Source organism: Oerskovia gallyi, assembly GCF_014836745.1.
Lineage (GTDB): Bacteria > Actinomycetota > Actinomycetes > Actinomycetales > Cellulomonadaceae > Oerskovia > Oerskovia paurometabola.
The window spans coordinates 31,465-89,135 of sequence record NZ_JACSQE010000001.1 but is presented as its reverse complement, the minus strand read 5'-3'; the positions used below and the strand labels follow the sequence as shown (position 1 = coordinate 89,135).

Here is a 57,671-nt window from a genome sequence, read left to right as displayed (position 1 = left end):
GGACAAGCAGGCGTGGGTCGACGCGTTCATCGGGGGCTACCTGCCCTGAGCGTCACGAGCGACCCACCGCGCTCTCGGTGGCGCGATCCTGCCAGCCCCGTACGATCGCACCCGTGACGCCAGACGCCCCGCGCCAGTCAGAGACCGCCCCGACCACCGGGACCGCGACGGCTGCGGAGCACCTGCCCCGACGCGGAGCGCAGGCCGCGCCGGAGACCCCCGACACGGTGACCCGTGCGGACGCGCCCCGAAACGGTGACCGACCGGCGCGCCCACCGCTGCGCCGTCGAGCGTGGGCATGGCTCCAGCACTACGCGCGCCGCTTCTCGACGACCGGCCTCGTCCTCGCCCTCCTGTTCTTCTGCTACTCGCTCACGCCCTCGCTCATCCCCCGTGCCTGGTACTACCAGGCGCTCATCACGGGCATGAGCATGGTCGGCGGGTACGGGATCGGGGCGTTCGTCGAGTGGTTCGCCCTCAAGGTCGGGCTGCGGATCCGCTGGAGCCCACGCGTGAGCCGCATCGCGTGGTGGGTGCTCGGCGCCGCGACACTCGTCCTGGTGCCCCTCTTCCTCGTCCTGGGGGCCCGGTGGCAGCACGAGCTGCGCGCCCTGTTCGGCATGCCCGAGCAGGCACCCGCCAACGACGTCGCGACCGTGTTCGTGGCCCTGCTCATCGCGATCGCCGTCCTGCAGCTCGGCCGAGCGCTGCGTCGCGTCGCCCAGTGGGTGAGCCTGCTCGTCGACAACATCATGCCGAAGCCGGTCGCGCGCTTCCTCAGCGGCGTGATCGTCGCGGTCGTCGTGGTCCTGCTGTTCAACGGCGTGATCTGGGCCGGCGTGCTGCACATGCTCAACAACGTCTACGCGAGCGCCAACGAGCAGATCGACCCCAAGCTCTCCCCGCCCACCGAGCCCGAGCGGTCGGGCTCGGCGGAGTCCGGCTCGTCGTGGGAGTCGCTCGGCGCCGAGGGACGACGCTTCGTGGCGCTCGGCCCGACCCAGGCCGAGCTCACCGAGTTCGCAGCAGGTGGAGACGTGGTCGACCCGGCGGACGTCCAGGTGCCGATCCGCGTCTATGCGGGTCTCGACCCTGCGGGAGACCTCGACGCGACCGCGCAGCGCGTGGTCGACGAGCTCGACCGCACGAACGCGTGGGACCGGTCCGTCCTGGTCGTCGCCACCACGACGGGAACGGGCTGGGTGGACCCGGGCATGAGCAACTCGCTCGAGCTCATGCACGGCGGCGACACCGCGATCGCCTCGATGCAGTACTCCTACCTGCCGAGCTGGATCAGCTTCGTGGGTGACCGCAGCACCCCGCCGGACGCGGGCAAGGCCCTCTACGAGGCCGTGTACGAGGCCTGGTCGCAGCAGCCCGAGGACTCGCGGCCGAAGCTCATGGCGTTCGGGATCTCGCTCGGCTCGTTCGGCGCGCAGGGCGCGTTCAGCGGCCTCCAGGACATGACGACCCGCACCGACGGCGCCATGTTCGTGGGCACGCCCAACTTCACGCCCAACTGGACGTACTTCACGACGAACCGCGACCCGGGCTCGCTCGAGTACTCGCCCGTGTACGGGGACGGGCGTCAGATCCGCTGGGGCACCGAGGTCTCGAGCGCCGCGAACGTCTGGTCCGTGCCCGGCACGTGGGAGACCCCGCGCGTCGTCTACGTCCAGCACGCGTCCGACGGCGTCACGTGGTGGTCGCCCACGACCCTGTGGTCCGAGCCCGACTGGATGCGCGAGCCCCGCGGCCCCGACGTGCTCGACGCCGTGCAGTGGCGACCCTTCGTCACGTTCTGGCAGCTCACGGGCGACCTGTTCGTCGCGGCTGCCTCCGACATCCCCGCAGGTCACGGGCACGTGTACTACCTCGAGTACGCCGACGGCTGGTCGGCGCTCAACGCGCCCGGCGGCTGGGACGAGGCCGACACCGCACGGCTCAAGGAACAGATGCTCACCAAGCAGCCCGCGGCGTCGAGCTCGACGGGCTGAGCCGCCCTCCCTGCTGCCCGACGGCGGGGCGCACCTTCCGCGTGAAGGCGCGCCCCGCCGTCGGGCGGACGAGCGGGACGGCTACCAGGCCTGGGTGCCCGCGGCGTCCAACGCCGAGAGCCGGCCCCACGCACGGTGCAGGCCGACGGCGTCGACGAGGTCGTCGAGCAGGCCGTCCGACAGCTCGTCGGCCGTGAGAACTCCTTCGGCCTCGGTGTCGATCCCGGCCGCGACCAGGACGTCGACGCCGTCGCCCCAGGCCGCGATCGCCTTGCCGTGGCGGAAGGCCTCCTCCAGCACGGTCCGCGTCCGCGGGTGGGTCCCGAGCGCAGACCCGGCCATGCCGTCCGCGACCACGACCGCGTCGAGCTCGATCGAGCGGACGGTCGCCGCGGTGCGGTCGACCTTCTGCTCGTCGGCCCCCGAGCCCACCACGCCACCGCGTGCGGCGACGACCTTGACGAGCGCCTGCTCGGCGCCGATCCGCTCCCGGACCGCACGAAGGCCGTCGACCAGGTCCTCGCCGACGAACACGCCGACGTTCCTCCCCGCGATCGGGCCGGGGACGTCGCTGACCTCCGAGATCGCGGCAGACCGCGTGATGCCGTCGGACTCCCCCGCCCCCGGCCCTTCTCCCGCGCCGTCACGACCGTCGCCGGGCTCGCCCTCGGGGACCGGCAGGCCCAGGCCCGCCGCGACACGCGCGACCAGGTCGGCGTCGATCTTCGCCAGGGCGCGCAGCTGGTGCACGCGCACCTGCTCGTCCTGGCACTTGCCGAGCTCGAAGGTGTAGGCCGCCACGGTCTGGGTCTGCTCGATGGGCGTGAGCGAGTTCCAGAACATCCGGGGCTGCGTGAAGTGGTCGGCGAACGACACCGGGTTCTCCCGGACCTTCTCGCCCGACACCGGGGTCGGCAGCGTCACGTAGACGCCCGGGTCGCTCACGGGACACACGGCCGGGAGGCCGTCCGCCATCGTGTTCGGCTGGTACGTCCCCAACCCCTCGTGCACCGCCGTCTGGTGCATCCCGTCGCGCAGCATGTCGTCGACCGGGGCGTGCGGGCGGTTGATCGGGAGCTGCGCGAAGTTCGGTCCGCCCAGGCGGCTGAGCTGCGTGTCCAGGTAGGAGAACAGGCGCCCCTGGAGCAGAGGGTCGTTCGTGATCTGGATCCCGGGCACCAGGTGGCCCGGGTGGAACGCCACCTGCTCGGTCTCGGCGAAGTAGTTCGACGGGTTCGCCGTGAGCCGCAGCCGGCCCACCTTCTGCACCGGGCACAGCTCCTCGGGCACGATCTTCGTCGGGTCGAGGAGGTCGATGCCCATGAACATCTCGTCCGGGGTGTCCGGCATGACCTGCAGCCCCAGCTCCCACTCGGGGAACGCGCCCGCCTCGATCGCGTCGGCCAGGTCACGACGGTGGAAGTCGGGGTCGAAGCCCGCCGCGAGCTGCGCCTCCTCCCAGACCATGTTGTGCACGCCCGCCACGGGCTTCCAGTGGAGCTTGACCAGCGAGGTCTCGCCCGCTGCGTTCTCCATGCGGAAGGTGTGGACGCCGAACCCCTCGGTCGTCCGGTAGGACGCCGCGAGCCCCCGCGGCGACATGACCCACATGGTCGTGTGCTGGGCCTCGGTGTGCCGGGACACGAAGTCCCAGAACGTGTCGTGCGCGCTCTGCGCCTGCGGGATCTCACGGTCCGGGTGCGGCTTGACCGCATGAATCAGGTCCGGGAACTTGATCGCGTCCTGGACGAAGAACACCGGGATCACGTTGCCGACCAGGTCGTACACACCCTCGTCGGTGTAGAACTTGGTCGAGAAGCCCCGGACGTCGCGCACGGTGTCCGCCGAGCCCCTCGACCCCGCGACGGTCGAGAAGCGGACGAAGACCTCGGTCTCCTTGCCCTCCTGCGACAGGAAGCCCGCCTTGGTGATCGCGGACGCGTTGCCGTACGAGGTGAAGACACCGTGGGCGGCCGCGCCCCGCGCGTGCACGACCCGCTCCGGGATCCGCTCGTGGTCGAAGTGCGTGATCTTCTCGCGCAGGTGGTGGTCCTCGAGCAGGACCGGGCCGCGCGGTCCGGCCTTGAGCGAATGGTCGGTGTCGTGGACCCGCAGCCCCTGGGCCGTCGTCAGCCGGTCGCCCTGCTGGGCGCGGGGGTCCGGGTCCTTCTGGTCGGCGGGCACGCCCGTGGGGCTCACGTCCGCCGGGGGCTCCTGGTCGGGGGTTCGTCGCGCGCTCATGGGTGATCCCTTCGGTCGGGGTGTCGGTGGTCGGTCCGGTGGCGCCTCCGGTCGCTCGTGGCGTCCGGAGCCTGCGGACCCGCCACCGTAGGCACGGCCCGGGACGGCTCGCACGCGCTCGCCCCGCCCGGTGCCGACGCTCGACGGCGGCAGGAGCACCTGCCGGAGTCCGGGTTCACCGGGTTGCGGGCCCGTCCTCCGCCGCTGCTAGGGTCGACGCATGAGCAGCTCGTCGACCGTCATGATGCGCCCCACCCGGGGCCCTTCGTGATGCGCTGACGCGCTCCACCACCCAAGGCCTCGCCGCAGCGAGGCCTTTCGTGTGTCCGGGCCTGGTGCGGTCGAGGCGCCACCGCACCCGTCGAGGGTGCCCGTCGTCCCCGAGAGGACTCCCGCCATGACCGCCCAGACCTCCCCAGCCGGCGCGCCCGCCCGGCCCACCTTCTACGTCACGACCGCCATCCCCTACGTCAACGGCGACCCGCACCTCGGCCACGCGCTCGAGCTCGTCCAGACCGACGTCCTGGCCCGGCACGCCCGCCTGCGCGGACGCCCGACCCGCTTCCTCACGGGCACCGACGACCACGCCCTCAAGAACGTCAGCGCCGCCCGCGCGGCGGATCGCGAGGTCGGGGCGTTCGTCGCCGAGCACGTCGAGGACTTCCGCGCGCTGCGCCCGGCGCTGTCCCTGTCCACGGACGACTTCCTGTCGACGTCGACCGACCCCCGGCACCGCCCCGGCGTCGAGGCGCTGTGGCGGCGCTGCGCCGAGGCGGGGGACTTCTACCGGCGTTCCTACGAGGGCCTGTACTGCGCGGGCTGCGAGCAGTTCTACTCCCCCGACGAGCTCGACGCGTCGGGCCGCTGCCCCGAGCACCTGCCGCTGCCCGAGCGGGTGGTCGAGGAGAACTGGTTCTTCCGGCTGTCGCGCCACACCGACGCGATCCGCGAGGTGATCACGTCGGGGCGCGTGCGCATCAACCCGGCCGCCAAGCGCAACGAGGTGCTCGCGTTCCTCGACGCGGGGCTCGAGGACTTCAGCGTCTCGCGTCCCGCGACCCGCTCGGACGGCTGGGGCATCCCGGTCCCCGGGGACCCGTCGCAGGTCGTCTACGTGTGGTGGGACGCGCTGACCAACTACGTCACGGCACTGGGCTACGGTACGGACCCCGCCGTCCCGGGAGCAGCGGACGACTACCGCACCTGGTGGTCCGGCGGCGACGAGCGCGTGCACGTGATCGGCAAGGGCATCACGCGCTTCCACGCGGTCTACTGGCTCGGGCTCCTGCTCTCGGCGGGCGAGCCGCTGCCCACCACGATCCACGTGCACGACTACGTCACGGCCGGTGGCGCCAAGCTCGCCAAGTCGGCGGGCACCGCGGTGCACCCCGTCAGGCTCGTGGACGTGTTCGGCACCGACGCCCTGCGGTGGTGGTTCGCGCGCGAGGTCCCGCTCCTGGGCGACGCCGAGTTCACGACCGAGCGACTCGTCGCGCGGCACGACGACGAGCTCGCGCACGGCGTGGGGAACCTGGTCAACCGCACGCTCACGCTCGTGCACCGGTTCCGCGGCGGCGCCGTGCCCGCGATCCCGCGCGCCCGGGCGACGGACCCCGACGAGCTGAGCGCCGCCGTCGGGCAGGTGGGGACGGCCGTGGACGCGGCCCTCGCCGACGCCGACCTGCGAGCCGCGACCAGGGCCGTCCGGCGCGTCGTCGACGCGGCCAACCGGTACGTCAACGCGGAGAAGCCATGGGAGCTCGCGGCCCGCGAGCGCACCGGGAACCAGGACGCGGGCGGGCGCCTCGACCAGGTCCTCGCACGGCTCGTCGAGGCGTGCCGGGTCGTCGCGGTCGAGCTCTCGCCGTTCGTGCCCGACGGCGCCGCGCGCCTGCGCGAGCAGCTCGGCTCCCCGCAGGTCGCCGAGGCCTCCGGACCTGACCGCGTGGGCCACCCGACACCGGTCTTCCCCCGCCTGGGAACTGACCGCTAGCGCAGCGCCGGGGCGTGAGACTCCAGGAAGCGGAACACCTCGGTCTGGTCCACGCCCGGGAACGCCCCGACCGGCATCGCGGCGAGCATGCTCGCGTGCGGGCGCGCGCTCGGCCACGACCGGTCCGCCCAGCGCTCGGTCAGGGCTGCGGGCGGGCGACGGCAGCACGACTCGTCGGGGCAGCGCGAGACCGTGCGCTCGGTCGTCTCGCGCCCGCGGAACCACTTGACGTGCCCGAACGGCACGCCCACGCTCACCGAGAACTGGCCGTCGTCGGAGTCCTGGACCCGCGAGGTGCACCAGTAGGTGCCCGTCGGGGTGTCGGTGTACTGGCTGAACGGGCTCAGCCGGTCCTCGACCGCGAACACCGTGCGCGCGGTCCAGTTGCGGCACACGTACTGCCCCTCGACGGCCCCGAGGGGGTCCGCGGGGAAGCGCACGCCGTCGTTCTCGTACGCCTTGTGGATGATCCCCGACTCGTGGATCTTCATGAAGTGCACGGGCACGCCGAGGTGGGTCGTGGCGAGGTTCGTGAACCGGTGGGCCGCGGTCTCGTACGACACCGAGAACGCGTCGCGGAGGTCCTCGACCGAGATCTCGCGTGCGTCCTTGGCCTCCTTGAGGAGCTTGACGGCGTCGCGCTCGGGCAGCAGGAGCGCGGCCGACAGGTAGTTGGCCTCGACGCGCTGGCGCAGGAACTCGCCGTAGTCGCGCGGCTCGTGGTGGCCCAGCACGTGCGACGCGAGCGCCTGGAGCAGGGCCGAGCGCGGGTCGCTCGACGCGCGCGTGCCCGTGCTCGGCAGGTACACGCGGTGGTGCCGCAGGTCGATGACCGAGCGGGTCGAGTGCGGCAGGTCGTGCACGTAGTGCAGCGAGAACCCCAGGTGCGTCGCGAGGTCAGCGGCCACGCGCTGCGACATGGGACCGCGCGCGTGCCCGACGCCGTCGAGCAGCTCGCGCGCGGTCGTCTCGAGCTCGGGGAAGTGGTTGTCCTGGGCGCGCATGGTCGCGCGGAGCTCGGTGTTCGCGCGGCGGGCCTCCTCGGGGGTCGCGGCCCGCTCGGTGTGCAGGCGCTCGAGCTCGCGCTGGAGGCCGACGATCGCCTCGAGGGCGTCGCTCGGGAGCGACTTGCCGACCCGCACCGCGCCGAGCCCGAGCGAGGCGAACAGCGGGCCGCGCTGGGCACGTTCGAGCTCGATCTCAAGGGCTGCGCGGCGCGTGGGCGGCTCGGCCGAGAGCAGGTCCTCGACGCTCGCGCCGAGCGCCCGGGCGATGGCCTGGAGCTGGGAGAACTTGGGCTCGCGGCGCCCGTTCTCGATCACGGAGACCTGCGAGGGCGCCCGGCCGATCGCGGCCCCGAGCTCGTCGAGGGTCATGCCCCGCTCGGTCCGCAGGTGCCGGACGCGACGGCCGATCGTCAGGGCGTCGGCCTCGTCCTCGACGGGCATCGCGGCGCCCGGCGGCGCCCCGCCGTGGTGTCCGAGGAACTTCTGTGCTGACTGCGCGTCAGATGCCATGACTGAGGGTGACACACGCCACTCCTTGCGCACAACAGAAGAAGTGCATTTCTTCTGCCGAAGAAGTCCTTGTGGACCCCTTGCGCGGCGAAGGAAGGTCGTTCCACGGCCACCGCTCATCCGGGCGGCGAGCCGGAACGAGTACCACCGCACGCAACGAAGCTCTGGAGGCACCCCGTGACCACCCCGCCCATCATCAGCCGCCGCTCCGAGAACGAGTACGCCACGCCCCGGGCGTCCGCGACCTCCCGGACCGAGGACGTCACGGCCTCCGTCGCACCGTCCGGCCACGCCACCGGGCACGCACCTTCACGGCCCGGCGACCAGCGCCAGACCGCCGCCGACCTCGCCCTGTCCTGGGCGACCGACCCCCGCTGGTCCGACGTGCAGCGCGACTACACGGCCGAGGACGTCGTCGCCCTGCGCGGCTCGGTGCGCGAGGAGCGGACCCTGGCCCGCCGCGGCGCCGAGAAGCTGTGGGACCTCATCCACACCGAGGAGTGGGTCGCCGCGCTCGGCGCCATGACCGGCAACCAGGCCGTGCAGCAGGTCCGCGCGGGCCTCAAGGCCATCTACCTGTCGGGCTGGCAGGTCGCGGCCGACGCCAACCTGTCGGGCCAGACGTACCCCGACCAGTCGCTCTACCCCGCGAACTCGGTGCCGGCCGTCGTGCGCCGCATCAACAACGCGCTGCTGCGCGCCGACCAGATCGAGACCTCAGAGCGGTCCGGATCGCCCGCCGGGCAGACGCCCGAGCGCGACTGGATCGCCCCCATCGTCGCCGACGCCGAGGCCGGCTTCGGCGGTCCCCTCAACGCCTACGAGCTCATGCACTCGATGATCGAGGCAGGGGCCGCAGGCGTGCACTGGGAGGACCAGCTCGCGTCCGAGAAGAAGTGCGGCCACCTGGGCGGCAAGGTCCTCGTCCCGACCGCGCAGCACATCCGCACCCTCAACGCGGCCCGCCTCGCCGCGGACGTCGCCGGGGTCCCGACCGTCATCATCGCCCGCACCGACGCGCTCGCCGCCGACCTCATCACATCCGACGTCGACCCGCGCGACCAGGAGTTCCTCACGGGCGAGCGCACGGCCGAGGGCTTCTACCGGACGCGTCCTGGCATCGACACGGTCATCTCGCGCGGCCTGGCCTACGCCCCCTACGCCGACCTCATCTGGGTCGAGACGGGAGAGCCCGACCTCGAGCTGGCCCGCCGGTTCGCCGAGGTCGTCCACGCGCAGTACCCCGACAAGAAGCTCGCGTACAACTGCTCGCCGTCGTTCAACTGGAAGAAGCACCTCGACGACGCCCAGATCGCGAGCTTCCAGAAGGAGCTCGCCGCGATGGGCTACGCGTTCCAGTTCATCACCCTGGCCGGCTTCCACGCCGTGTCCCACTCCATGTTCGAGCTCGCCCGCGGCTACAACGACCGCGCGATGAGCGCCTACGTCGAGCTCCAGGAGGCCGAGTTCGCCTCCGAGTCCGACGGCTACACGGCCACCCGCCACCAGCGGGAGGTCGGCACCGGCTACTTCGACCGCGTCGCCACGGCTCTCAACCCCGACAGCGCCACCCTCGCGCTCGCCGGGTCCACCGAGACCGCCCAGTTCCACTAAGCCCCGCCCCGCCTCGCCGAGGTGGAGGTCCCGCGTCGGGGTAGAGGGCTCCCTCTACCCCGACGACTCCCCTCCGCCTCGCGGCACAGACCATCGGAGCCAGCCATGCCCAGCACCGCCAGCACGCTCAGCACCCACTCCTCCGGCCCGACGACGTCACGCACCTCGTCCGGTCAGCACCCCGGCCCCCAGCCGGGCCACCACGACGGGCGAGTCGACAGCCCTACCCGCGCGACGCCGTCGGGCACCCTGGACGTCACCGGGCCCCTCGGCGAGCGCTACCGCGAGATCCTGACCCCGGGCGCCCTCGACTTCCTCACCGCGCTGCACGACCGCTTCCTGGCCGCCCGCCACGGGCTGCTCATGGACCGCCAGCAGCGCCGCCAGGACGTGGCCGACGGGATCGACCCCGACTTCCGCGCCGCGACCCGGCCCGTGCGCGACGACCCGTCGTGGCAGGTCGCCGGCTCGCACGGCGCCCCCGGGCTCGAGGACCGCCGCGTCGAGATCACCGGACCCACCGACCCGAAGATGGCGATCAACGCCCTCAACTCGGGCGCCAAGGTGTGGCTCGCCGACCAGGAGGACGCGTCGTCGCCCACGTGGCGCAACGTGATCGAGGGCCAGCTCGCGCTCCACGACGCGATCCGCGGCACGCTCGCGTTCACCTCTCCCGAGGGCAAGGAGTACGCGCTGCGCTCGACCGAGCTGACCGACCTGCCGACCATCGTGTTCCGGCCCCGCGGCTGGCACCTCATCGAGAAGCACCTGCGCTACGTCGACCGCGCGGGCGTGGCGGTCTCGGCGTCGGCGTCGCTCGTGGACTTCGGGCTGTACTTCTTCCACAACGCGCGCGAGCTCGTCGAGCGCGGCCGCGGACCGTACTTCTACCTGCCCAAGCTCGAGGGCTACCGCGAGGCGCGCGTCTGGAACGACGTGTTCGTGTTCGCGCAGGAGTACCTGGGGATCGAGCAGGGCACGATCCGCGCGACCGTGCTCGTCGAGACCCTGCCCGCCGCGTTCGAGATGGAGGAGATCCTGCACGAGCTGCGCGACCACTGCGCGGGGCTCAACGCGGGCCGCTGGGACTACCTGTTCTCCGTCATCAAGTCGTTCCGCACGCGCGGCGACCAGTACGTCCTGCCCGACCGCTCGCAGGTGCCCATGACCGCCCCGTTCATGCGGGCCTACACCGAGCTCCTCGTCGCGACGTGCCACCGGCGCGGGGCGCACGCGATCGGCGGCATGAGCGCGTTCATCCCCGACCGCCGCCGCCCGGACGTGACCGAGAAGGCGTTCGAGCAGGTGCGTGCGGACAAGCGTCGCGAGGCCGGCGACGGGTTCGACGGCACCTGGGTCGCGCACCCCGACCTCATCCCCGCGGCGCGCGCCGAGTTCGACGCCGTGCTGGGCGACCGGCCGCACCAGGTCTCGCGCCTGCGCGACGACGTGAGCGTGGGGCAGCACGAGCTGCTCGACATCGGGTCGGTGCGCCGTGCGGGCGCGACGGTCACCGCGGCCGGGCTGCGGTCCAACGTCTCGGTCGGCGTCCGGTACATCGAGTCGTGGCTGCGCGGCGTGGGCGCCGCGGCGATCGACCACCTCATGGAGGACGCCGCGACGGCCGAGATCTCCCGCTCGCAGGTGTGGCAGTGGATCGCGTCCGGGACGCGCACCGACAACGGCGTGCCCATCACGCGGGCCCGCGTCGAGGCGCTGCTCGCCGAGGTCGTCGACGACCTGCCGCGCGGCGAGGGCAACCGGGTCGACGACGCCGCGCACGTGTTCCGCGCCGTCGCCCTCGCCGAGGACTTCCCGACGTTCCTGACCATCGGGGCGTACTCGCAGTTCCTGGTCGGGTCGCCCGTGGACGGGCCGCGAGCAGGCTGACCACCTCTCGCAGCCCGGCATCGGCTGGCTGTCTGGCTGGCTGGCCGGCCGGTGCCGAGAACGGGGTTGAGGTCGTCATCGAGGGGATGACGACCTCAACCCCGTTCTCGCGCTCCGGGTTCGCCTGACGGGTACGTGATGCGCACGGTCGGGGTTTCGTCTATGCGGCGCCCGCCGGCCGGGGCGTCCTGCGCCCGGACACCCGCACGGCCGCCCTCCCCCAACCCCACGACGAGCTCGGTCACGAACGTGAGCACGATCAGCGGGAGCAGGAGCGGCAACGCGACGAGACCGGTCCCGACCGCGCCGAGCATGCTGCCGACCGCCGCAGGCACCCAGCGCTCGGCACGGCCCTGGCGACTCTCGACCCCGGCCCACGTCGCCTGGGCGAGCAGCACGACCAGCGCGACCGCGGTCACGACCAGTGCACCCACGAGCCAGGGCCCGGCCGTCCCCCCGGTCAGCGCGCCCGCGACCACCAGGCCGAGCGCGACGAGCCCGGCGACGACCGCGAGCAGGAACACGACCGCGACCGGCAGGCTCCCGAAGATCCGGACCGCAGCCCACATGAGCCACCGCCGGACCGGGCCCGTGCCGGTCTCGCGCAGGGTCTCCCGGAAGAGACGGTCGGCATCGCGTCGCGCGGCCCGCCGACCGCTCGGCGGTACGTCGGAGTCCGCGAGCGCCCGCGACGTCGCATCGTGCAGGATCGCGGGCAGCGTCTGACGCCCGTAGCTCGCGATCACGCCCCACAGCGGCATGGGCACCGACGCGAGGTCGGTCACGAGGCCCGCCGGGACGGTCTGCTCGATCGACGCCCTGCGCCACACAGGGCCGGTCCGGCTCTGCTCGTCGGCGGGACGAGAGGTGTACCCGAACGGGGTGAGGACCTCGAACCAGACCTTCCACCGACCGGACACCGGCAGCTGGCGCAGGTCGACCGTCGCGGCCGGGCCCCAACGGTCCCGGTCCCCGGGCAGCGGCGCGACGAACGGCACGGCGACCCGCCTCAGCCGGCCGGGGCAGGAACCGGGGCCGGCGCGGGCGCGGGAGCTCCGCCGTCGGGGCCCCGCTCGACCGGAACGGCCGCCACCGGCACCTCCTCGTTCGTCACGCCGTACGGCACCAGGACGCTCGCGACCTCGCGCGCCACCGGGTCGAGGTGCCCGCGCTGGTCGTCGAAGAAGATGTGCGGGCGCAGGACCCGCAGCACGCGCCCCTTGTCGGCGCCGCCCATGAAGAACGCGTCGTTGACCGTGACGCCCCACGAGCGCAGCGTGTTCACGGCCCGCTCGTGCGAGGGCGCGCTGCGCGCCGTGACGATCGAGACGCGCACCCGGGGGCGGTACGTCGGGTCCTCGACCACCCGCTCCTCCTCGCGGCGCTGGATCGTGCTCAGCGCCCGCAGGAAGGGCAGGATCGGCCCCGCGTGGTGCTCGGTGACCTTGCGCGCGCTCTCGTACCGGTGGAACTGCTCGAGACCGTCCGACTGGAAGATGCGCTCGGCGCTGTCGTCGGCGAGCACGCCGTCGAAGTCGAAGGCCACGCGCAGGGCGCCGTCGTCGGCCGCGCCGTCCGAGTCCTCGCCCGGGCTCTCACCCGAGGCGACGGGCACACCGGACGTGCGCTCCGCCGTCGGGCCCGCTGCGGCGACGTGCCCGACGGCGGCGCTCCCCAGGACCTGCCCGGCCGGGTGACCCAGCAGGGTCGCCGTCCGGACGTCGCGCGCGTCCCCCGACAGGAAGAGCGAGATGTTGAGCGCCGGGATGTACGCGTACGGCGCGAGGCCCTGCGTGAAGATCGACCGGCTGATCGGCAACCCGTGCGCCGCGACCGAGCTCATGACGCGCAGGCCCGTCGTCGGGTCGTTCTTCGACAGGACGAAGACCTCGACGAGCGGGTCCTGCGCGCTGGGCGACAGGTCGTTGAGGCTCAGGAGGCGCTGGACGAACTCGAACGCGACCCCGGGGCGCAGCGTCCGGTCCAGGTGCTCGTCCTGGTACCCGCGGTACGCGTCGATCCCCTGCTCGTCGAAGACGCGCTGCGAGTCGGACAGGTCGAACAAGGCGCTCGAGGAGACACCGACGACGAGCCGGTGATCGAGGTCGTAGGGCGGCACGGGGCTCCTTCGTCGGGACTGGCGGGTTCGTCGGGAACGGTTCGGCGCCTCAGGACGGCTCGACCGGGCGGCGGACCTGGTCCTGCGGGTGGCGGCGACGGTACCGCACGACGCACTCCTTGCACATGGGCATGGTCGGCAGGCGCGCGGCCTCGCGCGGCGTCATCTCGCCGATCACCTTGGCGCCGCACAGACCCCTGTCCGGGTGCACGATGTGCCCCCACTCCGACTCCCAGCGGTACCCGAACCGGTACGGCGGACGGACCTGGAACTCGCGCACCTGCGGCGCCGAGCGCAACGCCTTGGCCTTGTCGATACCGTCCTCGCCCCCCGTGCCGTACCCCAGGGGCTGGCGCTGGCACACGTGCCGGACCCGGAACGGCATGGTCGGCCTGTACGCGAGCTGCGTACCCGGCACCGCCCCCCGGTTCGACGTCAGGAACCAGCGCACCTCGTCCCCCGCGTGCACGCTGCGGACCTCGTCCAGCGCGAAGGCCCGACGGCGGCCGTCGTAGCACGGCAGCCACTGCACGTCGCCGCCGCACTGCTCGCACCGGCCCAGGCGGACGTCGCTCATGCGGGCAGGCTCGTGGTGTCGACGTGCATGCTGCCTCCGGTGATCGGTACGAGCGGACCGAGGACACCCTACGTCGGCCCAGCCTGCGATCGAGGCCCCTCCGGTCCCCAGGAGAGCGCCGTGGTGGCGGCCGGTCAGGTTCTGACGACGCGGTTGCACCGGCGCCCCGGCCGCCAGCACGTGACGCACCATGAGAGCGGGTGAATTCACCCGGACGGATTCCCTACGATTCGTACGCACATGGGAACATTCGGCGAGCCTCTTGACGATGTCGTGTTCGAGGCACCCATCCGTGCGAAAGGCAGTACCACACCGATGTCCGACGACGGCATCCTCAAGTCCCTCTGGAACCTCGTTCCCAACTTCCCGAACGCCTTGCGAGGCGACACCCATGCTCTGATCGTCGTCATCTTCTTTCTGATGATCGTCGGGATCGCACTCTGGGCCATCTTCTACACGATCAAGGAGTACCGAGCCGCCAAGAGAGCCCTCGCCGCGCTGCGTGACCAGCTCGACGGCGTCTCCTCGGAGAATCTCCTCAACCAGCGCAGCGAGCTGCTCAGGAAGTCCGCGACGGGGACGCCCAAGGTAGTGGGCGAGCTCTGGCGCGAGTTCGACGAGACTCTCGTCGAGCACCACGACCGTGCCCGGGGCCATGACACCCTCCTGAACACGGTCGAGGCCGACCACTACTTCAGCGCCGACCGCATCGCGCCTCGGCTCGTGAGCAACCGGCTCCTCACTGCCGCCCCAGCGGTCCTGACGGCCCTCGGGCTCCTCGGCACGTTCATCGGCCTGGCGACCGGCCTGAACAGCCTCAATCTCGGCGAGAGCGCTACCGTCGAGGAAATGCGGGTCGGTATCGAAGGTCTGATCAAGGGGGCAGGCCTTGGTTTCACCGCCTCCGTCTGGGGCGTCCTGGCCAGCCTCGTCGTCAACATCTGGGAGAAGGTCGCCGAACGTCGCGTCGCCGCCCAGGCCGCAGCGTTCCAGACGAGTATCGACGAGCTCTTCGTCCTGCACTCCCCTGAGCGATCACTGCTGCAGGTCGAGAAGCACACCGACGACTCCGCGATCGCCCTCAACACACTGCACGAGAAGATCGGCTCCCAGCTCCAGGAAGCAGTTTCGGGCATCTCTCAAGAGATGCAGGACGCGTTGATCCGCGCCATCGAGACCTCGATGGCTCCTTCCATGGCCTCCCTCGCCGAGAACACCGCGACCCAGTCCGCTGAGGTCTTCGAGAAGCTCGTCGACAGGTTCGCCGACGCCTTCCAGTCGATCGGGACACGCCAGGCCGAACAGCTGGGAGCCGCCTCCTCGACGCTCGACGCCACGGTGGCCGCGGTTGCCCAACGGGTCGACAGCTCCGTGGCGGGACTCTCGGACGCGTTCGAGTCACTAGGCGCCCGCCAGGCCGAACAGCTCGACGCGGCGTCGGCGACGCTGGACTCGGCGCTCAGCTCGGTCTCGGACAAGGTCGGCGGCGCGATCGTCCTGTTGAAGGAGAGCGCAGCCGCGCAGTCGTCGGCCACGTCAGAGCAAGCCGAGGCTTTCCGCGCGCAGCTCACCGAGCTGTCCGAGCTCACGGCACGCCAGGCTCGCCTGCTCGATGGCTCGCTCACGGCGATAACCTTGGGGCTCGACTCCGCCGCCACGAAGATGGGGGCCGCGACCACATCTCTCGACGCCTCGTCGACCACCCTGCAGGGCACTGCCCAGACCTTCACGCAGACGAGCGCGCGGTTCGAGTCGTCACTGAATGCAGGCGCCCAGGCACTCGAGGGAACGGCCGACGCCCATGCCCGAGCAGCAGCAGCCCTGGAGAGGCACACGGCCGCTCTCGGGGAGGTCAACGCAGCCTCTCTCGACGCGACCGAGCGGCTCAGTCAGGCGGCTCGGGCCGCAGGGTCCACCTTCGACACGATGCGCGCACACCAAGAGGCCTTCCTGATCAGCCTCAAGTCGCAGGTCGACAATCACTCCGCCTCGCTCAAGGACTGGCTCGACCAGTACTCGGACCAGGTCCACCACCAGACCTCCGAGCGGATGAGCGACTGGAACAAGCACACGCACACGTTCTCCTCGCAGATGCTCGAAGCGACCAACGCACTCTCCGAGGTCATCGACGAGATGGGGGTGAAGATCGGTGCGCAGGACGCGGGGAAGAGCTCGCTCTCGTGAAGAGGCGGAGAACCCGTACTGGATCTCCTTCTCGGACCTCATGACGGCTCTCCTGGCCGTCTTCATCCTGGCCGTGGTCGCGCTGGTCCTCCAGCTCACGGAGAAGCAGGAGGCCCTGGCCGCCGAGCAGAGGACGGCACAGGAGCAACGCAGCCTGTTCTCGGACCAGATCACCTCACTGCAGCACGCCGAGGAGGTCAGATCGGACGTGCTGGTCGAGGTGGCCTCGACGCTCCAGGCGCAGGGCATCGACGTCATCGTCAGCCAGGACAACTCCGTCCTGAGCATCCCGACAGCGCTCCTGGGCTTCGACTCGGCCTCGTTCGAGATCCGGCCCGAGCACCGGGACGTCGCCCTCGCGATCGGGGCCGCGATCGACGACTCCCTGCGCCACGACGAGCGCTTCCGCTACCTCGACACGGTGTTCGTCGAGGGACACACCGACAACCAGTCGTTCGACGGGCTCGAGGGCACCGGCAACTGGGGGCTCTCGACGTTCCGCGCCATCTCGCTGTGGCGTCTGTGGGAGACCTCCTTGCCCGACGACGGAGGCCTCGACGACCTGCGCCGAACGGACGGTAGCCCCCTGTTCTCCGTCTCTGGCTACGGCGAGACGCGACCCGCGACGAACGTTCAGGAGACGGACATCGACCGTGCGGCGAACCGCCGCATCGACGTGCGGTTCACGGTGGTCCGTCCGACGGCGGAGAATCTCGCGGAGATCCTCGAGAATGCCGACGCGACCGGCCAGGTGCCCTGACATGGGGACCAGGCCCGAGCTGTTCCTTCCTGGATGGCCCGTCGGGTCCTTCGACTCGTGGGACCGGCTTACGAGCCGTGCCCAGCGCCTCACGGCCCGTGCCGGTACGGGCCTACAGTTCGACCTGCTGCTCGCCGAGGTCCGCCGACTGATCGACTCCGGGCGGATCGATCTGCTCTCCGCACGTCTTCCCGAGCGACGCTTCGCACGCGCCGTCGTGACGGTCTGGTCGGAGGACCGTGAACGTGCCCGCGCGTCGATGACCCCAGCCGTCGTGTCGCTGCTCGTCGACTCACAGACCCCTCGTCCCTCCCGGCTGCTCGTCGCGGCTCTCGCCTCGATGTTCCTGACCCACTTCGACCGCCTCGACTCCTGGTCCCCGGGGCTGTTCGAGGCCACGAGCACGGCCGTGGAACGAGCCGTGACGCAGGTCCCGGTCCGCAGGACTCGCGCGCCGGCACTGCCACCACCGCCTCCACCCCACGGAGGGACTCCCGTCCCGCCACCACCACCACCGCCGAACCCACCCGCGAGCCGCGACATCGTCGACGCCTTCCGGTACAACTCCGAGTTCCTCCTCGATATCGAGGCACCGCGAGCCGTCGCGCAGGGGCTGCGCGCCACAGAGACGGCGCTCGGGGACTGGCTGCGCGTCATCGGTATCAACGGGCACGTCAACGGCCGGTACGGCATCCGCGTCCGTGAAGCCCTCTTCCTCGAGACGATCAGGGCGGCCGACCACACGCGCGCCGAAGGGCTCGGCTTCCTGGCGGAGCTCACGTCGAAGACCGTCGTGGAGTCCCTGGGCGCCGGTGGCACCTACTTCGGGCACCAGATCCTGGTCGCCATGACGGACAAGCCAGACGTCGCGCCGTGCAACGAGTGGCTCGACGCGATCGTGAAGATCGGTGGGGACCCACGACTCCAACGACAGGCGCTGTGGCACAGATGGTGGGAACCGCTGCCGCAGGCTGCCCGCGACAAGGCTGTCCGCTGGATGAGCGTCGAGGACCTGCGGCTCTTCCTCACGGCAGTGGAGAACCACGGACTGATCACCCGGAACGCTGACCTGCAACGCATGTTCCCCGCCCGCAAGACCTTCCTGTGGGGGCTCTACGAGAGTGGCTTGGTGCGCGAGTCTCGCATCTTCCTCGGCAGCGGTGCCAGCGTGTCGGTCAAGCGCCAGCTCGGCGCGCGACGGACGGATGCCACCCACCTCACTCAACGGTCGGACACCGCCATCGTCTTTCTCGACTGCGGGGACTTCCACATCGTCGAGGGCTCCCACAGCTTCAAGCTCTGGGTCTACGCGGGTCGCCCCGTCGCCCGGCTGCTCGACCGGTCGCGGCGGAACTACTCGCCGGACGAACTCATCAAGGACATCCCCGAGCTCCACGCCCAACAGCACCCTGCCGGTCGGCGTGCTCACGTCGGTATCACCCACTACGCCACGACGTGGCAGCACGCTGCCCTGAAGTTCCTGATCGAGACCCTCGGCGCGCCGGTCGACCCCCAGCGCCTGCTGACCCCCGAGGACTACTTGACGCTCAAGCACCGTTTCGGACTTCCTGTCCGAGGCGCGACCCCCCTGAGGAGCTGACATGGGCCTGCGTGACATCCTGCGAGCCCGGCGCATGCGCCCTGATGACGCTGGGTCACCCATGCGGCTCTTCGCCGTGTCGTACGACTCCGACGGCGCCAACTTCGTCACGACGCCCGCGGACCTCGCGCTGCTGCGCCGGGGCGAAGGGCAGCGGTCCGCCCAGGAACAGCACCTGGTCCTCGAGATGCTCGCCGAGCAGGGCGCGGCCTACCCCTTGCCCAACGGCTTCGCGATGCGCTCGGCCGACGTGGCCCGTCTGGGCGACGACGAAGCCGAGGTCCTCGGTCTCCCGCGGCGCCTGCCCGGAACCCTCGAACCGGAGGTGCGTGGCAACACGACGTCTCGGTCGTTCTCGGTCACGCTCCGGGCCCGCATCGGGAGCCACCTGGAGCCGTGCCGCCGCGACGGTCCGGTGCTGACGATCGGTACGGCGACCCGCTACCGACTCTCGCCCCGCGCGCTCAAGGTGATCTGCGCCGTCGAGCACCACGAGGCACTGGCCTTCGAGGACCGCACCGAGGCGAACAACGTCCGTCTCGTCGCCGAGCTCCAGGCCGCCAGGATCTCCCTGCCCGACGACCCGGACCGCGACGAGCCCTTCCCGCTTCCGCTGGGACACCTCACGAGCTGGTCCACCACTGTCCCGGACCGGGTCGGGCTCCTGGTCGACGAGCAGCGCGACGGCTCGTTGCACATCTCTCCCGACCTGGGGCCCGACGTCGACCCGGATCGTTTGGCGAGCAGGTGGCACCAGATCGAGGGCGACCGCCGGGCCGGCGTCCTGCGCGTCGACGAGCAGCTGGTCCTCCTCGACGAGCAGCGCCTCGCAGGCGTGCGGGACGTGCTGGCCACGCCCCGCATCCCGGCAGAGAGGGCACGGGACTTCCTCACGGCGCCGGGTCAGTTCTTCGACCACGAGCTCGTCGACGTCGAGCTGAACTTCGGGGTGCGCGTCGCAGGCGTGGGCATCATCGTCCCGCAGACCTTCGCCGACGCGAGCGAGTCGGGAATCTCGTGGTTCGGGGAGTCGGACGGCGTGCAGCCGGCGAGCATCCTCGCGGGGCTCATCGCCACCCTCCCTCAGCTGGACACGGTCGAGCAGGACGTGCGCGCCGCGCAGGACCAGGGGCGATCCGTCATCGCGGTCGGTGACCAGCTGGTCGACATCAGCGACAGGTCCACGGTCGACAGCGAGCTCGCCACGGCACGTGATCGCCTCCTCGACGAGACACTGATCTCTGAACCGGGCGACGACGCCGAACGGACCGACCTTGAGGACCCGGCGACCCCTCGGACGGTTCAGGTCGGTGTCCACGTCGCGGACGTCCAGGACGTGGGCGAAGCGCTCCGGGCCTCCGCGTCGAGCACACCTCCTGCTCGTCCGGTCGACTACGCGAGCCTCCTGCGCTCGCCGTACCCGCACCAGCGCGAGGGTATCGAGTGGATGGTGCGGCTCATGACCGCGTCTCTCCTCAAGCCCGACGGCGACCCTTCGCGCGTCCAGGGCGCGATCCTCGCGGACGACATGGGCCTGGGCAAGACCTACATGACGCTCGTCGCGCTGCGAGAGTTCCTCGAGGCGCAGCGCGCACGTGGCGGGACGGTGCGCCCGACGCTCGCGGTCCTCCCGGTCTCGCTGATCGAGAACTGGCAGGCGGAGATCGACGCGACCTTCGCGACGAACCCGTTCGAGGACGTCGTAGTGCTCCAGGGCAAGGGCATCACGGCCTTCCAGGAGCTGGGGCGCGGTAAGGAGACCACGGCGAGCGTCGTGAACCTCGACGACCGCGGCATGCTGCGTGCCGACGCGATCCGCTTCTCGCTGAAGATCGGTCCGGAGCACGGCAGGAGTCGCCTCGACATGCCGGGCCGGCTGGTGCTCGCGACGTACGAGACGCTCGCCTCGTACCAGCTCTCGCTGGCTCAGGTCGACTGGGGTGCGGTCGTGTTCGACGAGGCCCAGACCATCAAGAACCCTGACGCGTTGCGTACCCGGGCTGCGAAGGCGCTCAAGGCGCGTTTCATGCTGTTGGCCACGGGAACTCCGGTCGAGAACAAGATGCTCGACTTCTGGTGCCTCATGGACGCCGCCCAGCCGGGACTCCTCGGCTCCTGGGCCGAGTTCCGCACGCAGTGGGTCTCGCGGATGGAGAAGGCTCCGAGCGAGGAGAAGTCCCGGATCGGGCAGGAGCTGCGTGAGCTCGTGGGCCCGTTCATGCTGCGGCGGATCAAGGAGGACCACCTCAAGGACCTGCCTCCTAAGACGGTCTACGGCCCCGAGGGCGGGCCCGCCCAGGTCGCCCGCCCAGAACTCGGCGTCGTCATGCCCGTTCCTCAGCGCGATGCGTACGACGCGGTGCTCGAGGGCTACCGGCGCCACGGCCCGGGGGTCCGCGGGGCGGCGCTCGCGACCGTCCAGGCCCTGCGTGGCGTGAGTCTCCACCCGTCGGCGTCGGGGGACGCGCCTCTGTCGAGCGATCCCGCTGACCTCGCCCTGTCCGCGCGCATGCTCGCGGCGGTCCAGGTCATCGACGAGGTGCGGGCGGTGGACGAGAAGGTCATCGTGTTCGTCATCAACAAGAAGGTCCAGGCTCGCCTCGCCCTGTGGTTGCAGGAGCGCTACCGGCTGCGGGTCCGTGTCGTCAACGGGGACACTGCGGCGGTCGGTGGCGGGGCGACACGCAAGGGGATCATCGGGGAGTTCGAGCAGATCCCGGGATTCAACGTCATCATCATGTCGCCGCTCGCGGTCGGGGTGGGGCTGACGATCGTCGGGGCCAACCACGCGATCCACCTGGAACGGCACTGGAACCCTGCCAAGGAGGCACAGGCCACGGACCGCATCTACCGGATCGGTCAGACCCGGCCCGTCCACGTCTACCTCCCGATGGCCCTCCACCCGGACACGACGTCGTTCGACCTCAACCTGGACCGGTTGCTGCAGCAGAAGTCGACGCTGCGGGACGCGATCGTCGTGCCCGAGGCCGTGGGGGAGCAAGAGGTCGTGGCTGCGCTGGGGCTCACGGACTGAAGGGCCCGCTCCTAGGCCCTTCAGTCCGACGACGGAGCGCACCCGGGCGGATCTCCTTGCCAGGGTGCGCTCCGCCGGTTCACGCCTCGTCGAGCTCGCGCTCCTGCTCGTCCGTCCGCAGCTGCCAGCTGTTGTGCAGGCCGTCCCAGGTGTCCCAGAAGTCGACGTTGCTGAAGGGGAACTCGAGGAGGACGCTGGTACCACCGAGGATCACCTCGACCCCGATCGCGCTGCCGTCGGAGTCCTCGTGCACGTCGAGACCGACCGGCTCGTGGTCGAGGTCGTCCGTGACCCTGTCCGCGAGAGACTCCAGGTCGGCTGCCTCGAGCACAGCGAACAGCTCGTCGAGCGACGCGATCCCCCGCACGTGATCGGGATCCCAGTCGCGGCGAGTCCCTTCCCACCCGCAAGCGGAGCAGGCGTGAGTAGGTTGCGACCCCGGCCCGACCACGCAGCCACCCAGCACGTAGACGTCGGGGTCCGGAGGGCCAGGGGGCATTCCTCGAAGGACGAGACGCAACCTTGCCTCGCACCGAGGACAGCTGATCGGCCGCTCCCGAAGGGCGTCGACCTCCACCTCGGCTGCACGACGCGCGGTCTCCGCGAGGGCTCGCCGTACGGTCTCGGCAGCACGGGTCGTCAGCGGCCCCGAAGCATAGAACTCCTCACCCTCGGCGTGCACCACTCTGCGGACCTCGGAGTACGTCATCGAGGGGCCTTCGAAGGGGCCGACACAGATCGCCGCGTGAGCGGGATCGCCCACCTCGTTCACGACCCGCACCACTCGGGAGACCGGCCATGACCGGCGGTTTCCGTGCGGCTCCTCCTGACCGTCCTTGACCGCGAAGAGCAGCAGCTCGTCGCCAGGCCGCACGAAGACGTCCCCTTCGCTCAGCCGATAGCTCTCGACGCTCAGGTCGGTGAAGCGCGACGCGAAGTGCTCGATCGCCGCCTCCTCGGCCGGTGACGCGGGGGAGTCGTCAGCCGTCCATGGCGCGATCCACAGACGCCGGTGCGACTCACGCGGGAGTCCGGCCGGACGCGGAGGCGGTGGGACGCTGCGCGGCCTGTAGATCGTCGTCGCGCGCTCGATCCACTCCTGGTCCACCCACTCCGCTTCCGGATCCCCGGACCACTCGTCGATCTGGAGGTCCGCCTGCGCGGCGACCTCGACGTCATCGGTCAGGAGCGACGCCTCACGCAGCGCCGTGCGCGAGCGCTCGGAGGCGTTGGCCGATCCGACAAGGGTCTTGCGCTCACCGGCCGCCTCGGACCCGGCGACGATCAACTTGGCGTGCAGCCGGGCGACCGACACCAGGATCACACCACGGTCGAACAGCACCTGGAGCGCTGCGGGGTTCGTGGTACCACCGGCGAGCGACTCGTCGGACCCGTCGAGCACCAGCGTGTCCCCCGCCCCCAGAGGTAGCAGCTCCGGAGCCTCACGTCCCACGTAGGCGATCGCGGCACGCACCGGCCCGGGCCACGTCACCGTGCGCAGCGACTCCCAGACCTTCTCCGACACGAGCTCGATCACGCCGCCCCCTCCTCGCGCTCCGCGTAGCGCGGGGCCATCGACTCCATCTGTTCCATGACGAGCTTGATCGCTCCGGGCTGCTTGTCCGGCGGGTAGCCGTGCTTGACGAGGAGCCGCTTGATCGAGGAGCGCAGCTTGGCGCGCACGTCCTCGCGCACGGTCCAGTCGGTGCGCACGTCGCGTCGCAGGACCGCGAGGAGCTCACGGGCGATGTCAGCGAGGACACCGTCCCCCTGGACCTCGACCGCCGACTCGTTCGTCGCGACTGCGTCGTAGAACGCGAGCTCGTCACTGTTGAGCGGCGGCGAGAAGAGAGCGCCACGCCCGCCTTCGGCCGAGACCTCGTGCGCCATCTCGATGAGGGCTGCGATCACCTCGGCGGACGTGAGGTTGGAGTTGGTGTACCGCGTCATGAGCTCGTTGAGCCGGTCGGAGAAGGCGCGCTGGCGCACCAGGTTGTTGCGGGTCGCGGCGCGCGACTCCTCCTGGATCACCTTGCGCAGCGCCTCGATCGCGAGGTGCGGGTTCTCGGCATGCGTGGCCGTCGCGAGGAACGACGTATCGATCTCGTCGATGCGCGGCGACTCCATGCCGGCCGCCTGGTAGATGTCGAGCACCTCGCCCGAGTCGACGCTCTCGGCGACGAGCTGGTTCAGCATGCGCTGGACGTCGTCAGGGATCGCCTCACCGCGCGCCTGCCGGTCCTCGGCGTCGAACTTTCCCATCCAGATGCGCACCTCCTCGAAGAACCGCACGTCGTCAGCGATGTCGGAGAGGTGGTCCGCTCCCCCGGCCAGGGCCCAGGCCCTGTGCAGCTGGCCCGCCTGGCGGCGGAAGCTCGCTCCGAGGGTGTCGCTCCCGTCCTCGACGTCCTGCGGACGATTGCCGATCGTGCCGGGGTCACGCAGGTGGTTCACGGTTGCGTAGACGGCCAGGACGTATGCGCGGTCGCCGGATTGCTCGAGCCGCGAGCGCCAGTCGAACCCGGAGAGCGTCGCACGCACCTGGGACACGAGCAGCTCGGCCAGTGCGACGGCCTCCTCGACCTGACGTCCGAGGGGGCGAGTCTTCTGGTCCTGGGGCGAGTACTCGCGCAGTGCGGCGGCAAGGTTCTCCGCGACAGGGGCATAGGCGACCAGCAGGCCTGCGGTCTTGCCGCGGAACGTGCGGTTGACGCGGGCAAGCGTCTGCATGAGCAGCGCGCCCTTGATGGGCCGGTCGAGGTAGAGGGTGTGCAGGGGCGGGGAATCGAACCCCGTCAGCATCATGTCCTTGACGATCACGATCTCGAGCTCGTCGTCGGGGTCCTTGAGCCGCTGCTTGACGGCCGCGTTCTCGCTGTCACGCCGCACGTGATCACTGATGGGCGCGCGGTCCGACGGCGTCCCCGAGTAGACGACCTTGATCTTTCCGGTGGCCAGGTCGTCGGAGTGCCAGTCGGGGCGCAGGGCGACGATCTCGGTGTAGAGCCGCGCGCAGATCTCGCGGGTCGCGCCGACGACCAGCGCCTTGCCCGGGGTGCGTTCGTGACCCGCACGGCCGAGCGACTCGAACATCGCGGCCCGGCGCCCTTCCCAGTGCGCCACGAGGTCGACCGCGAGCGCCTCCAGTCGGGCCGGGGCACCGTAGATCGCGTTGACGACCGCGACGCTCGACTCGATGCGACGACGCTCGGCGTCGTCGAGCCCCGTGGTCATCTCGTCGGCGGCCGCGTCGATCGCGACCTCGTCGGCGCCGTCGACGAAGTCGACCTTCACGAGGCGCGAGTCGAAGTACACGGGGACGGTGGCGCCGTCGCGCACCGCGCGGGAGAGGTCGTAGACGTCGATGTCCTCGCCGAAGACGTCACGGGTGTCGCGCTCGGCGGTGCTGATGGGCGTCCCGGTGAACGCGATGAGCGTGGCGTGCGGGAGGGCGTTCTTGAGGTGCCACGCGTAGCCGTCGAGGTCGTCGTAGTGGCTGCGGTGAGCCTCGTCGACGACGACGACGATGTTGCGCCGGTCGGACAGCAGGGGGTGCTTGGTGCCCGCCTGCTTCTCGGCGGGCGAGAGGCCGAACTTCTGCAGCGTCGTGAAGTAGATGCCGCCGGTCACGCGACCGGCGAGCTCGGAGCGCAGCTCCTCGCGGCGGCGGATCTGGCGGGGTTCCTCGGGCAGCAGCTGGCTGCGCCGGAAGGTCTCGTAGAGCTGGCCGTCGAGCTCGGTGCGGTCGGTCACCACCACGACGGTGGGGTTGCGCAGCCGGGGGTGGCGCATGACCTGGTTGGTGTAGAGCTCCATCTCCATGGACTTGCCCGAGCCCTGGGTGTGCCAGACGACGCCCGCCTTGCCGTCGGACGCGACCGCGGTGATGGTCTTCTCGATCGCCTTGGAGACCGCGAAGTACTGATGGGGCTTGGCGACGCGCTTGCTCAGTCCCTCGCTCCCCGCGTCGAACGCGACGTACCCGTGCAGGAGCTGGAGGAAACGCAGCTGGTCGAACAGCCCGTGGAGGGTCAGCTCGAGGGCTGTGGCCGGCTCCGTGTCGTCGGGAGCTCCCTCGGGCCGACCGGTCACGTCGACGGGACGGCCGTCCTCGTCGACGTTCCAGGGCGAGAAGTGGTTGAAGGGTGTGAAGGGCGTGCCGTAACGCGCGGTGATGCCGTCCGAGATGACAGTCAGGACCGCGAAACGGAAGACCAGCGGGAGCTCGCGCACGTACGTCGAGACCTGGGCGTGCGCTGCGGCGAGGTCCGCGGCGCGGGTACCCGCGTTCTTGAGCTCGATCACGCTCACGGGCATCCCGTTGAGGTACAGGACGATGTCGAAGCGCCGTTCGACATCGCCGCGTACGACCGTGACCTGATTCGCCGCGAGCCAGTCGTTCTCGTAGGGGTCGCTGCTCACGAGGCGGATCGTCGGGTGCTGCTCGATCCCGTCACCGTCGACGTAGGAGATGCCCCGGAAGCCCTGCGTCAGGAAGTCGTGGATGCGCTTGTTCTCGGCGATCGCGTCGTTCGACGTCGGGGCGACGATCGCGGCGAGCGCCTGGTCGAGGAACTCACCGGGCACGTCCGGGTTGAGAGCCCGCAGCGAGGTGCGTAGACGTGTGGGGATGAGGAGCTCGTCCCACGACTCACGCTCGGGGACGGTCTGCCCGTCCGGCCCGACGACGGCGCTCGCCCCGGGCGCGATCTCCTTTCCGTGTCGGACGTTCCAGTAGAGCTCGCCCAGGTCATAGAGGGCTATCTGCTCCCAGGCGTCCTCGGTGAGCTTCATGGATCCTCCGTCGGTCGGTGCGTCCGCTGCGGTGCGGCGCTGGTACGGGAGTGCTGGTCCGGAGCCTATCGGCGCCATGGATCATTCTTGGTGGTCTCGTGGCGGGGCGCGGTGGGTGAAGTGATAAGGGCTATATCGGCGCCGAGGCGGGAACGCGCCGCGCGATCAATCGCCGAGAATGGATCCTGCTCGGTGGAAGGTCGCGCCGATCTCGTCGACCGTCAGGTCGAAGGCGTATGTCTCCGCCGCCATCTGCACGACGACAGGGCTGGCGATCACGCGACGGAGATGGCCGATGCCCTTCTGTACGGCAGGACCGATCGTCGGATGGTCGGAGTGCTCGTCGAGCACGCCCTGGACCTGGTCGAGGTCGCAGGCCTCCAACAGCCGCCAGACGTCTCCCGAGTCCTTGGCGCGCAAGCGGGCGGGGTTGCCGTCGAGCCGTTCAGAGATCTTGTACGCCTTCGCGATCAGCAGTGCTCCATATCCTGCGACGTTGACTTCCAGACTGTCCGACGGGTCGGTGAGATCGGTGACGAGCAGGGGGGACCGGTCGTAGGAGCACAGCTCCACCCCTTCGGCGTTCCCGACCGACATCTTGCCGTGCACGAGCGAGAGAGCCGGCACACCGCGCGTGCGCTTGCCCACGTTCCCTGCGATTGCGCGCACGGCAAGCAGGTCGACCGTCTCGGTCCACGAGGTGGACCCGTCGGGCTGGATGATCCGCCCACGCCCCCATTGGCCCGGGCGAGAAGGTGGCAATCCTTGAGCGGCCCGCAGCTCGTACCTTTCCCCCACGAGTGTCACTTCGATGCTCGTGTCGGCCACGAGCTCAGGCGTGACGGAGAAGTCCGCGTCTGCGGTTGCAGACGGTTCGATCGTTAGGTCCTGGGTGCGAAGGATCACGGCGTGCGCGCCGACGACGGTCAGTCCAGCCCGGTGCTGATGGAGCGATCGCACGGCGTTGATCAGAGCGCGTCGACTCCACTCGTTCGCGGTACCAGGGATCCCGCCATCGCCTCGATCCGTCACCCGCGCAGGCCCAGCAGCAGGTCTGCCTGGTCCGGCATCCGGCCGGGGCCGCCGTAGCAGTCGATAGCGACCTGTGCGGTCGCAGCGACAGTGATGCCACCCACCGTCCGAGCACCGAGTTCACTGAGACCATCGAAGGGGACGAGGGTGATCCGCCGACCGCGCGCGCCGTCGGCGAGCGGTATCAGCCCGAGGGCTTCCTGCGCCCGCTGGACGTCCTCGACGTAGAGCACGGGCCAGGCCTGGGTGGCGTGCGCGCCGAGCAGGTCGGCGGCGGCGTCGCCGGTGAGCGCGTACGGCGCTCCCGCCCGGCCGAGCGCCTGGGCAAGGTCGACGGCCAGGCCAGCCAGCGCGAAGTCAGCACCGCCAGGCCTGTTGGCGAGGCGGGCCAGGCGTGCGGCGCGGAAGGCGACGTCCGGTTCACGACCGACGGCGGCCCGCCCGTCGGGGCCGATGATGCGGATGCGGGACCAGCGCGCGATCCACTCCCGCGCACCGGAGGTCAGGTCGACGTCCTGCCCCAAGGCGAACCGTGCGGCACGCAGTGCCTCGACGTCGGTGGTCTCCACTGCGCCGATGTCCATGCCCATGACCTGCAGGATGGTGGTGGCGAGGTCGAAGCTCGGATCCATCTTGCGCGCCTCGATGCGGCTGATCGTCGACGGGCTGACACCTGCGAGCCCCGCAAGGTCACGGACGGACAGGCCGTTCACCTGGCGGAGAGTATTGACGCGCTCAGCAAGGTCCATGCCCCCACCCTAAGATTACTGTTGCGGATACGCAACACCCATCATCGGTCCGTCCTCGGCACGACACGCTCACTGCCGTCCACCCTCCGTGGCAGCGGCGCCGCCATACCCAGGATCTCGGGGGCGAAGGAGAACATCTCCCGGCGCAGCGCCTGCTCGGCGTCCGCCTTGCGCGGGGCCTCGCTCGCGGTCACGCTCTTGGCGCCGCCCTTGCTCTTCTGGTTGCTCATCACTCCGCCCCCTCCACCGTCACGACCCCGTCCATCCCGCGGTCCGGGTGGTAGGACCAGGCGACCGTGATGCCGTCCCAGCTCTCCTCCTGGCGCCCGTCCATGGACGTCGTCTGCCCCATGTGGGAGAGGACGGCGGCAGGCATCTCCAAGACGTCCAGCACGCATTCGATGTCCTGGAAGTCTGCTCCGCCGAGGTAGTCCTCCTTGCCCTTGTTGTCGAAGGTCAAGGACAGTCCTTCGTCGGCCACGAGGAACCACTGGCTCCCGGCCTGGCCGCACAGGCCCACTGCCTTGGTCAGGGTCTCCGCGCGAGCTGCGTGCGCTGTCTCGGCCGAGACCTGAGCGGCATGCGCTTCCGCTGCCACCTCGCGTTCCTGTGCCGCGTCCTGCCCCGCGCCGATCGCGGCCACGCCGCCGGCACCGACGACGAGTCCGATCACTCCCGTCACGACGGGCAGCACCCATGCGGGTCGCTTCCCCGGCCCGACGGCGCGGCTCCCCTCTCCCGTCGACGCCGCCCAGGCCTGGGCGTCGGCGACGGGGGCGGCGGAGCGTCGGCAGCGGGCTCGCCGAAAGCGAGTTCGGCGGGCCTGGGCACAGTGGGCTGGTCAGTCATGGCTTCTCCTGGGATCACGGTGGAACGGAGTTCAGGGGCTCGACCCCGTGCTCAGTCTCTGTGGCGCAGGGGTGGGGACGCGACGAGTGTCGCGATAAGGGGATGATCAGATGGATCGCGGCAGCGGGTAGCCAGCCCGGCTTCGGTATCTGCAGCCCGTCCGAGGGTGTGGCGTTCGGTGTCAGGAGAGGAGGGGAAAGGTCAAGCCGTTTGCTCGTCAGGACCGATCGAAAGTTTGTGCGAGCCTGCGCACGCGACCGGTCGTCGTCGCGTGAAGACGCTCGGCAATCAGTGCCGCCGCACGGTGGTCAAGATCTCGCCACTCGCCGAACTGGTGTGCAGCCCGCTCGACGTAGAAGAGCATCGCGCGGAGCGTGTCGACTCCGACGCTCGGTGGAAGGTCCCCCTGACGCGCGTTGTGCACGAGCTCCCCGATCGCATGGACCAGGTCGGTGTGGAGCGCCGCGGTCCGCCAGTACATCTCGTACGAGTAGATGGCTGGGAGCCAGGCTGTGCGATCGAACGGCAGCGGGGGGAGATCTACGACCCCCGGCGGGCGTGCCACGACAAGTCCCGAAGTCATCGTCAGCCCGAGCAGATCTGACAGGCTCGCCCCCGCCCGATACCTCGCGAAGAGGTTGATCGTCTCGCCGGCTGGCGTCAGGAGCCAACCCTCGTACAGGGCGCTCACCACCGCCCCGTCGACGACGATCCCCCAGATGGGGCGATCCGACTCCATCCCGGGCTCCAGCAACAGGTCGTCGCGGCGCGACAGCCAGTCGGGCCCACCGTCACCTCTCATGTCAAGCACCCGCACGACCTCGTCCGTGAGGGCGTGCCGCGCCGCACCGAGCGCTATCAGGCGGGCTACAAGGGTGTTGGCGGTGGTGGGCAGTGCATGACTCGGAGCAGCCTTCCCGGTGGTCACGCCGACGATCAGCGCCGCCAGTCGGACGACCTCCGCCCTCCCTGCCAGGTTCCCCCATGCCTCGTGGCCGAGGACCGTCCCGGCCGAACCGTGCGTGCGCGCCTCGCGACGCCCCTCTCGCGCGATCGACACCACGGAGCTGCCGCCCAGCGACTGGCCACCCTCCGCTGCCGGACGGGTTCCAGATCTCACGGTGAGCGCTCTTGCGGCGCCCGCTTCCTCGATGACGGCGCCCCCGGGGACGCGTCGCGCGACTTCAGCGGGGAGGCGCCATGCTGCGGCGTCGACGACCGAGTCCCGGGGCATCTCAAGCCACCTCGAGCACAGGTCCCGCGGAGGACCTCCACGGGACGGTGACGATGGGCGGGAACGTGATCATGGCAGGTCCTCTCGGTACACGACGATCCGGTGGTGGGTCAGCTGAAGGCAACGGCGGCGACCGGGGCCACGCATGCCGCGATCGAGGAGACGAGCATCGGGGCCGCTCGCCGACGGGCATCCCGTCGGAGGCGCCCGGTCTCCGATGCTCTCTCGGCTTCCCAGGCCGCGACGAGTCCTGGGTACGCGGCGGTCGCGCGATCGAACTCGACGTTGAGACGAGCCTGGCGTTCCGCCTGATCGGCCCGCGCGCGAACGATCTCGAGGGTCCAAACCTCGTGGTCCGGGTTCACCTGGAACGCATAGCGCGGACCGTAGCGCTTGATGCACGTCGAGCCGACCCGGGCTCGCATGCTCTCGCCGTTGGTCAGCGGCCGGCCACAGATCACGCACACCCGCGAGAGCAGCGGGATCTGCCGCGGAGGCTCGCGCCGGACGCGCCCCAGCTTCGCGACCGTGCGATGCGGCCGGCGTGGGCGAGGGTAGTCCAGGTGTCGGCCGAAGAGGACAGCGCTCACCACGAACCAGACGAGGCTCGCGAGCAGGGCGACCGCCACGGCGGGTCCTCCGAGGAGTCCGAGGGCGACGACCAGGAGGGCGACGACCAGCAGCAGCCAGCGCTTCCGGCCCGACGGCGCCGGGCCCGTTCGGGGATCGGGCCCGGCGGGGGGCGGGACTTGCCTCGGGCGCCACGTCAGTGATGCCGGCGTGATGGTTCATGACTTCCTGCTGTCGGGTGAAGGGTGCGGCGGGCAGGGGAGATCGGGCGACCACGACATCGCCGCCTCCGGGGGGGTCGGTCGAGATGAGCGGTGATCGAGATGCGGCCAACGGGGGCTGATCAGGCGCTACGACCCCCGGTAGCCGCATCTCGGCAGGATCTTGAGCGGCCGAACCTCGCCGGCATCGCGGATCGCGGTCAGGCGACCTCGGAGACGGCGCGCTCGGCATCCTTGACACGGAGCTTGCCGGACATGAGCTGCGGGAGCAGGGTGTCGCGGGTGGCGACGAGGGTGCGGTTCTCCTTCTGAGAGGCGTCGACGACGTCGAGTAGCCCCCGGATCGCCCCCTCAAGGACGTCGAGCGAGTCAGCGTCGAGCCCCGGGACGGAAAGGTGATCAAACGTCTTCATCGTGATGGTGTCGAAAACTGAACCATGCGCTAGCGCCTTCGCGTGGTCAGTTGCCGCCCGAATGGCAAAGTACAAGACCGAAGCAGGCAACGCCCCAGGCACGAACCCGTAGCACGACTGGTTGAAGGACGCCGACTCCGCCAGCCGCGCGACCGCACCGACGGTGCCGCGGGCCGTCAGAATGACCGAACCGGCAGGCAGCGGCTTCGCCTTGGTCGAAGCGATCGCAAGATCTGTGATCTTCTCCTCAGTGTCAAGAATCACCGACTGCCCTGCGCCCGTGACATCACGCGCAGAGATCCAGAGATTGTCACCGCCCCAGAATCCAATGGTCGAACGCGCAGGGGTCCCTCCCAGCACTGGCACCAAACGTGAACTCATTGGAACCATCTTCACACCAAGCGTCGCCTCGCGATAGATTGCCTGAGCGAGATCCTCGGCCGTGGAGGCGAGCTTGGTGTTGGCCGCAATCTTGTCGTCGAGCGCACCCAGCACCTCGGCAACTCCTTGCTGAACCTCAAGACCCGGCAACGGCACAATCAGTCGAGCAAGATCAGACCCTCGTATGCCTGCAGCCGCCACCTGGTTAACAATGCTCTCCATATTGCGACGCCCTGCGGGAGATCGGAAGTAGTAGAAGTAGTACGACGATAACGCGAGCTCCTCGTCTAGACGAACTCGAATCAGATGACTCTCCCAGGTTCGATCATGCGATGAACCTAGAACAAGGGAGCATTTTCCGGCACCTTCGAACGTCAGGGACTGGCGAGCAAAGAGCAAATCCCCTTCAACCAGAAGACAGGTCTCCATCTCGCGGTCATTAAGAGGAGCCAACTCAAAATCGCCCTCGCCAATTCGATCGAGCGCAAACATCTCCTTCATGTTCACCATTGGAACACCCGACCCGCGCCGCGCCGAAGAATAACTCACACCGTTCCTGAGCGGAATCGAGAACAGTTCGCCGAATGCAATCTCAACCACCGATCCTCCCCAGCTGCTCCCGCACCACGGCCTCGAGCCGCGCCGACTCCTCGAACTGCTCGAACAGCTCGCCCGTCAGCCGCGCGATCTTGTCCTCGATGGGCTCGCCGTCGTCCTCGACCTCGGCTGCACCGACGTAGCGTCCGGGCGTGAGCGCGTATCCCGCGTCCTTGATCTCGGCCAGGCTCACGGAGCGGGCGAAGCCCAGCTCGTCGTCGTACGCCGCTCCCGCAGCAACCGCAGAGGGCGTGCCGCGCCACGCGTGGTAGGTGCCCGCGATCTTGGCGATGTCCTCGTCGGACAGCGCACGCTCGGCGCGGTCGACCATGTACCCGAGGTTGCGGGCGTCGATGAACAGCACCTGTCCGGTGCGGTCGACCGATCCGCGAGCGCCCGCCGTCTTGTCCTTGGCGAAGAACCAGACGCACACGGGGATGCCCGTGGAGCGGAAGAGCTGGGTCGGCAGCGCGACCATGCAGCTCACGAGGTCGGCCTCGACGATCTGCGCGCGGATCTCGCCCTCGCCGCCCGAGTTGGACGACATGGACCCGTTGGCCATGACCACGGCCGCGGAGCCGGTGGGCGTCAGCTTGGAGAGGATGTGCTGGATCCACGCGTAGTTCGCATTGCCCACGGGCGGGACACCGAAGCGCCAGCGCGGGTCCGACTCCGAGCGCGACCAGTCCTTGATGTTGAACGGCGGGTTGGACATGACATAGTCCATCTGGGTGTCCGCGTGCTGGTCGCGCGCGAACGTGTCCCCCCAGCGGGGCCCCAGGTTGCCCGTGAGGCCGTGGATCGCGAGATTCATCTTCGCGAGGCGCCACGTGCGCTCGTTGAGCTCCTGGCCGTAGACCGAGATCTCCTGCGGGCTGCCGCCGTGCTTCTCGATGAACTTCTCGGCCTGCACGAACATGCCACCCGACCCGCACGCCGGGTCGTACACGCGCCCGCTGTACGGCTCGAGGACCTCCACGAGAACCCGCACCACGCCGGCGGGCGTGTAGAACTCGCCGCCGCGCTTGCCCTCGGCGCGCGCGAACTTCTCCAGGAAGTACTCGTACACCTCGCCCAGCAGGTCGCGCGCCTTGGACGCGCCCTGACCCGTGAAGCGGGTCGAGTTGAACAGGTCGAGCAGCTCGCCCAGGCGTCGCTGGTCCACGTTGTCGCGGTTGAAGATGCGCGGCAGCGTGGCCGCGAGCGACGGGTTGGACCCCATGATGTGGTCCATGGCGTCGTCGATCAGCTGCCCGATCGGCGCGAACGGCTCGCCCATGGCCGCCGGCCGGCCCTTCGCGTTCTCCGCGAGGTAGCCCCAGCGCGCCTGGAGGGGGATCCAGAAGACCCCGCGGCTCGTGTACTCGTCGATGTCCTCGAGGAACTGCTGGCTCTGCTCCTCGCTCAGGCCGTCGGCGGCGAGCTCCGCGAGAATCTCGCCGCGACGCTCCTCGAATGCGTCCGAGACGTACTTGAGGAACACGAGCCCCAGGATCACGTCCTTGTACTGCGAGGCGTCCATCGAGCCGCGGAGCTTGTCCGCGGCCTTCCACAGCGTGTCCTTGAGCTCCTTCATTGACGAAGGAGCTGAGAGAGCCGCCTTGCTCGTGGCTGCTGCCTTGGTGCGGGGAGGCACTGGTCCTGCTTTCTTCGGGGTCGTGGGGACGTCGAACAGGGTCGGGGCGTCGTCAGGCATTGTCCACCGTTCGGAGCTGGATGAGGGCGTCTGCGACGCCCCGGGTCAGGGTCGTGCGGAGCTCGGCGAGGCGTCGGGCCTCGTCGAGCACCAGGGCTTCGCGCTGCCCGACGGCGGCGAGCAGCTCCTCGAGAGCGCTCACCTGGTCCTCGGGAACCTCGCGCACCTCATACGTGCGCCACCGCTTGGCGGTGGCGCGTTGGGACGTGATGTCCTCCGCGAGCACGTGCGGGACGAGGCCGGGGGCTAGTGCCCGGTCGATGCGCAGCACCTGCGCCGGGAACTCCACCACGGACAGTCCGACGTGGTCGACCATCGCGGCCGGGTACGGCGCGGTACAGAAGATCACGTCGCCCGGCTCGGTGTACCGGGCGGCGGGGAGCGCCGAGAACGTGAGCCGGTCCATGCGCCGCTCGCCGAGGATCACGTCACCGGTCAGCTCAGCAGGACCGACGACCGGCACCTCGCCGATCGCGCCGACGACGTGCGGGGCCAGCCGGTTCCCGGAGATCCTGCGCACGCCACCGCGAGCCTCGACCGACCGGAGCGTCTCGCGGCGCGGGTCTCGCCCCGGACCGGGGACGACGGCCTCGGCCCCCGCGAGCCCGAGCCCCGTGGCGAGCTCGTGCGCACGCACGGCCGCACGGCCGCCGTCGTCGCGCAGCCCCGCCCGGAGCCGCCGGAAGTCCACCGAGAGGTCGCTCCGTGAGGCGACGAGCGAGGAGGTGTAGGCGAAACGTGTGAAGCGGAAGGCGTGCCCCTGGACGTCCCTGCGAGTCCCTTGGGCGGCGACGACGTCGGTCACGAGGTCGTCGACCACATCCTCGTCGAGCGCTCCCCCGGTGACGCGCTCGCCCACGAGGTCCGAGACGGTCGTCCACTGCTCGGCGAGCCCGACGTCGGCGGGCGGGTCGCCCAGGACCCAGATCGCCAGCCGCTCACGCGACCGCCCCGGCAGGAGCCCCGCCGGGAGCTCGACGACGCTCCGCACCTGGTCGTTGCGCAGCAGGCTGGACCGGAGTTTCTCAGCCTCGCCGTCGACCGCTCCCACGAGCGCGCCCGCGGGCCCCAGCACGACGGCGAACCGACCGGGCTCGCGCTGCACGGCGAGGGTCTCGACCGCGCGCAGGACCTCGTCGTCGGACCACGGGGTGCTGCCGACGGGCGGAAGCTGCGCCACGATCGTCGCGCCGGGCGAGACGGCGTGGCCCACGGCGTCGTCGGCGTCGAGGTCCAGCACGCGGGCCCCGAGAACTCCGAGGCGCCGGCGCGCGAGCCGGGTCGCGGGATCCGTGCGCACGTCGGGTACGGCGCAGGCCGGGGCGTCGTGGTCACCGCTCGCGTCGCTCCCTGCCCGGGCTGCTGCCACCAGCAGGTCGCCGCAGTCGGCATGAGGGTTGGCGAGCGTGAGCGGCCCGCGCCCGGACGTGAGCGCCAGGACGATCCGGCCCACGACGTCGAGGGCTCCAGCCGATGCTGCCGACTCGGTGAGCGTCCTGCGTCCGGCCCGGTGCCGGTCGAGCAGGATGGCTTCCAGGGCGCCCGCCGGTGTGTAGGCGGCGTCGGCCGCCGTGTCGGCCAGCTCGCACAGCACACCCAGCCGGTCGCCCAGCGCCTCGATCTCCGAGTACGCCAGGTGGTCGTCGGGGTCCACCTCGTCCGCGAGGTCGAGCACCTCCGCACGGCTGAGCGCGCCGAGGAGCTCGCCCGTCTGCGCCTTGAGGTAGAGCAGCGACGTTAGGCCGTCGAGCGCCACGTCCGCATCGAGGCCGGGGACCTCGTCCAGCGCGGCCCGCATCGCGACGTCGGCCGCGAACGAGGGATTTCGGCCGAGTCCGCTGCGCTCGATCCACGCCGTCACCTCGGAGGCCCGGAACCGCTGCTGGTCGCGGCGGGTCACGACCGCCTCCGGGAACGGCAAGGCCGCGTTCGCGTACCGCCGGCGCCACATGGAGACCACGGGGCGCTGCACGTGCGCCAGCTCGGCGACGTCCGGCAAGGACAGCGTGAGGGAGTCGAGGACGGACGGCACGACGGCTCCCTTCAGCAAGCCCGGTAGGTGGTCGAGCTCGTCGGGTGAGCTCGCTGGGAGGACAGTAGCGCGAATTCCCTTCCCGGAATGCTGTCCAGTGATAAGCAGCCTTATCACGTAGCCCGTGGCTGCCGGGTGCCCAGCTCCGCCACGATCCTCTCAATCGATCACCGCCAACCACGAGAGGAACGATCATGAACTACATCCGCTCCGTCTACGTCGCCCACCCCGGCACCTCGAACCAGCACATCACCCACGTCGGGTGGTCCACCACGCCGACCGGTTCCCTCACGACGACCACTCGTGAACAGGTACATGCCTGGATCACCGAAGGGCACACGTTTCGGTCTCTCAGCCCCCAGCAGACCCAGGCCGACGTCGTCGCCAAGGTCTCGCCGGCGGGGACCCGCTACCTCGCCACCGTCGCTGACGATCGGGAGACCAACAACCTCCTGAACCTCCCTCGCTTCTGACCGCGCATGCCGTTCATCCGTGCGATTCGCACCACGCCGCTCGAGCCCGACGCCAACGGCACCGGCACGGGCACCGGCACCGGCACCGGCACCGGCACCGGCGTATGCGACGTGGGAACGCAGGTCGAGCACCTCGTCGCCGTCCTCCACTCGGTGACGACCACGGGCCCGACGACAGCGACGAGCGTCATCGCAGTTCACCGCCGCATCCGGTCCGGCGAACGTTTCCGGACCTTCGACGAGCGCAACCATCACCAGGCCGACGTCGTCGCCCGGACCGATCACCACGGGCGCCGCACGCTCTCTACGACTATCGACGGTCGCACGAGCGACCACCTGTGGCGCCTCCCGCGCTTCTGACCTGCTGCCGTCCGGCCAGGCAAGACCGCTCGGCGGCCGAACGCCGCCGGACCTCCACGAAGGACATCACATGAACACCGTCGACCGCTCCATCTCACTCGTGTCCCTGCCGAACCGCCCCTCCGTCGTGCCCGCCTCGCGACGTCGCCGCCTGGCCCTCACCGCCGCAGCCCTCGGTCTCGCCGTCGGGCTGACGGGCTGCAGCCTGAGCTCGGACGACCTCACCGCGTCCGGCGAGACCGCCGCCCAGCAGCCCTCGACGACCACGCCGGACGCCGGTGCCGCTCCTGTCGAACCCGCCGCTCCGCCGGAGTCGCCCGTTGCCGAGGCCGGCACCCGCGCCAACCCCCACCCCGTCGGGACCGCTGTCGCGAACGAGGACTGGTCGATCGTCGTGGGCGCGCCACGCGAGGCGTGGGGAGAGATCAGTGCGGAGAACCAGTTCAACTCACCTCCCGAGGCAGGACTGGAGTACTGGATCGTCCCCCTCACCGCCACCTACCAGGGCGCGACGTCCGGGACGCCCTGGCTCGACCTCTCGGTGAAGTTCGTCGGCGACGACTCGGTCACCTACGAGGGCTACTGCGGGGTGATCCCGAACAACATCCAGGACGTGGGCGAGCTCTACGCGGGCGGGGTCGCGGAGGGGAACGCGTGCGTCGCCGTGCCGGCCGGCGCACCCGGCCTCTGGACCGTGACCACGGGCTGGGGTGACCCTGCATTCTTCACCGCACGCTAGGTCTGAGTGTCGACCGAGACGGGGTGGCGCGGTCGTCGCGAAGAGTTCGCGCCTCCCCGGCTCGCGGCGCGTTCCGCGTGATGGCGCTCTTCGACGACGGCGGGAGTGGGCGTCCCGACTCGCCACCACCCCTCGACCACCCTGGTGACGACCAGCAGCATCACCGCACCGGTGGCCCCACCGGACCCGCAGTGCCACGATCGGCTCATGGCCGCGAACACCGCCGGATGGACCGAGGACACGGCGGAGATCGACGGGCACCGCGTGTTCTACCGGCGCAGTCCCGAGGTCCCCGACGCCCTGCCGATCGTCCACGTGCACGGCTTCGGGATCTCCGGCTCGTCCCTCCTGCCCACGGCCGAGGCCTTGGCCGCACGGGCCACGAACCTCGTCCCCGACCTGCCGGGGCACGGCCGGAGCGAACGGTGGGACTACACCCTCGGCATCCCTGGGCTCGCGCACGCCCTGATCCGCATCTTCGACGCCCTGGGACTCGAGAAGGTCGTGCTGGTGGGCAACTCGATGGGCTGCCCGGTCAGCCTCGAGATCGCGCACAGCGCGCCGGAACGGGTGGACCGTATGGTGCTCGTGTCGCCCGCCGGGGGCCGCCACAACCAGGGGCTCGCACGCGCCGTCGGCCAGCTCGCGCTCGACGGTCCCCGCGAGAGCCCGAGGATGGCACGGCTCGCGGTCCCGGACTACCTGCGGTTCGGGCCCGTCAACACGTTCAACCTGTTCAGCGAGCTCACCCGCTTCCCCTCGCTGGAGCGCATCATCACCTCGACGGTGCCGACGCTCGCCGTCGTCGGGAGCAGAGACCCGCTCATGCCACCACCTGCACGGGTCCGGGAGGTCGGCCGACTGGCGGGGGACCTGACCACGGTCGCCCTCATCGAGGGCGCCGCGCACGCGATCAACTTCAGCCATCCCGGCGAGCTCGCGCACGTGATCGGGTCGTGGCTCGACGGGGTGGAGATCGTCGACGACCCGGACTCCCCCGGCCTGACGCGCGTCCTGCAGCTGCCGCGCAGCTAGCCAGGCTGACACCGTCGGCACGTCGACGTCGACGTCGGCAGCCAGGACATCAGGACGTCAGGTCGGACGCGGCCCGACGATCTGCTCGACCAGGAGCGCGTGGAGTCGTGGGTCGGCGAGCGGCCGGAAGTGCCCGGGGGTGTCGAGGACGACGTCGTGCGCGCCGTCGAGCGTGCTGCCGGCGGGGATGTGCGGGTCCCAGCGGCTGTGCACCGAGGTGATGCGTGCGTTGACGGCGCGCTCGGCCGCCAGGGCCACGATCGTCGCGTCGCTCGGGATGAACGCCCGGACGGCCGGCGCGACGAACCAGCGCGCGTAGACGGAGCCCGCGAACGGCGTGTTGATCGCGATCATCGACGCGATCCGGCCCGGGCTCTCGCGCACCATGGCGAGCTTGCCGATGAGCCCGCCCTTGCTGTGCGCGACGACGACGACGTCGTGCAGGTCCTGCTCCCGGAGGTACCGCGCGAGGAGGACGGCTCCGTCCGCGACGGGGCGCCGGTTGTCCCGGAGCTCTGGGAGGACGTGGACTGCGACCCCGTGGTCGTGCAGCAGGGTGGCCAGCGGCAGGAGGAAGTGCCAGGACTCGTACACCCCGGGCACGAGGACGACGGGTGGCCCGACAGGCCGGTCGGGGTGGCGGAGGTCGTCGGGACCCACCCGGGACACGAGACCGGTCGCCTGCCAGCGCAGCACGCAGGCGTAGTCCCGGACGCGCCACCAGGTCCGTCGCAGGCTCAGCCCCAGACGCGGGCCCACGTCCCGGATCCCGTCGCGCATGGCTCCCCTGTCGTCGTCACGTGCGGTCACCGTCGGCGTCGGTTGCGGCCACCCTCGGCATCCGTCAGGGTCGCCCTCGGCGGCCCCCACCCGATCCTGACGCGTCAGGCGCCGAAGCGCGCGTTCGTCGGCACGATCTGCTTGCCGAGCGGCAGCAGCGAGATCGGGATCATCTTGAGGTTCGCGATGCCCAGCGGGATGCCGATGATCGAGACGAACAGCGGGATCGAGGTGACCACGTGCCCGATCGCGAGCCAGATCCCCGCGACGATCACCCAGATCACGTTGCCGATCGTGGAGAACGCCCCGGCCGTGGGCTTGTCGACGACCGTGCGCCCGAAGGGCCACAGCGCGTAGCCCGCGATGCGGAAGCTCGCGATCCCGAACGGGATGGTGACGATCAGGACGCAGCAGACGATCCCCGCCACGACGTACCCGATCGCGAGCCACAGGCCCGCGAAGATCAGCCAGATGACGTTCAGGATCGTGTTCATGCCCCGATTCTCCCCCACGGTCGACGCCGCAGCCCAACCCGGTCCCCCGCCGGCCGGCCGTGCGCCGCTGGTGCGGGACGCCGTCGGGCACGGGACGCCGCGGCCCGGGCGACGGGCCCCGAAACTAGACTGCTCCCGTGCCTTCCCCCCACGACGCCCCCCTCGACACGCTCCGCACCGTCGCCGACCGCTACGCCGCGGTCCACGCCCGCATCGACGCGGCGGCGCTCGCCGCCGGCCGGGCACCCGACGAGGTGCAGCTGCTCGTGGCGACCAAGACGCAAGGCCCCGCGGCGGTGCGCGCGGTCGTCGCCGCGGGCGCGACGCTGATCGGCGAGAACCGCGTCCAGGAGCTCGTCGCCAAGGCACCCGACCTCGCCGACCTGGTCGCGGACGGCTCGGTGCGGGTCCACATGATCGGGCACCTGCAGCGCAACAAGGTCAACCAGGTCCTCGCGACGGCCACGGGTGTCGAGTCGATCGACTCGCTCGCGCTCGCGGAGGCGCTCGCGAGCCGCTGCGCGCGCGAGGGCCGCACGCTCGACGTCATGGTCCAGGTCAACGTGTCGGGAGAGGAGTCCAAGGCGGGGGTGGGGCCCGACGACGCCGCGCTCCTCTCCCGTCAGGTCGCCGCCCTGGAGGGTCTTCGCCTCACGGGGTTCATGACGATCGGGGCGAACTCTCCCGACACCGCGCTGGTGCGCGCCGGGTTCGAGCGGCTGCGCCGGATACGTGACGAGGTGCTCGCGAGCGGCGCCCCGGGGACGGGAGAGGCGCGCGAGCTGTCGATGGGTATGAGCGGAGACCTCGAGGCGGCGATCGCCGAGGGAGCGACGATCGTGCGCGTGGGGACCGCGGTGTTCGGGGCGCGCCCCCCGGTCGGCTGAGGCGCGCCTGCCCGCCCGTCGGGCACCGCGGCGGCGGAAGGTGGCGGGCCGCCATACTCGTCGTGCTCGAGCCCGGCCCTTTCGCCCGCGACGGGGCACGCGACCCCACGAACGGAGCACGATGCTTCTCCCTCTCGACATCCCGACCTCCGCCCACCCCGTCACGGCCCGGGACATCGCCTACGCGACCGTGGCTCGGGAGGGGTTCCAGGTGAGTCCGATCGGCGAGTACTCGGCCGTCGGCCAGCGGGGGTCGTCGTTGATCACCTCGACCTTCGGTTACCTCACGGACCGGGCCAGCCAGCTCGTACGTGTCCAGATCAACACGTTCGCGCTGGGCGACGCCGGGGCGGTCGTACGGGTGTCTCGTGTGCGCGCCGACATCGTCTCTATCGAGCTCGGCGTCTCACCCGCCGACAGGATCGTGGCCGAGCTGCAGTCGCTGGTCGCAGCGGCGCTGCCCGCTCCGACGGCGCCTGTTTCGGGCGCCGGCACGAGCGACCGGTAGGGACGCCGCGCGGTGGCCCGCGACGCTCGGCCCACCGCGCGCTCAGGCCCCCAGCAGCTCGAGCGCGCGACGCACGCCGGGCGCCCCGGCCCCGCGCAACGCCTCGCGGGCCTCGTCGACGCCGACGCCCGCGAGCAGCATCACGAGCGCGACGTGGATCTCGCCGCCCGCCCGTGCGAGGACCTGCTCGCACTCGTCGGTGTCGAGGCCCGTGGCCTGCACGAGCATGCGCACGATGCGGGCGCGGAGCTTCTGGTTGGTCGGGCGGACGTCGATCATGAGGTTCGAGTACGTCTTGCCGAGCCGGATCATGGTCGCGGTCGAGAAGGTGTTGAGCACGAGCTTCTGCGCGGTGGCGGCCTTCATGCGGGTCGAGCCCGTGACGACCTCGGGGCCCGTGTCGAGGAGGATCGCGACGTCGACGCGCGAGGCCAGGCGTGCCTGGGGGTTGGCGCTCACGAGCACGGTCGCGGCGCCTCGCTCGGCGGCGACGTCGAACGCGCCGCCCACGTAGGGGGTGCGGCCGCTGGCCGCGAGGCCCACGACCAGGTCCCCGGCCCGGACCTCGTCGGCGTCGCGCCGTCCGAGCTCGACGTCGTCCTCGGCTCCCTCGACCGCGAGCATCATGGCGCCGGCCCCACCGGCAAGGTGCGCCTCGAACCACTCGTCCCCCACGCCGTAGGTGGGCAGGAGCTCGACCGCGTCGAGGACGCCGAGGCGTCCTGACGTGCCGGACCCGAAGTAGTGGACCTTGCCCCCGCCGCGCAGCGCCGCCACCGCCAGGTCGACGGCCGCGGTGATGTGGTCCGACTGGGCGCGCACGGCGTCGGCGACTCCCGCGTCCTCGTCGGTGATGCGGCGCACGACCTCCGCCGTGGGCAGCAGGTCGATGTCCGTGGTGCGCGGGTTGCGCTCCTCGGTCGGCGACGCGAGACGGAGCACCTCCTGCCAGTCCTCGGCGGCGGAGGCCTGCCCGGCCGAGAGTTCCGCGCGGCTGGCGGGGCGGGTGTCGGTCATCGGTGTGTTCCCTTCGGCATCGGGGCGAGCCCGAACGGGGTGTTGGCCAGCACGAGCCGGCGGATGGGCCCGGTGAACGCGGGCCAGACGAGCGGGGTGGGTGGGGTGAGCGAGCCGAGGACCGCGGCGCGGCGCGCCCCGGTCGAGCGGCGGCGCTGGACTCCCTTGGCGGTGCCGGCGACCCCGTGCGCCGACAGGAAGCCGAGGAGCGCGAAGAGGTACGCCTCCTTGGCGTCGATGGGCATCCCGAGCTGGTCGGCCGTGAGGAGCTCGCAGCCGCCTGGCAGGTAGGCGCGGAGCCGCGCGAGCAGCGTCGGGTTGTGCGCGCCGCCGCCCGAGACGACGACGCGACGCACCTCGCGCTGGGGTGCCGAGGCGGTGTCGCCTGCGCTGCGTCGGTCGGTGGGGATCGACTGGGCCACGGTGAGCAGCCCTTCCGCGATGGTGACCGCGGTGAGCTCGGTGAGGGTCGCGACGAGGTCGGGGCCTGTGAGGTCGGGGCGCACGGACGCGAGCTTGCGCGGCACGTAGGTCGCGTCGAACAGCTCGCGGCCGGTCGACTTGGGGGCCTTGGCCGCGAAGTAGGGGTCGTCGAGCAGGGCGCGCAGCGCGGCCTGGTCGACGGTCCCGGCGGCGCCCAGGGCGCCGTCGCGGTCGAACGGTTCGCCCGTGAGCTCGCGGGCCGCCAGGTCGATGAGGCAGTTGCCGGGTCCGGTGTCCCACCCGGTCACGGGCGCCTCGACCTCGCCGACGAGGGTGACGTTCGCGATCCCGCCGATGTTGAGCGCTGCGCTCAGCCCGGCCGGCGCGCCGTCGGGCGACTGCGGGTCGCGGCCGAGCCACAGGGCGTCGAGGACGCTCACGAGGGGCGCGCCCTGGCCGCCTGCGGCGATGTCGGCGACGCGGAAGTCGCTGATGACGGGTCGCTTGGTGCGCTCGGCGATCCAGGCGGCGTTGCCGAGCTGGAGGCTGCCGTGCGCGCGGGCGCCGACGACCCAGTGGTAGAGCGTCTGCCCGTGCGAGGCGACGAGGTCGACGTCGCCACCGGCGACGTCGTCGATGGCCTGGCGTCCGGCGCGGCCGAACTCCTGCCCGATGAGCGTGTCGAGCTGCGTGACCTCGCCCATGTCGACGGCGGCGGGCGGCAGCGCCTTGAGGATGCGTTCGCGCAGCGCGGCGGGCCACTCGTACTCGGTGTGCCCGAGGGGGCGCATGCGCAGGACCCCGTCGGGGCCGAGGTGGAAGTCGGCGGCGGCCGCGTCGATCGCGTCGACCGACGTGCCGGAGGACAGGCCGAGGACGATCATCGGGTCACCTCCGAGGTGAGCGCGGTCAGCTGCCCGACGGCGGCGCGCGCGTTCGCGCGTCCGGTGCCGCAGGCGACGACCACGGTGGTCTGGTCCCCGAACCAGGCGGGGACGGCGTCGGGGAAGCCGGTGTGGACCGCGACGAGGTCGGGCCGGGCGGCGCGCAGGGCGTCGAGCATGCCTGCCTCGCGGCTGCCCGGGACGGGCTCGCGCGTGACGACGACCAGCGGGCGGGTCGGGCCGTCCGCCTGCCGTGCCGAGACCGCGGCGAGCGCGTCCTCCCACCCGGCCTGGTCGGAGAAGGCGTGGAGGGTCGTGTCAGGGAAGGCCCCGAGGATCGCGGTCTGGACGTGCTGGGCGGTGCGCCCGGCGGCGTGGTCGAACCGCTGGCGCAGGTCGACGACCTCGGGCGCGGGGCCGGACGGGTCGAGGTGCGTGGCGGGACCGTGGACGTGCACGGCACGCTCGGCGGCCTCCTGCCCGACGACGGCGAGCGCCTCGAGCGCGGCCGTCGCCTCCACGGGACCGCAGGTCGTGCCGGCAGCAGCCTGGAGCTCGCGCACCCGGCGGACCGTGCGTGCGGTGCGGGCTGCGGACTCACGGAGGCGCTCGACCGTGACCCTGCCCTCCTCGACCGCGGCGAGGAGCGCGGTCTGCGCCTGACGGAACAGCGCCTCGTCGTCGCGACCGACCGTCGTGCCCAGGCACAGCAGGTCCGCGCCGCCCTCGATCGCCTGGACCGCGACCTCGCCGATCCCGTCGCCGCCCGTGACCGCGCCCATGTCGAGGGCGTCGGTGATGATGGGGCCGTCGAAGCCGAGCTCGCGCGCCACGAGGGCGGCAGCGGGCTCGAGCGACACGGGTCGAGGACCGATCGCGGGCACCAGCAGGTGCGCGGTCATGATCGAGTCGAGGTCGACGTCGGGCTCGAAGGCCCGCACGAACGGCGGCAGGTCGCGCTCACGGATCGTGGCGAGCGAGTCGTCGACCACGGGCAGCGACAGGTGCGAGTCCACGTCGGTCGCGCCGTGCCCCGGGAAGTGCTTGCCGCACGCCCCGACTCCCGCGCGGTGCAGTCCCTGGACGAACGCGGCGCCGTGCCGGGACGCGAGCGCAGGCGTCGCGCCGAACGCACGGACGCCCACGACGGGGTTCTCCGTCCGGGAGTTGACGTCGAGCACGGGCGCGAGGTCGAGGTCGACGCCGGTCGCGGCGAGCAGCCGCCCGAGCGCGAGCGCGACCCGCTCGGTCAGGTCCTCGTCGTCGATCGTCCCGAGGGCCGCCGCCCCCGGGATGCTCGACCCGGTCGCGGCCTCGAGCCGGCTGACGTCCCCGCCCTCCTCGTCGATCGCGATCAGCAGGTCGGGCGACACCTCGTGGAGGTGGGCCGAGAGCCGGGCGGTCGTGGCGACGTCGGGCGTGTTGTACGCGAAGTAGATGACTCCCGCGAGCCCCTCCTCGCAGGCCTCGAGGAGCCAGCCCGGGGCGTCGGTCCCCGTGAAACCGGGGAGCAGGACGCCGTTGACGGCGCGCAGCGCGTCGTGGTGCACGGTGGTCATCCCTTCACCGACCCAGCGGTCAGGCCGGAGGACAGGTTGCGCTGCACGAGGACGAAGAAGACGATCACGGGCAGCGTGATGAGGGTCGAGGCGGCCATGACGGCGCCCCAGTCGGTCGTGTTCTCGCCGAAGAACTTCTGCAGGCCGATCGGCACGGTGTACTTGGCCGACTGCTGGAGGAAGGTCAGGGCGAAGATGAACTCGTTCCAGGCGGTGATGAACGAGAAGACGCTCGTGGCGACGACGCCGGGGGCGACGAGCGGCAGCAGGATCTTCCAGAACATGCGGCCCCACGAGGCGCCGTCGAGGTACGCGGCCTCCTCGAGCTCGACCGGGACCGCCGCGACGAACCCGCGCAGCATCCAGATCGCGAACGACAGCGAGAAGGCGATGTAGACGATCGTCAGACCCAGGAGCGAGTTGAGCATGCCGAGGGTGCGCATCTGGAGGAACAGCGGGATGACGAGCGCCTCGAGGGGCACCATCTGCACCATGAGGACGAGCACGAGGATCGACTTGCGGAAGCGGAACCTGAACCGGCTCACCGCGACGGCCGCGAGCAGCGCGAGCACCGACGAGAACACGACCGCGCCGATCGCGACGACGATCGAGTTGCGCAGGTAGTTGCCGAACCCTCCGTCGTCGATCACGGTCACGAAGTTGTCCCACGTGACGCCTGCGGGCAGGAGCCGTGCGCCACGGGTCGCGGCCTCGGGGTCGATCGCCGAGGAGAACATCCAGTACGCCGGGAACAGCGCGAAGGCGAGCAGCGCGACGATGCCCACGACCTTGCCCGCGGTGGGCAGCGGGCGCTTGCGTGCCTTGACCCGCAGGACCTGCGGGGGGCGCGGGGCGTTTCCGTCGATCGATGCGGCCGCCGTGCGACCCGTGCGACCCGCGCGGTCGGCCGTGGGCGGGGTGCTGGACGGGGTACCGGTCAGGGCGCTCACAGCTCCTCCTCCTTGAACAGGGTGCGCATGTACACGACGGTGATCCCGAGCAGGATCAGGGTGAGCAGCACGGCGATCGCCGAGCCCATCCCGTACTTGCCCTGCGCGAAGGACTGGATGTACGACCACACGCCGAGGTTGAAGACCTCCTTGTTGCCGCCGTTGCCGCCGGGCATCAGGTAGATCTGCGTGAAGACCTTGAAGTCCCAGATGGTCGACAGGATCGTGACGACCGCGAAGACGGGGCGCAGGATCGGTGCGGTGATGGTCCAGAACCGGCGCCAGGGCGTGGCGCCGTCCATCATCGCGGCCTCGTGCAGCTCCTTGGGGATCGTCAGCAGGCCCGCGAGGACCGTGATCGCCACGAAGGGGAACCCGTGGTGCACGACGTTGAGGGTCGCGATCGCGTAGAAGCTCAGGCGCTCGGTGAACCAGTTCGTGGTCGCCGGGTCGATGAGACCGACCGAGTCGAGCACGGAGGAGACCAGACCGTTGAGGGGGTCGAAGATCCAGATCCACACGTACGTGCCGGTGATGGCGGGTACCGCCCAGGCGACCATGATGGCCGTCGAGCAGATGGTGCGCCAGAACGTGCCGAGGTTGTTGAGGAACAGCGCGACGGCCGTGCCCAGGACCACCGTGAGGACGACGCACGCGACCGCGAAGCCGATCGTGTTGGGCAGGACGACGGTCCACAGGAACGAGTCGCCGAAGATCGCGGCGTAGTTGTCGAAACCGATGTAGTTCGACTCGCCCGAGGCGATCTGCCGCAGGCCGTAGTCCTGCAGCGAGATCATCACGACGCGTGCCAGAGGCCACAGGAGCAGGACGCCGAGGACGCCGAGCGCGGGGGCCAGGAGCAGCCACGGGCGCAGCGGCGACTTGTGGCCGAGCACACCGTGCATGCCACGTCGGCCGGCGCTGCGGCGCGGGCTGGAGGAAGGGGCCGGGGCCGGAGCCCGGCGCGTCAGCTGGTCGGCCGACGCGCCGGGAACCGAGTGCAGATCTGCCATGGGCTCGTCAGGACCCGAAGGTCTCGTTCATGTCGGCGGCCGCGGTGTCGGCGGCCTCCTGCACCGTGGCGCTGCCCGAGAGGATCGACTGCAGCATCGTCTCGACCGTCTTCTTGCCCTGGATCTGGCCGTAGAGCGGCGTCACCGGGACCGAGGCGCCGGCCTCGACCATCTGCTGGGCGAACGGCGCGACGAGCGGGTCGTTCTCCTCGATGACCTTCTCCAGGAGCGAGGTCTGGCCGGGGAAGTAGCCGGACTGGTTGCCCCACTCCTGCGCGAACTTGCCGGTCGTCATCATCTCGACGAACTCCCACGCGAGGTCCTGCTTCTCGCTGGCCGCGAAGACGCCCAGGTGCGAACCGCCGAGGAACGAGTCCGACAGGCCGTCGGTCTCACCCGGGATGGGGAACGCGCCGATCTTGTCGGCCATGTCCGGGACGTCCGTGAGGATCTTGCCCGGCGTCCAGCTGCCGGAGATCATCATGCCGACGTTGCCCTGCTCGAAGTTCGACAGGAGGTCGGTCTCCTTCCAGGTCGTCGCGGCCGCGGTCGACAGACCCGCGTCGGTCGCGAGGCCCGTGTAGAACTCGAGGCCCTTGACGGAGTCCGCGGAGTTGATCTCGGACTTCCAGGTGTCGCCGTCCTTGACGGCCAGGTCGCCGCCCGCACCCCAGATGAAGGGCATGGCGCCGTACTGGGAGTCACCGGCGATCGGGAAGGGGATGAGGCCGGGGTTGGCGGCCTTGAGCGTCTCGGCCGCGGCCTGGAGCTCTGCCCACGTCGTCGGGACCGCGATGCCGGCCGCCTCGAAGAGGTCCTTGCGGTAGATGACCGAGCGCACGCCGGCGTACCAGGGCATGCCGTACTGCGCGCCGTCGAGCGTCGCAGACTCGACGAGACCGGGCACGAGGTCCTCCTCGAGGCCCGCGTCCTTGATCCTGTCGGTCAGGTCGGACAGCGCGCCGACGTCGGCGAACTCACCGGTCCAGGTGGTGCCGAGCTCGGCGACGTCCGGCGTGGTGTTGCCCGCGATGGAGGTCGTGAACTTGTCGTGGGCGCTGGCCCAGGGCTGGAACTCGATCTGGAGGTCGGCGCCCGTCTCTTCCTTGAACGCGGTGGTGACCTCGTCGAAGAAGGCGTCCCCGTCGGGGTTGGTGCCTTCCATGATCCAGACGGTGAGGGTCTCGCCGGTGTGGTCGGCGGAGGCTGCGTCCCCCGTGGCCTCGCCGCCGCCGTTGTCCCCACCGCCACATGCGGTGAGGCCGAGCGCCAGGAGGAGGGTGCCCGTGACGGCCACCGTGCTGCGTCGCTGCATGCCGTGACTTCCTTTCTGGTCGGCTGCCGCGTCGCGGCCAGCCGTTCGTCCCTGCGGACCTGATCGTTCGTGGGGGCGTCGGATCGTCGACGCCCTTCGACTCTGAAACAAACTTACATCAGGTTGGGTGTTCGTGAAGATTACCGCCAGCCACGGGCAGAGGGAAGCCGGTCGCGAAGTTGTGACCTGTTGGTAACCTCGGCGACCCGGCGCCACCCTCCGCCGCCCGGCGGCTACCGCGTCACGGCACGCGCGCGGTCCACTCCTCGGTCCCGAACTTCGTGCGCACGAGCTCCTCGGCCTGCGCGCGCTCGTCGGACGTCACCGCGCCCTCGACCGTGCGGTAGCGCGACCGGAAGTGCGCCTTGAAGGCCTCGATGACCTCCTCGCGCGCCATGCCGGTCTGCGAGCGCACCGGGTCGACGCGCTTGTTGGCGCTCTTGGTGCCCTTGTCGCTCATCTTCTCGCGGCCGATGCGCAGGACCTCGAGCATCTTGTCGGCGTCGATGTCGTACGCCATGGTGACGTGGTGCAACACCGCTCCCCCGCGCAGGCGCTTCTGCGCGGCGCCCGCGATCTTGCCGGCCGGGGACGCGATGTCGTTGAGCGGCTTGTAGGTGGCGTGCACGCCGACGTCGGCGAGCGCCCCCAGCACCCAGTCGTCGAGGAACGCGTACGAGCGCTCGAAGCTCAGGCCTTCGACGAGCGAGGCCGGGACGGTCAACGAGTACGTGATGGTGTTGCCGGGCTCGACGAACATCGCCCCGCCGCCCGAGATCCGGCGCACCACGGTGATGCCGTGCTTCGCGGCCCCCTCGGGGTCGACCTCGTTCTTGAGCGACTGGAAGGACCCGATGATGACGGCGGGCGCCCCCCACTCCCAGATGCGCAGCGTGGGGCCACGCCGTCCGGCGTCGAGCTCCTCGGTGAGGACCTGGTCGAGCGCGAGGTGCATCGCGGGCTGCTCGGGCCCCTCGTGGATGATCTCGAAGACGTGGTCGTCCCAGCCGGTCGCGTGACCGAGCGCGCGACGCACGGCGATCGCGACGGCCTCGGGCGAGAACCCGACCATGGTGATGTCGTCGGTCAGCACGGCCTCGATCGCACGCGTCAGGTCTGCGACGGTCGACGTCTCGGGCAGCCCGGTCAGGGCGGCGTTGATGTCGTCGAGCGCGTCGTCGGGCTCGAGGAAGAAGTCTCCGCTCAGCGCGACGCGGGACAGCCTCCCTTCGTCGGTCTCGACGTCGACCGCCACGAGCTTGCCACCGGGAACCTTGTACTCGCCTCTCATGGGCTCCACGGTACGTGCCGCGGGGCGCGACCCGGCGCTCCACGGGTCGCCCGGGCGCCGGGACACCTGGTGACCTGGCCCACAGGGAGGAGTAGCCTCCAAGCAGCAGGCCGCCGGCCGAGGGCCGAGGGCCGGGTCGACGGGCCGGCCAAGGGCACCGCAGGACCTCCGTGCGCGAGGCCGGGTGAACCCGTTGGCACTTTTCTCCGCCCCGTGGCGCCACCGTGAAACTTCATGCCACAATGAGGCGTGACCAGCGCGCAGGACCACGACCCCGCCCTCCCGGAGGCCCGTGCAGACGCCCGGACGGCGCCGACGGGCCCCTCCCGCTGGATCGTCGCGATCGACGTCGGCGGGAGCGGCAGCCGCCTCCTCGCGGCCAGGCTCGGTGACGACACCGCAGCCGACGTCGGCCCCGACGCGCACCGCACGAGCCTCACCGGACGCCCGGTCGCGATCGGCCCCGGCGGCAGCGACGTCGCCCCGGGCGTGGCCGCCCGCGGCCCGCGACCCTCGTCCCGGACCCGACCGTCGTGCACGACGCGCTCCGCGCGAGCCTCGGCGCCGAGCGCACCGCGGTCGCCGCCGACGCCGTGACCGCCCACCTCGGAGCGCTCGGCGGCCGTGCCGGGGCGGTCGTCGCGGTCGGCACGGGCACGATCGCCCTGGGCACGGACCTCGCGGGCACCTGGCGGCGCGTCGACGGCTGGGGACACCTCCTCGGCGACCTCGGCTCGGCGTCGTGGATCGGCGCGCACGGGCTGCGGGCGGCGCTCGGCGCGCACGACGGGCGCTCCACGGGTGGCTCGCGCCCGCTGCTCGCGGCCGCCACGACGCGGTTCGGCCCCGCCCCGACCTGGCCCGCACAGCTCTACACCCGCCCCGATCGCGCCCAGGTCCTCGGGTCGTTCACTCCCGACGTCGCGGCAGCCGCCGCCGCGGGCGACCCGGCGTCCGTGCAGATCCTCACCGAGGCCGGCCGGCACCTGGCCGAGTCGCTCGCGGCAGCCCTCGTTCCCGGGCTGCCGCCGCTCGCCGCGGCCACGGGCGGGGTGCTCAACGCCGGTCCCGCCCTGACGGGCGCGCTCGCGCGCCGCTTCGCCGCGCTGCGTCCCGACGCCGAGCTCGTCCCTTCCGCGGGCACCCCGCTCGACGGCGCGCTGCACCTGGCCCGGCTGCTGGCCGAGGGCCCCGGCAGCACCGGTGCGATCGTCGCGCACGAACCGTGGCTGAGCCTCGCGGGCCACCCCCCGGAACCCGCATCCGCCCCTGGCCCCCGAACCGACAGCCGCACCGCCGGCCACCCCGCACCGATCACAGGAGATCCGACATGACAGGCGATGGACTCGTCCGCATCCGGCAGGCCCTGCCGACCCTCCGCCCGGCCGAGGCCCGGATCGCGGAGGCCGTGCTCGCGGACCCGACCGCCGTCGTCGGGTCCACGATCAACGAGCTCGCCGCGCGGGCAGGCGCCTCGCAGGCGACGGTCGTGCGGTTCTGCCGGGCGATCGGCTACGCGGGCTACCCCGAGTTCCGGATCGACCTCGCCCAGGCCACGTCGCGCCGCGAGATGGAGCTCGAGCGCTCGAACGTCGCGCACGGCGAGATCAACGAGACCGACACGGCCGAGGACGTCGTCGCGAAGATCGCGTTCCACGAGGCGCGGACGATCGAGGAGACCGCGCGCATGCTCGACCTCGGCGCGCTCGAGCAGGTCGCCGCGGCGGTCGCGGCCGCGCCCAGGGTCGACGTGTTCGGCGTCGGGTCGAGCCAGCTCACCGGGCAGGACCTCGCGCAGAAGCTGCAGCGCATCGGGCTCGTGTGCTTCGCCGCGCCGGACCCGCACCTCCAGCTCCAGTCCGCGGCGCTCCTGCGCCCGGGCGCGGTCGCGATCGGGATCTCCCACAGCGGGCAGACGGTCGAGACGAACCACGCGCTCGCCATCGCGCAGGCGCGCGGCGCGACGACCGTCGCTATCACCAACTTCCCCGAGTCCCCCCTGGGGCAGGAGGCCGGCATCGTCCTGGGTACCACGGCGCGCGAGACGCAGTTCCGCTCGGGTGCCCTGTCGAGCCGCATCGCGCAGCTCGCGGTCGTCGACTTCCTGTTCGTGCGCGTCGCCCAGCGCCTGTACGAGCAGACCAGCGCCAACCTCAAGGCGACCTACGACGCGGTCCAGCCCCACCGGCTCGACGGGGAGCGCAAGGCCCGAGCATGAGCGTCTCCGCCGCGACGACGCGGGCCCTCGAGATCCGGACCGACCTCCTGACCCGGGTCGCCCAGGCGCACGACGCCTCGCACTACCTGCTGCGCCCCGAGGCGGTGGCCCGCGCCCACGACGTGCCCGACGTCGTCGCCGCCTTCGCCGAGGCCCGTCGCCGGGGGCTCCCGGTCACGTTCCGCTCGGGCGGGACGAGCCTGTCGGGACAGGCCTCGGGCGCGGGCCTGCTCCTCGACACGCGCACGCGCTTCACGCGCGTCGACGTGCTCGACGACGGCGCCCGCGTGCGCTGCCAGCCCGGCGTGACGCTGCGCTCGGTCAACGGGCGGCTCCTGCGTCACGGGCGGCGGCTCGGCCCCGACCCGGCGAGCGAGATCGCGTGCACGATCGGTGGGGTCGTCGCCAACAACTCCTCGGGCATGGCCTGCGGGACGGTCGACACCGCGTACCGCACGATCGAGTCGATGACCCTGGTCCTGCCCAGCGGGACCGTGCTCGACACGGGCGCCCCGGACGCGGACGAGCGGCTGCGGGTCCTCGAGCCCGCGCTGCACCGTGGCCTGGCCGAGCTGCGCGACCGGGTGCGCGCGAGCGCGTCGATGCGCGCCACGATCGCGCACCAGTACTCCATGAAGAACACCATGGGCTACGGCGTCAACGCGTTCGTGGACCACGACTCCCCCGTCAAGATCCTCGAGCACCTGGTCGTCGGGTCGGAGGGGACGCTCGCGTTCGTGGCGGACGTGACCTTCCGGACCGTGCCGCTGCTGCCCGCCGCCTCGACCACCCTCCTGGTCTTCGACGCGCTCGAGCACGCGACCGACGCCCTGGCGACCATCACCGACTCGGGTGCGCGGGCGATCGAGCTCCTCGACGCGGCCTCGCTCCGCGTCGCCGCCGCCGACCCGCTCGCCGACGCGTCGATGCGGGCCTTCGCGGCCGCGACGACCCAGACGGCCCTGCTCGTCGAGTACCAGGCCACCACCGCCGACGGCCTCGAACCGTTCGAGGAGGCCGCGCGCCGTGTCATCGGCGACCTCGCCCTCGTGACGCCTGCCGAGCTCACGCGCGACCCCGCGGCTCGCGGGCGCCTGTGGCGTGTGCGCAAGGGCCTGTACACCGCGGTGGCCGGCGCCCGCGCGCCGGGCAGCACGGCCTTGCTGGAGGACCTGGTCGTCCCGGTCCCCGACCTCACCGCGACGGTCGGCGACCTGGGCGGGCTCTTCGAGCGGCACGGCTACGACGACGCCGTGACGTTCGGGCACGCCAAGGACGGCAACCTGCACTTCATGATCACCCCGCGCCTGTCCGACGACGGCGAGCTCGACCGGTTCGCGGCCTTCACCGAGGACATGGTGACCCTGGTGCTCGACCGCGGCGGCTCGCTCAAGGCCGAGCACGGCACGGGCCGCATCATGGCGCCGTTCGTCCGGCGGCAGTTCGGGGACGACCTCTACGCCGTGATGCGCGAGGTCAAGGCGCTGTGCGACCCGACCGGACTGCTCAACCCGGGCGTCCTCCTCACGGACGACGACGAGGCGCACCTGGCGCACCTCAAGCTCGTGCCGCCCGTCGGGACGTCCGCGGCAGGAGACCTGGCCGAGGTCGTCGACCGGTGCGTCGAGTGCGGCTACTGCGAACCCGCGTGCCCCTCACGGACGGTCACGACGACCCCGCGCCAGCGCATCGCCCTGCTGCGCGAGATGGTCACGGCTCCCCCGTCCGAGCGCGCGGAGCTCGAGCGCGCCTACGAGTACTCGGCCGTCGACACGTGCGCCGTGGACTCGCTGTGCGTGACCGCGTGCCCGGTCGGGATCGACACGGGCAAGGTCATGAAGGTCCGCCGAGCACAACGGCACGGTGCCGTCGTCCAGCACGCAGGGCGGGTCGCGGCCGAGCACTGGGGCGGCGCGGTCACGGGCCTGCGCGGGGCGCTCGGCGTCGTCGACCACCTGCCCACCCCGCTCGTGACCGCGGCCTCGAAGGTCGGGCGCTCGGTGCTGGGTGCGGACGTCGTGCCGCTCGTCGGGGCGGACCTGCCCGGGCCTGGACCGCGTCGCGTGGCGTCGGCCGGGGCCGTCACCGACGCGTCCGTCGTCTTCTTCCAGTCCTGCATGGGCTCGCTCTTCTCCCCCGCCGAGGCCTCTCCCAGCCCGGGCGGCGTGGGCCCGGCGTTCCTCGCGCTGTGCGAGCGCGCCGGGATCACGGTCGCGATCCCTGAGGGGATCGAGGGCCTGTGCTGCGGCACGCCCTGGGTCTCCAAGGGTCTGACCGACGGCGCCGCCGCGATGGCCGAGCGGACCTTCGACGCGCTCTGGGCCGCGACCGACGGCGGCCGCCTGCCGGTCGTCTCGGACGCGTCGAGCTGCACGCACGGCCTCGAAGGGGTCGGGTCCCACCTGGCCGGCGAGGCGCGCGAGCGGTTCGAGCGGCTGCACGTCGTGGACGCCGTGACGTTCGTGCGCAGCGACGTCCTGCCCGCACTCGAGGCGAGCGGTCGCTCCCCCCGGGCCGTGGGAACCACGCTGGGCTCGCTCGTCCTGCACCCGACGTGCTCGTCGATCCACCTGGGGGTCGTCGGCGACCTCGAGGCGGTCGCGCGCGCGGTGGCCGACGACGTCGTGCTCCCCCTCGACGCGGGATGCTGCGGGTTCGCCGGCGACCGCGGCATGCTCCACCCCGAGCTCACGGCGGCGGCGACGCGCGCCGAGGCCGCCGAGGTCGCGGCCCACGTACGCGATCACGGCCGTGCGGACGCGTACGCGTCGAGCAACCGGACGTGCGAGATGGGCCTGAGCCGGGCGACGGGGCAGGACTACGTGCACGTCGTCGAGCTGCTCGAGGCGGCCACCCGTCCCTGACGGGTCCCGCACCCCGACGTGTCGGAAGGAGCGTGACCCGGAGGTCACGCTCCTTCTGGGACGTCAGCGCCCGGCGGAAGGGGCGCAGGCTCAGCGCGGCTGCACGTCCGCGTGGATCAGCCCGTAGATCGCGGAGTCCGTCAGCGCCTCCCAGGCCGCCTCGATGAGGTTCGGCCCGACGCCCACCGTCGACCAGGACGTCGCCCCGTCGGTCATCTCGATGAGGACGCGCGTGATGGCGTCCGTGCCCTGCTCGGTGTCGAGGATGCGGACCTTGAAGTCGATCAGCTCGAACGCCTCGATCTCCGGGTACACGCGCCGCAGCGCGAGCCGCAGCGCATGGTCGAGAGCGTTCACGGGCCCGTTGCCCTCACCCGTCTTGACGATGCGCTTGCCACCGGCGTGCAGCTTGACGGTCGCCTCCGCCGTCGCCTCGGTGCCACGTCCCCCGGCCCGTTCGACGATCGTGCGCCAGCTCTCGACCCGGAAGAACTGCGGCCGCTCGCCCGCGATCTCCTCGCGCAGCAGCAGCTCGAACGAGGCGTCGGCCGCGTCGTAGGTGTACCCGCGGGCCTCGGCCTCCTTGACCCGGTGCGTCACGCGCGAGAGGACGTCGCCCTGGTCCGACAGGTCGAAGCCCATCTCGCGGCCCTTGAGCTCGATCGAGGCGCGGCCCGCCATGTCCGAGATGAGCATGCGCATGTCGTTGCCGACGAGCGTGGGCTCGATGTGCTGGTAGAGGTCCGGGTCGACCTTGATCGCCGAGGCGTGCAGCCCGGCCTTGTGCGCGAACGCGCTCGCCCCGACGTACGGCTGGCGCGCGTACGGGGAGATGTTGGTGATCTCGCTGATGGCGTGCGCGATGCGCGTGGTCTCCTGCAGGCCGCCGTCGACGAGAAGGCTCCGGCCGTGCTTGAGCTCGAGGTTCGCGACGACCGTGATGAGGTCGGCGTTCCCCGTGCGCTCGCCGTAGCCGTTGACGGTCCCCTGGACGTGCGCGGCGCCCGCGGCCACGGCCGCGAGCGAGTTCGCGACCGCGCAGCCCGAGTCGTTGTGCGCGTGCATCCCGAGCAGCGGGTCGCCGGCACCGGCGTGCAGCCCGTGCGGGATCCCGACGGCGTCGCGCAGCTCCGTGACGATCTCACCTACCCACTCGGGCAGCATGCCGCCGTTGGTGTCGCAGAGCGCGACGACCTCGGCCCCTGCCGCGAACGCGGCCTCGACCGCCGCACGCGAGTAGGCGGGGTCGAACCGGTAGCCGTCGAAGAAGTGCTCGGCGTCCAGGACGACGCGGCGCCCCTCGGCCACGAGGAACGTGACGGTGTCGGTGATCATGGCGAGGTTCTCGGCGCCCGTGGTCCGCAGCGCACGCTCGGCGTGGCGGAGGTCGGACTTGGCGACGAGCGTGACCACGGGCGCCTGCGATGCGACGAGCGCCCGGACCTGCTGGTCGTCGGCGGCCCTGATCCCGGCCTTGCGGGTCGCGCCGAACGCGGCCAGCACCGCGTTCTTGAGCGTGAGCTCCTTCGCGGCGCGCGCGAAGAAGTCGGTGTCCTTGGGGATGGCCCCGGGCCAGCCGCCCTCGATGAACCCGACGCCCAGCTCGTCCAGGAGCGGGGCGATCGCCAGCTTGTCGGCGACCGAGAGGTTCATGCCCTCCTGCTGCGCGCCGTCGCGCAGGGTCGTGTCGTAGACGTGGAAGGTCGAGGATGCGCTCGCTGTGGCAGGAGCTACGGGGTTCACCTGGGAAGTCATCGTGCCGCTCTCTGGGGAGAATCTCGGGGTCCAGCGGTGCCGCCTGGGCGAGACCACTCTAGGTGGATCGGGCGGGACGCTTCCGCGCACCACCGGTTCCTCCTCGGTCCCACGCGCCGGGCGGTCGCTCTCGTGAAGCTCGTGCCCGGCGCTTCGAAGCCCGACGGGGGTGGTGTCAGGCAACAAAAAAACCCCCCGAGGGTGCGGGAGGTTTGCGCGTCCGGTGTGATGGCCGGGCGCGCTACTCGATAATGAGGTGGGAGACGAGGTGTGTCACAGGACACATGCTGCCACAGCAGACGCCAGGATGGAACGGTGTCCACGGACTGAGCATGCCACCCAGCGAGCGCCCGGAACGACAGCCTGCAACGACAGGAGACGCATCATGAGCGACCCGAACTTCCCGCCCCGCGGCAACGTCCCGCCGCCCGGATCCCCCGGCTACCACCCCCAGGCGGTCCCGCCCGCGATCCCGCCCACGGTGCCGCCCGACCCGCACGTCGACTTCCCGGCGCCCCACGAGCCCGTCAATCCCGCAGACCCACGCCTCGCGGTCGAGGTCGGCAGGTTCTGGGCCGGGGCCGCCGCCACGGCCCTGGTCGCCGCGCTCATCGGCCTCGTCGCCGTGATCATCCTCGAACGGATCTTCTCGTTCACGCTCGTCCCCCCGCCGGACATCTTCTCGACCGGCTCGCACCAGGCTGCGTTCGCGATCGACGGCGCGATCCTGGCTCTGCTCGCGGCCGGGCTGCTGCACGTGCTGATCCTCACGACCCCGCGCCCACGGGCGTTCTTCGGCTGGATCATGGCGCTCGTGATCGTCGTCATCACGGCCCTGCCGTTCGCGTGGACCACGGACACGACGTCAGCCGTGCTGTCGGGGCTCGTGAACCTGCTGATCGGGGTCGCGGTCTGGTCGCTGCTCGCGGGAGTCGCGGGCCGCACGATCGTGCGCCGACCGGCCTGAGCAGGCCGAGACGCTGAATGCGGAGCCGCTGTCGCAGCTCGAGTC

Annotated in this window: 46 protein-coding genes (1 of these 46 running past the window's edge); 20 read left to right on the top strand and 26 right to left on the bottom strand. The window is 71.2% G+C overall.

The features are described 5' to 3' along the window. Both H9640_RS00360 and H9640_RS00355 read left to right on the top strand, forming a co-directional pair. Positions 1–49, top strand: partial view of a hypothetical protein gene (locus tag H9640_RS00360; protein ID WP_191788775.1) — the end only. The gene continues 1,112 nt to the left of window position 1, outside the view; the window shows 49 of its 1,161 coding nt (coding positions 1,113–1,161); the start codon falls outside the window, past its left edge; its stop codon occupies positions 47–49. A 64-nt stretch (positions 50–113) separates the two neighbouring features. Continuing rightward, positions 114–1,997 (top strand): alpha/beta hydrolase, encoded by a 1,884-nt coding sequence (locus H9640_RS00355; RefSeq protein ID WP_191788774.1) that lies wholly within the window; start codon positions 114–116, stop codon positions 1,995–1,997. Between the two features lie 81 nt (positions 1,998–2,078). Here H9640_RS00355 and H9640_RS00350 read toward each other — a convergent pair whose 3' ends face one another. Continuing rightward, positions 2,079–4,238: a catalase gene (locus tag H9640_RS00350; RefSeq protein ID WP_191788773.1), complete on the bottom strand. Its 2,160-nt coding sequence runs from the start codon at positions 4,236–4,238 to the stop codon at positions 2,079–2,081. A 397-nt stretch (positions 4,239–4,635) separates the two neighbouring features. Between H9640_RS00350 and H9640_RS00345 the strand changes: the two genes are divergently transcribed. Next, entirely contained in the window at positions 4,636–6,231 is a 1,596-nt protein-coding gene (locus H9640_RS00345) for a methionine--tRNA ligase (protein WP_191788772.1), read from the top strand. On the opposite strand, the gene H9640_RS00340 is transcribed toward H9640_RS00345, so the two are convergent. Next, positions 6,228–7,679, bottom strand: a complete 1,452-nt coding sequence (locus H9640_RS00340; RefSeq protein WP_191789120.1) for a helix-turn-helix domain-containing protein — start codon at positions 7,677–7,679, stop codon at positions 6,228–6,230. The two genes, H9640_RS00345 and H9640_RS00340, sit on opposite strands and share 4 nt — an antisense overlap. Positions 7,680–8,099: 420 nt before the next feature. On the opposite strand from H9640_RS00340, the gene aceA reads away from it, so the two are divergent. Together aceA and aceB are read left to right on the top strand one after the other, a co-directional pair. Continuing rightward, on the top strand, positions 8,100–9,362 hold the full coding sequence (gene aceA / locus H9640_RS00335; RefSeq protein WP_225226523.1) for an isocitrate lyase: 1,263 nt from the start codon (positions 8,100–8,102) through the stop codon (positions 9,360–9,362). A gap of 105 nt (positions 9,363–9,467) precedes the next feature. Beyond that, complete coding sequence (aceB, locus tag H9640_RS00330) at positions 9,468–11,252, top strand: malate synthase A (RefSeq protein WP_191788771.1); 1,785 nt, start codon at positions 9,468–9,470, stop codon at positions 11,250–11,252. Positions 11,253–11,347: 95 nt separating this feature from the next. Here aceB and H9640_RS00325 read toward each other — a convergent pair whose 3' ends face one another. The 3 genes from H9640_RS00325 to H9640_RS00315 are packed head-to-tail and all read right to left on the bottom strand — an operon-like array spanning position 11,348 to position 13,948. Then, positions 11,348–12,250, bottom strand: a complete 903-nt coding sequence (locus tag H9640_RS00325) for a DUF1353 domain-containing protein (RefSeq protein ID WP_191788770.1) — start codon at positions 12,248–12,250, stop codon at positions 11,348–11,350. 11 nt (positions 12,251–12,261) lie between these two features. Further along, on the bottom strand, positions 12,262–13,371 hold the full coding sequence (locus tag H9640_RS00320) for a 5'-nucleotidase (RefSeq protein ID WP_191788769.1): 1,110 nt from the start codon (positions 13,369–13,371) through the stop codon (positions 12,262–12,264). A 49-nt stretch (positions 13,372–13,420) separates the two neighbouring features. Continuing rightward, positions 13,421–13,948 (bottom strand): hypothetical protein, encoded by a 528-nt coding sequence (locus H9640_RS00315; protein WP_191788768.1) that lies wholly within the window; start codon positions 13,946–13,948, stop codon positions 13,421–13,423. Positions 13,949–14,263: 315 nt separating this feature from the next. On the opposite strand from H9640_RS00315, the gene zorA reads away from it, so the two are divergent. The 4 genes from zorA to H9640_RS00295 all read left to right on the top strand — a co-directional run bounded on the left by zorA (position 14,264) and on the right by H9640_RS00295 (position 21,526). Continuing rightward, positions 14,264–16,132 carry an anti-phage ZorAB system protein ZorA gene (zorA, locus tag H9640_RS00310; protein ID WP_191788767.1) on the top strand — a complete coding sequence of 623 codons (1,869 nt, stop codon included), beginning with the start codon at positions 14,264–14,266 and terminating at the stop codon, positions 16,130–16,132. Continuing rightward, positions 16,098–16,892: an OmpA/MotB family protein gene (locus H9640_RS00305; RefSeq protein ID WP_318243571.1), complete on the top strand. Its 795-nt coding sequence runs from the start codon at positions 16,098–16,100 to the stop codon at positions 16,890–16,892. The genes zorA and H9640_RS00305 overlap by 35 nt, the downstream gene beginning before the upstream one ends. Before the next feature lies 1 nt (position 16,893). Continuing rightward, positions 16,894–18,492, top strand: coding sequence for an EH signature domain-containing protein (locus H9640_RS00300; RefSeq protein WP_191788765.1), 1,599 nt, complete (start codon positions 16,894–16,896; stop codon positions 18,490–18,492). A gap of 61 nt (positions 18,493–18,553) precedes the next feature. Then, on the top strand, positions 18,554–21,526 hold the full coding sequence (locus tag H9640_RS00295) for a DEAD/DEAH box helicase (RefSeq protein ID WP_191788764.1): 2,973 nt from the start codon (positions 18,554–18,556) through the stop codon (positions 21,524–21,526). Positions 21,527–21,605: 79 nt separating this feature from the next. Here H9640_RS00295 and H9640_RS00290 read toward each other — a convergent pair whose 3' ends face one another. The 11 genes from H9640_RS00290 to H9640_RS00240 form a co-directional block, all read right to left on the bottom strand. After that, positions 21,606–23,063: a phospholipase D-like domain-containing protein gene (locus H9640_RS00290; RefSeq protein ID WP_191788763.1), complete on the bottom strand. Its 1,458-nt coding sequence runs from the start codon at positions 23,061–23,063 to the stop codon at positions 21,606–21,608. Then, positions 23,060–26,320 carry a type I restriction endonuclease subunit R gene (locus tag H9640_RS00285; RefSeq protein ID WP_191788762.1) on the bottom strand — a complete coding sequence of 1,087 codons (3,261 nt, stop codon included), beginning with the start codon at positions 26,318–26,320 and terminating at the stop codon, positions 23,060–23,062. Before H9640_RS00285 ends, H9640_RS00290 begins: the two co-directional genes overlap by 4 nt. Positions 26,321–26,485: 165 nt before the next feature. Next, complete coding sequence (locus H9640_RS00280) at positions 26,486–27,280, bottom strand: hypothetical protein (protein WP_191788761.1); 795 nt, start codon at positions 27,278–27,280, stop codon at positions 26,486–26,488. A 68-nt stretch (positions 27,281–27,348) separates the two neighbouring features. Next, positions 27,349–28,101, bottom strand: a complete 753-nt coding sequence (locus H9640_RS00275; RefSeq protein ID WP_191788760.1) for a helix-turn-helix transcriptional regulator — start codon at positions 28,099–28,101, stop codon at positions 27,349–27,351. Between the two features lie 41 nt (positions 28,102–28,142). Further along, entirely contained in the window at positions 28,143–28,331 is a 189-nt protein-coding gene (locus H9640_RS00270; protein ID WP_191789170.1) for a hypothetical protein, read from the bottom strand. Next, positions 28,331–28,783, bottom strand: coding sequence for a hypothetical protein (locus H9640_RS00265; RefSeq protein WP_191788759.1), 453 nt, complete (start codon positions 28,781–28,783; stop codon positions 28,331–28,333). Before H9640_RS00265 ends, H9640_RS00270 begins: the two co-directional genes overlap by 1 nt. A 384-nt stretch (positions 28,784–29,167) precedes the next feature. Next, on the bottom strand, positions 29,168–30,184 hold the full coding sequence (locus H9640_RS00260) for a TY-Chap2 family putative peptide chaperone (protein WP_404821875.1): 1,017 nt from the start codon (positions 30,182–30,184) through the stop codon (positions 29,168–29,170). A gap of 110 nt (positions 30,185–30,294) precedes the next feature. Further along, positions 30,295–30,813 carry a DUF6011 domain-containing protein gene (locus H9640_RS00255; RefSeq protein ID WP_191788757.1) on the bottom strand — a complete coding sequence of 173 codons (519 nt, stop codon included), beginning with the start codon at positions 30,811–30,813 and terminating at the stop codon, positions 30,295–30,297. 362 nt (positions 30,814–31,175) lie between these two features. Continuing rightward, positions 31,176–32,369, bottom strand: a complete 1,194-nt coding sequence (locus H9640_RS00250) for a restriction endonuclease subunit S (RefSeq protein ID WP_191788756.1) — start codon at positions 32,367–32,369, stop codon at positions 31,176–31,178. Then, entirely contained in the window at positions 32,362–33,942 is a 1,581-nt protein-coding gene (locus tag H9640_RS00245; protein ID WP_191788755.1) for a class I SAM-dependent DNA methyltransferase, read from the bottom strand. The genes H9640_RS00250 and H9640_RS00245 overlap by 8 nt, the downstream gene beginning before the upstream one ends. Positions 33,943–34,054: 112 nt before the next feature. After that, a complete protein-coding gene (locus tag H9640_RS00240) occupies positions 34,055–36,094 on the bottom strand; it encodes a DNA methyltransferase family protein (RefSeq protein ID WP_191788754.1) in 2,040 nt (679 codons plus the stop codon). A gap of 194 nt (positions 36,095–36,288) precedes the next feature. Here H9640_RS00240 and H9640_RS00235 point away from each other — a divergent pair, with 194 nt between their 5' ends. The 4 genes from H9640_RS00235 to H9640_RS00220 all read left to right on the top strand — a co-directional run bounded on the left by H9640_RS00235 (position 36,289) and on the right by H9640_RS00220 (position 38,701). Then, positions 36,289–36,567 carry a DUF3892 domain-containing protein gene (locus tag H9640_RS00235; protein WP_191788753.1) on the top strand — a complete coding sequence of 93 codons (279 nt, stop codon included), beginning with the start codon at positions 36,289–36,291 and terminating at the stop codon, positions 36,565–36,567. A gap of 6 nt (positions 36,568–36,573) precedes the next feature. Then, complete coding sequence (locus H9640_RS00230) at positions 36,574–36,927, top strand: hypothetical protein (RefSeq protein ID WP_191788752.1); 354 nt, start codon at positions 36,574–36,576, stop codon at positions 36,925–36,927. 70 nt (positions 36,928–36,997) lie between these two features. Next, complete coding sequence (locus tag H9640_RS00225) at positions 36,998–37,666, top strand: hypothetical protein (protein ID WP_191788751.1); 669 nt, start codon at positions 36,998–37,000, stop codon at positions 37,664–37,666. 207 nt (positions 37,667–37,873) lie between these two features. After that, complete coding sequence (locus H9640_RS00220; protein WP_191788750.1) at positions 37,874–38,701, top strand: alpha/beta fold hydrolase; 828 nt, start codon at positions 37,874–37,876, stop codon at positions 38,699–38,701. Between the two features lie 57 nt (positions 38,702–38,758). Here the strand turns inward: H9640_RS00220 and H9640_RS00215 are convergent, their stop codons facing one another. After that, on the bottom strand, positions 38,759–39,481 hold the full coding sequence (locus H9640_RS00215; protein WP_191788749.1) for an alpha/beta hydrolase: 723 nt from the start codon (positions 39,479–39,481) through the stop codon (positions 38,759–38,761). A gap of 104 nt (positions 39,482–39,585) precedes the next feature. Continuing rightward, positions 39,586–39,975 (bottom strand): YccF domain-containing protein, encoded by a 390-nt coding sequence (locus tag H9640_RS00210; RefSeq protein ID WP_191788748.1) that lies wholly within the window; start codon positions 39,973–39,975, stop codon positions 39,586–39,588. Between the two features lie 137 nt (positions 39,976–40,112). On the opposite strand from H9640_RS00210, the gene H9640_RS00205 reads away from it, so the two are divergent. Together H9640_RS00205 and H9640_RS00200 are read left to right on the top strand one after the other, a co-directional pair. Beyond that, positions 40,113–40,862 (top strand): YggS family pyridoxal phosphate-dependent enzyme, encoded by a 750-nt coding sequence (locus tag H9640_RS00205; protein ID WP_191788747.1) that lies wholly within the window; start codon positions 40,113–40,115, stop codon positions 40,860–40,862. A gap of 121 nt (positions 40,863–40,983) precedes the next feature. Further along, on the top strand, positions 40,984–41,370 hold the full coding sequence (locus H9640_RS00200) for a hypothetical protein (RefSeq protein ID WP_191788746.1): 387 nt from the start codon (positions 40,984–40,986) through the stop codon (positions 41,368–41,370). A gap of 42 nt (positions 41,371–41,412) precedes the next feature. Here H9640_RS00200 and H9640_RS00195 read toward each other — a convergent pair whose 3' ends face one another. The 7 genes from H9640_RS00195 to H9640_RS00165 all read right to left on the bottom strand — a co-directional run bounded on the left by H9640_RS00195 (position 41,413) and on the right by H9640_RS00165 (position 49,822). Beyond that, positions 41,413–42,387 (bottom strand): N-acetylmuramic acid 6-phosphate etherase, encoded by a 975-nt coding sequence (locus H9640_RS00195; RefSeq protein WP_191788745.1) that lies wholly within the window; start codon positions 42,385–42,387, stop codon positions 41,413–41,415. Next, on the bottom strand, positions 42,384–43,694 hold the full coding sequence (locus H9640_RS00190) for an anhydro-N-acetylmuramic acid kinase (protein ID WP_191788744.1): 1,311 nt from the start codon (positions 43,692–43,694) through the stop codon (positions 42,384–42,386). Before H9640_RS00190 ends, H9640_RS00195 begins: the two co-directional genes overlap by 4 nt. Further along, the gene (locus H9640_RS00185; protein WP_191788743.1) at positions 43,691–45,253 is read right to left on the bottom strand and encodes a glycoside hydrolase family 3 N-terminal domain-containing protein; all 1,563 of its coding nucleotides are present in this window, start codon (positions 45,251–45,253) and stop codon (positions 43,691–43,693) included. Before H9640_RS00185 ends, H9640_RS00190 begins: the two co-directional genes overlap by 4 nt. Beyond that, positions 45,250–46,059, bottom strand: coding sequence for a carbohydrate ABC transporter permease (locus H9640_RS00180; RefSeq protein WP_225226517.1), 810 nt, complete (start codon positions 46,057–46,059; stop codon positions 45,250–45,252). The genes H9640_RS00185 and H9640_RS00180 overlap by 4 nt, the downstream gene beginning before the upstream one ends. A 140-nt stretch (positions 46,060–46,199) precedes the next feature. Then, complete coding sequence (locus H9640_RS00175) at positions 46,200–47,216, bottom strand: carbohydrate ABC transporter permease (RefSeq protein ID WP_372440744.1); 1,017 nt, start codon at positions 47,214–47,216, stop codon at positions 46,200–46,202. A gap of 7 nt (positions 47,217–47,223) precedes the next feature. Further along, positions 47,224–48,531, bottom strand: a complete 1,308-nt coding sequence (locus H9640_RS00170; protein ID WP_191788742.1) for a sugar ABC transporter substrate-binding protein — start codon at positions 48,529–48,531, stop codon at positions 47,224–47,226. Between the two features lie 241 nt (positions 48,532–48,772). After that, complete coding sequence (locus tag H9640_RS00165; RefSeq protein ID WP_191788741.1) at positions 48,773–49,822, bottom strand: lipoate--protein ligase family protein; 1,050 nt, start codon at positions 49,820–49,822, stop codon at positions 48,773–48,775. A gap of 249 nt (positions 49,823–50,071) precedes the next feature. On the opposite strand from H9640_RS00165, the gene H9640_RS00160 reads away from it, so the two are divergent. The 4 genes from H9640_RS00160 to H9640_RS00145 are packed head-to-tail and all read left to right on the top strand — an operon-like array spanning position 50,072 to position 54,904. Beyond that, complete coding sequence (locus H9640_RS00160) at positions 50,072–50,419, top strand: hypothetical protein (protein ID WP_191788740.1); 348 nt, start codon at positions 50,072–50,074, stop codon at positions 50,417–50,419. Continuing rightward, positions 50,356–51,156, top strand: a complete 801-nt coding sequence (locus H9640_RS00155; protein WP_191788739.1) for an N-acetylglucosamine kinase — start codon at positions 50,356–50,358, stop codon at positions 51,154–51,156. The genes H9640_RS00160 and H9640_RS00155 overlap by 64 nt, the downstream gene beginning before the upstream one ends. Continuing rightward, the gene (locus H9640_RS19495) at positions 51,153–52,040 is read left to right on the top strand and encodes a MurR/RpiR family transcriptional regulator (protein WP_191788738.1); all 888 of its coding nucleotides are present in this window, start codon (positions 51,153–51,155) and stop codon (positions 52,038–52,040) included. The genes H9640_RS00155 and H9640_RS19495 overlap by 4 nt, the downstream gene beginning before the upstream one ends. Continuing rightward, on the top strand, positions 52,037–54,904 hold the full coding sequence (locus H9640_RS00145; protein ID WP_191788737.1) for an FAD-binding and (Fe-S)-binding domain-containing protein: 2,868 nt from the start codon (positions 52,037–52,039) through the stop codon (positions 54,902–54,904). The genes H9640_RS19495 and H9640_RS00145 overlap by 4 nt, the downstream gene beginning before the upstream one ends. Before the next feature lie 90 nt (positions 54,905–54,994). On the opposite strand, the gene cimA is transcribed toward H9640_RS00145, so the two are convergent. After that, entirely contained in the window at positions 54,995–56,659 is a 1,665-nt protein-coding gene (gene cimA, locus H9640_RS00140; RefSeq protein ID WP_191788736.1) for a citramalate synthase, read from the bottom strand. A gap of 385 nt (positions 56,660–57,044) precedes the next feature. Between cimA and H9640_RS00135 the strand changes: the two genes are divergently transcribed. Then, positions 57,045–57,626 (top strand): DUF6069 family protein, encoded by a 582-nt coding sequence (locus tag H9640_RS00135; protein WP_191788735.1) that lies wholly within the window; start codon positions 57,045–57,047, stop codon positions 57,624–57,626. The last annotated feature ends 45 nt before the right edge of the window (positions 57,627–57,671 follow it).

Coding starts and splice junctions, on each gene's coding strand:
- H9640_RS00170 (WP_191788742.1), bottom strand. CDS start 48,531: ATGCAGCGACGCAGCACGGTGGCCGTCACGGGCACCCTCCTCCTGGCG.
- H9640_RS00145 (WP_191788737.1), top strand. CDS start 52,037: ATGAGCGTCTCCGCCGCGACGACGCGGGCCCTCGAGATCCGGACCGAC.
- H9640_RS00235 (WP_191788753.1), top strand. CDS start 36,289: ATGAACTACATCCGCTCCGTCTACGTCGCCCACCCCGGCACCTCGAAC.
- H9640_RS00215 (WP_191788749.1), bottom strand. CDS start 39,481: ATGCGCGACGGGATCCGGGACGTGGGCCCGCGTCTGGGGCTGAGCCTG.
- H9640_RS19495 (WP_191788738.1), top strand. CDS start 51,153: ATGACAGGCGATGGACTCGTCCGCATCCGGCAGGCCCTGCCGACCCTC.
- H9640_RS00275 (WP_191788760.1), bottom strand. CDS start 28,101: ATGGACCTTGCTGAGCGCGTCAATACTCTCCGCCAGGTGAACGGCCTG.
- H9640_RS00245 (WP_191788755.1), bottom strand. CDS start 33,942: ATGAAGGAGCTCAAGGACACGCTGTGGAAGGCCGCGGACAAGCTCCGC.
- H9640_RS00200 (WP_191788746.1), top strand. CDS start 40,984: ATGCTTCTCCCTCTCGACATCCCGACCTCCGCCCACCCCGTCACGGCC.
- H9640_RS00190 (WP_191788744.1), bottom strand. CDS start 43,694: ATGATCGTCCTCGGCCTGTCCTCCGGCACGTCGGTCGACGCGATCGAC.
- H9640_RS00165 (WP_191788741.1), bottom strand. CDS start 49,822: ATGAGAGGCGAGTACAAGGTTCCCGGTGGCAAGCTCGTGGCGGTCGAC.
- H9640_RS00350 (WP_191788773.1), bottom strand. CDS start 4,238: ATGAGCGCGCGACGAACCCCCGACCAGGAGCCCCCGGCGGACGTGAGC.
- H9640_RS00285 (WP_191788762.1), bottom strand. CDS start 26,320: ATGAAGCTCACCGAGGACGCCTGGGAGCAGATAGCCCTCTATGACCTG.
- H9640_RS00195 (WP_191788745.1), bottom strand. CDS start 42,387: ATGACCGACACCCGCCCCGCCAGCCGCGCGGAACTCTCGGCCGGGCAG.
- cimA (WP_191788736.1), bottom strand. CDS start 56,659: ATGACTTCCCAGGTGAACCCCGTAGCTCCTGCCACAGCGAGCGCATCC.
- H9640_RS00315 (WP_191788768.1), bottom strand. CDS start 13,948: ATGAGCGACGTCCGCCTGGGCCGGTGCGAGCAGTGCGGCGGCGACGTG.
- H9640_RS00185 (WP_191788743.1), bottom strand. CDS start 45,253: ATGACCACCGTGCACCACGACGCGCTGCGCGCCGTCAACGGCGTCCTG.
- H9640_RS00135 (WP_191788735.1), top strand. CDS start 57,045: ATGAGCGACCCGAACTTCCCGCCCCGCGGCAACGTCCCGCCGCCCGGA.
- H9640_RS00225 (WP_191788751.1), top strand. CDS start 36,998: ATGAACACCGTCGACCGCTCCATCTCACTCGTGTCCCTGCCGAACCGC.
- H9640_RS00270 (WP_191789170.1), bottom strand. CDS start 28,331: ATGAGCAACCAGAAGAGCAAGGGCGGCGCCAAGAGCGTGACCGCGAGC.
- H9640_RS00300 (WP_191788765.1), top strand. CDS start 16,894: ATGGGGACCAGGCCCGAGCTGTTCCTTCCTGGATGGCCCGTCGGGTCC.
- H9640_RS00175 (WP_372440744.1), bottom strand. CDS start 47,216: ATGGCAGATCTGCACTCGGTTCCCGGCGCGTCGGCCGACCAGCTGACG.
- aceB (WP_191788771.1), top strand. CDS start 9,468: ATGCCCAGCACCGCCAGCACGCTCAGCACCCACTCCTCCGGCCCGACG.
- H9640_RS00220 (WP_191788750.1), top strand. CDS start 37,874: ATGGCCGCGAACACCGCCGGATGGACCGAGGACACGGCGGAGATCGAC.
- H9640_RS00295 (WP_191788764.1), top strand. CDS start 18,554: ATGCGGCTCTTCGCCGTGTCGTACGACTCCGACGGCGCCAACTTCGTC.
- H9640_RS00345 (WP_191788772.1), top strand. CDS start 4,636: ATGACCGCCCAGACCTCCCCAGCCGGCGCGCCCGCCCGGCCCACCTTC.
- H9640_RS00210 (WP_191788748.1), bottom strand. CDS start 39,975: ATGAACACGATCCTGAACGTCATCTGGCTGATCTTCGCGGGCCTGTGG.
- H9640_RS00340 (WP_191789120.1), bottom strand. CDS start 7,679: ATGCCCGTCGAGGACGAGGCCGACGCCCTGACGATCGGCCGTCGCGTC.
- H9640_RS00260 (WP_404821875.1), bottom strand. CDS start 30,184: ATGCCCCGGGACTCGGTCGTCGACGCCGCAGCATGGCGCCTCCCCGCT.
- H9640_RS00230 (WP_191788752.1), top strand. CDS start 36,574: ATGCCGTTCATCCGTGCGATTCGCACCACGCCGCTCGAGCCCGACGCC.
- zorA (WP_191788767.1), top strand. CDS start 14,264: ATGTCCGACGACGGCATCCTCAAGTCCCTCTGGAACCTCGTTCCCAAC.